This window comes from Limnobacter olei (assembly GCF_029087225.1).
Classification (GTDB): domain Bacteria; phylum Pseudomonadota; class Gammaproteobacteria; order Burkholderiales; family Burkholderiaceae_B; genus Limnobacter; species Limnobacter olei.
The window spans coordinates 1-57,671 of the sequence record NZ_JARFJD010000002.1 but is presented as its reverse complement, the minus strand read 5'-3'; the positions used below and the strand labels follow the sequence as shown (position 1 = coordinate 57,671).

Genomic DNA, 57,671 nt, shown 5'->3' with positions numbered 1-57,671 from the left:
TTTTTTCCAAAAGCCTACCCATATGCCCAGAATTGTCGTGGCTTGAATGGCGCGGCCACGCCCTACGATCCAGTCAACAATCCGGGCGGTTTGCGTTGTGGTTTGATCGATTACATGAGCACCCAGTTTGGCTTCAGAACACCCGATGTGTGGAGTGCCAACGAAAAGAAAATCGGACGTGGATTTGGTGGTATTCCCTTGGACAACGTGGGTGTTCAATACGGTTTGGGTGCCTTGAAGCAAGGCACCATCACAGCCGATCAGTTTCTGGACTTGAACCGCAATATTGGCGGTTTTGATGTGGACATTCAACGCGTGGCTAGCCGCACCGTGGCGGACCCATTGGCTTTGGCCAATTCCTATAAAACAGGCGCGGTGAACACGGCCGAGCACCTCAGCAATATTCCGATTATTGACTTGCGGGGCCCCGATCCAGGCATCGCACACGATGCTTTCCACAGTTGGCAAATGCGCGCCCGTTTGAATGCCACACAGGGGCACTTTGACAACCATGTCATCTGGTTCGGGCAATTGGTGTTGGCCGGGGACTCCACCTACAGCACCGAGGCCTTGCTGGTGATGGATCGTTGGTTGAGTCAGATTGAGGCCGATGACAGCAACAAGCCACTGCGCGAAAAAGTAGTGGCCAACAAACCGCGCGCAGCCCGCGACAAATGCTTGTCAGCGCAAAGCATTTATGCAGATGACGGGCCTTTTGTTCCGCTCAGTGGCAACCTGTTTTATCCAGATCCCGTGTTGCCCATGGCCAATTCAAGCAGTATTCCGAAGCCACCTCCCGAGGCGGGTCAAATTTTTGATCAGCTCAGCAATCAGGTGTGTGGTCTGGACTTCTCGGCTTTTGACGCCACGGGCATGTCGGGCCAACTCACCGGCCCCATTGCAGAGCTGCAACATGTCCTGGTGCAAACCCGGTTTGGCACACCGCGCACAGTGGCGGGTGACGATATTCGCACCCTCGCCAACAAATGCGTATTGAAGCCAGTGGATGCAGCCGACTATGCGGGGGTAATGTCCATCACCGACCCCGCAGCCTTTGTGGCCCAGGTGAAAGAAATATTCCCCCAGGGTGTGTGTGATTACACCAAGCCGGGAGTGGGTACTCAGCCCACACAAACCTGGTTACAGTATGGCAACGCCACAGAGAAGTTAATTGGGGGCAAGCCTTTGCCCGCGAAGCCCGCCAATTCCGGGCAGGGGTGGTCATCGTCTGCGTTTAGTAATGTTAATTTCATGTAGGATTTTTATTTATCAATTGGGCGAATAAAGGGGGTATTACCCCCGTAATACCCCCCTCTGTTTTCCTCGGGTCATGCACACTGGGCATATCAATTCCAGTGAATACGTTCCCCTTGAACTCAGAAAAAATGACGCCCGATGTGTTGGAGCACAGCCCAGTTGGCCTGATGCAGGTTGATCAGACCGGGAGAATCCTCTCCATGAATTCCTATTGCGCCGATATCTTTGGTTACTCGGTTGCAGAATTGCTGAGTCAGCCTTTTGAAATGCTGCTGCCGCCCGAGTTGAGGCTGGGCCACGCCGGGCTGTTTGAGGAATTCATGCAGTCCTCAACAGGTCGCATGATGGGGCAAGGGACAGGGCAAAAATACTTCCCCGCCCATCACAAAGGGGGCCATGAAATTTCTGTGCAAATTGGCTTGAACGTGAATCGAGAAGGTGCAAGGCCTGTGGTAATTCTGGCCATTGTGGACGTGACTGACAAAGCCAGGTTGTTGAATGAACTCAAGCATGGCAACGAGCGCCTGCGTCACAAAACCAAAGAACTGATGCAAGTGGTGCGCCAGCAGAACCACTTTTTGAATGTGGTCAGCCACGAGCTGCGCACCCCTTTGAACAATTCTCTTGAAATGTTGAATCAGCTGTCGGCCACACAACTGGATGAGGACCAAGCTGAGTTGTTTCAAGACCTTGACAAAGCCAATATTGATGTCACCCGCAGCGTAAAAATGTTGATGGATTACGCCGACAGTATGTTGGGCGAGTTGCAACTGGAAGAAGAGGAATTTGACTTGCGCGCGCTTTGGCTGGACCGCTTGAGACTTGTGCAGCGTGCGCACCCTGGGCAAATTCACTTGCTGCAAATCCGTGAGGAATTCGATTTTGACCCTTTGGTGCTGGGCGACAAAATACGCATTGGTCGAATGATGCATGGTTTGATCGACAACGCCATGAAGTTTTCTGATGCCCACCAGATCAAGGTGCACATTGCCTTCAAAGCGGAGCCCCAGGCTCAACTGTTCTTTGAGGTCAGCGATGATGGAATTGGTATGGCCGATTCATTGATTCAATCGATAGGCCAACCTTTTGCCAATCAATCGGTGCGCCGCACCCGTGGGGGCGGTGGCATGGGGGTGGGTTTTTACCTGACCAACAAATATCTTGAAATGATGGGCGGGCAGTTTTCACTGACAAGCCGGGAGGGCGAAGGCACATGCAGCCGTATTCAACTGCCACTTAAGTTGATGGGCCGTGCCAGCGCACAAGCGATGTCTGCCGACAGTGCAGGGGGTGATTTGCCTTTGAGCAAGCTGCGGCTTTTGCTGGTGGAAGATGATCCCACTGTGGCGAAAATCAATGCCATTCGACTTCGCAAACTGGGTGCCCAGGTGGTGGTGGCAGGCAATGGTCAGGTGGCCGTGGAAATGCTTCAAGACAAGAACGTCGAAATTGCCGCGATACTGATGGACTTGCACATGCCGGTGATGGATGGGTTCAGTGCAACACGCCACATTCGGGACATGGTTGAATACGTAAAAATTCCGATTGTGGCAGTGACTGCAGGTTCGCGTTTGGCTGAATATGCACGCGCCATGGCGGCTGGCATTGATGCTTTTTACTCCAAGCCTTTTGAGCCCAACGTGCTGGTTCAATACTTCAAGGCGCGTGGTTTGATTCGCTAGTACAATGTAATTTTATTACTTCGGGTTTGCCCCGCTTGTGCATGAATTTACTTGACCGAATCCGAATGGAATTGGGCCAATTCTCTGCTGCTGAACAGGCAGTAGCGCAGTTGGTGTTGAAAGATCCCAGTGGTTTTCAAAAAATGCCAGTGACCGAGTTGGCCAAACGCGCGGGTGTCAGCAGCCCATCGGTGGTTCGGTTTTGTCGTTCCCTGGGTTATGAGGGTCTAAGTGACTTCAAATTGAAACTGGCCGCCAGTCTGAATGCAGGCGTACCCTTCATTCACCAATCCGTGCAGGCCGGTGACAACGGCGAAACTTTGATTCAAAAGGTACTCGACAACGCCATACACACCCTGAATACCTTTCGCAATACCGTTCCGGTCAAACCGATTGACAAAGCCACGCAGCTTCTTGCCAAAACGATTGCAAGAAAGGGTCGGCTGGTTTTTTACGGTGTGGGAAATTCAGGTTTTGTGGCGATGGATGCCGAGCACAAGTTTTTCAGGATGGGCTGCACGGCACATGCCTACTCGGATGGGCATTTACAGATTATGGCAGCGTCTATGTTAAACAAAGCCGATTGTCTCATCATCATTTCCAATTCAGGCCGCAGTCAGGATTTGCTGGATGCGACACAAATTGCACGTGCCGCGGGTGCAAGCACCATTGCCATCACAGCGTCGGGTTCGCCACTGGCACAGGCGGTACAGGTGCATATTCCAGCCGATCACGGCGAGTATTATGAGCAGTACAGCCCCATGGTGTCGCGTTTGTTGCACCTGTGTGTGGTGGATGTGCTGGCCACGCAAGTGGCCTTGCAACTGGGCGATTCAGTGCAAAAGAACATGGCTCGCTTGAAGAAAAACCTGATCGACAGCCGTTACACCAAATAGGCCGGATTGGCGAAATTTTCTGGCAAGGCTTTAAAGCCTGTTTCACAGGCAATCAGGCTGGTGTTTTCGAAACCCGGCAGGTTCGGAAACTTCTCATCAGCCTGGGCTGAGCACACCAGCAACACGTTACCCTGTGCGCCGCCAAAGCAGGGCATGGTGGGCTTGGCCAAGGGCAGTTCGATGCTCTCAATGTATTCGCCACGCTCGCTAAAGCGGTCCAGCCGGTAACCCTCCAGAATGGCAGCCCAGTAGCTGCCATCGGCAGAAAAGCAAGCGCCATCCGGTCGAGCAGTGCCCTCTGTGTATTGCCTGATCAATTGCCGATTGCTCAACTCTCCGGTCTCGACTGCATAATCAAATCGCCATATGCATTTGTGCCGTGTGTCGCTCAGGAAAACCGAGTCCCCTTGGGGCGAAAAGGCAAGGCCATTGCCCACGATCAAATCGTTTATCTTTGGTTGGGCTTGTCCTGTCTCAATGCAATACAGGACGGCAGTGGCGGGGCTGCGGGCATCCACCAGTGTGGATATCCAGATTCGGCCCGCGTGGTCGGCGCGGCCATCGTTGAAACGATGTTTGCTTGAATCGAAAGGAGCATCCAATTTCAGGGTGCAGCTGTCGCCCTCGATCAGCCAGCCGCCTTGTCTGCCCAGTCCAACCCAAATGTTCTTATTCGCAGTGGGCAATACGCAGCCTATTTCGTCGGGCAGTTGCAAGGTACTGAGTAACGCGGTGTTGTCCAGCGCTGTGTTCAGCACATCGCTTTGATTCAAGCGGTAGAAGGTGCGCGTGTTGATGTCCACCCAAGCCCAGCCACCATGCGCATACCGAGGGCTTTCGGCCAGGCTGCAGGCAGGCAGTGGCAAGGCTTGCCAATCCATCATTGCGCTGAATTCTTCAGGAAATGGTTGATCAGGTGCGCTGTCACCGGGTTCTCTGCAGGGGCGTGGCCAGGTGGTACGCTCTGTTCCAGTTGCTCTGCAATGCCTTTGCCCAATTCAACCCCCCATTGATCAAATGGATTGATGTTCTGCATGGCAGCCAGCGCTGCGGTGCGGTGTTCCCAAAGGCACAACAGTGCGCCAAGCGAGTAGGGTGTCAGCGAATCGAGAAACACCATTTGAACTGGACGGTGTCCTGGGCAGGATTTGAAATTGGTGGCGGTGTTGTTGAGCTCCTCGGGTGAGTTCAAGCGACCCACCGAGAATGCTTCAGACTGCGCCAAGGCATGCGAGAGCAACACTTGGTGCGACTGGACTTCATCATGATCGGGTTGCACCACTGCGATCAATTCAACCGAACTGGCAATTTTGCTTTGGTGCAGCATCTGGAAAAAAGCATGTTGCCCATTGGTGCCCACATCGCCCCACAAAATCGGGCAGGCGGGTTTGCCGAGCAACTCGCCTTGGTTGTTCACGCCTTTGCCCAGCGATTCCATCCACAGCTGTTGCAGGTAGGGCACCAGTTGGCTCAAGCGGGAATCGTAAGGGCTTAACATCAGCGAGGCGGCACCGTGTTCCAGGTTGTACAGGTCGCTTAACGCAAGAAGTGTGGGAATACACTGGCTGGCTTTGTTTTGCAATACGTGGCCGTCCATCAAGGCGGCGCCTTCAAGCAGTTCATTGAACACCGGGTTGCCGTGCACCATGCGCACACCAATGGATACGGGTCCCCACAGTGAATATCTACCGCCCACAGTTTCACTAAATTCAAACACCCGGTCCGCTGCCACGCCCAACTCGATGGCTTTGTTGGGTTTGCAGGTTGCAGCCACCAGCGCCTTGGGGCGGTACGCTGGCCCCGCAGCATCCAGCCACTTGAAAATATGCTGTGCGTTGTGCAAGGTTTCACGGGTTGAAAACGATTTGCTGGCAATCACGACCAAAGTGGTTTTCGGGTTCAATGAGGCCAGCGCGGCTTTCATTTCATGAAAGTCCACATTCGCGGCAAACCGAATGTTCATTGCGGGTGCTGCACCCAGATCCAGTTTGCTGAACACGTCATTCAACAGCCGGGGGCCGAGGTCCGAGCCACCAATGCCCAGATGCAACACGCTGTCGTAGCGTTCACCGTCGGGCGTGGTGTAACGGCCTGAGCGCACCTGGTCGACAAAGCTTTCCATGTGTTGTTGTACTTGCCTGGTCAGCGCCAACTCATCACGACCATTCACCACCAAAGAAATTGGTGAATGATAGGCCTGCATGTTGCAGGCTGCACGCAAGGCCCAATGGCCTGCAGGCCGGTTTTCCGTGCCGTTGACCACCTCGCCACTGAACATGCGGCGAAGGAAGGTGGACAAATGCTGATGTGCCTGTGTTTTTTCAAAGTTCAACACATGGCTGGCGTTGTAAAGCTGCCGATCCAGATTGACGTGAACAGGCCCGACACTGCGGGAGAGAAAACCAGGATTGAAGGCGGATGTGTTCATGAATATGGCAATAAAAAAAGGCGTTGAATAATCGCTTCAACGCCCAGTTTCGCATGACTTCAAGAAGGTGTGTTTACTCTGCCCACAAATTTGAATCAGGGTGTGTTTTGGGGTTCAGTCATGAATCCAAGTTTCTCGACGCCCGAGCGTTGTGCCGCGGCCATCACTTGCACCACTTTTTCGTACTCCACCGCTTTGTCGCCCTGAATTCGCAACTCGGGCTGTTTCTCTTGTTGCGCCACAGCCTGCAAGCGAAGCTCCAGGTTTTCAAAAGTCAGTGCCTCGTCATTCCACATCAGGCTGCCGTCGCGTTGCACGGTGAGTGTGACCACATCGGGTTTCACCTCCGTGGGTTGCTGGCTGGCCTGCGGCAAATCAACTTTCACCGAATGCGTAATCACCGGCACGGTGATGATGAAAATAATCAGCAGCACCAACATTACGTCCACTAGCGGCGTCATGTTGATTTCACTCATCTCCTGCTGATCGTCGTAAGAATTGAACGACATGGCTTACGCCTCCTTTTTCAAGGGCATGGTGCGTACGGCAGAGTCTTTTTGCATGGGTGACCCGGTCAGGAAGTAGGCATGCAACTGGCGCGCAAATCGGTTCAACTTGCTCAGCAAGCCTTTGTTGGCCCGGGTCAGTGCGTTGTAGCCCAGCACCGCTGGAATGGCCACGGCAAGGCCGAATGCAGTCATGATCAGGGCCTCGCCCACCGGGCCTGCGACTTTGTCGATGCTGGCCTGGCCTGAAACACCAATGCTGACCAACGCATGGTAAATACCCCACACGGTGCCGAACAGGCCAACAAACGGGGCTGTAGAACCCACGGAAGCCAAAATAGACAGACCGGATTGCAGCTTTTCGGCTGCTTCATCCATGGCGCCGCGCAGCGCTTCGCTGAGCCAGTCGGCCAGGCTGATTTGCCCGTGCAGGTCGTCTTTGTTCGTGCTGTGATGGTTTACTGCGGCTTGGCCTTCAATGGCCATGTGGTGAAACGGGTTGCCGGTGTCCTTGCCCAAAACCTGAAGACCTTCGGCAAAGCTGTGGGTGTGCCAGAACTTGTCCACGGTGCCCACATTTTTGCGCAGGCGATACAGGCGAATACTGCGGGTGATGATGACGTACCAGGACGCGATCGACATGATCAACAGAAGCAGCGCCACGCTTTTGATGACCCAGTCACCTTGAGCCCACATGGCGGCCATACCGTAAGGGTTGTTTTCCATTTCAATAAACCTCGCTTGAATTCAATGTTCTCAGTTATTCAATACAAAAGAAACTGGTTGTACATACCAAAACGGAATCGGTTTGTCGCCACGCTTGGCGGGCACGTACTTCCAGGTTTTCACAGCCTGAAGGGCTGCGTTGTCCAGTCGCGGAAAGCCGCTTGACCGGTTCAATTTGATTTCTCCCACGCTGCCATCGGGAAGAATGTACACATCCAGCATCACCCGGCCCTGCTCACCCAGCCTGCGTGATAAGGCAGGATATTGGGGTGCCGGGTTGTTCAGGTGCGCGGCGTCCGTGCGTGGCGGCGTTACAGGTGCGGGTGCCTCGGGTGCTGGCGTGGCCTGTTGAACAGGCGCAGATGGCGGCGCAGGTGGAGTTGGGGCCGCTTGCTGTACCGGTTCCTGCGCCACCTCACGCACGGGCTCAGGCTTTGGTGTTGGCTTGGGCGTCGGTTTGGCGACAGGCTTTGGCGTGGGCACGGGTTTTGGTTCTGGCTTGGGCGGAGGTGGTACAGGCTTGGGTGGCGGTGGTGCAGGCTCTGGTTCAGGCGCCACCAATACACCCACCACGCTGGGTGGCGTAATGACTGGTTCACTGACGCTGAGTTGTTGCGCGGCCCAAACTAAACCCAGCAAGTGCAACAACACCACACCGGCGAAGGTGACGGCGTTGCTGATTGTTTGAGTGTTGTTGCTCAAAGGAGCACTCATTGGAACGGACATGGTGTTCAACGTTGTGTTCATCGGGTCAATTGTTTTTAGCTTGCTGCCACCATGGCAGTCAAGCAAGTTTTGTGCACCTCGTATTTGTAACAGAAAAGATGCACTGGCTTGCGGCGGCTGGCTGGTGCGGGAGGGTCTTTCCGAGCGAGGAAGGCCTACCGGTGAGGATGCCAACTGTTGCGAAGAAGGAGATTGAGCGGTAGACCCACGGCAATCTCACTCGGAAAGATAGAAACGAGAAGTGTTCTCATTATTATTTGGCTTTTCGATTTTGGCAAGTACTTTTTTAAGAAGCGCACCAGAAAAGGGTTTCGGCCCCCTTGGCCCGCGTTGTACACTGTGGATTGAGTTGATTTTTGAATGCAAGGGAGAGGAACAATGAAAGGTTCGAGCAAAGTAATTGCGGCACTGAATGCGCAATTGAAGAATGAATTGACTGCGATTAACCAGTATTTCCTGCATTCGCGCATTTTCGGCAATTGGGGCCTGGATGTACTGAAGAAAAAGGAATATGAGGAATCAATCGGTGAAATGAAGCACGCTGATTTGCTGATTGAACGCGTGTTGATGCTGGATGGCCTGCCCAATCTGCAAGACCTGGGCAAGTTGATGATTGGCGAAAATACACGCGAGATTCTGGAAAGCGACTTGAAAATGGAAAGCGCGGCTCAAGTGACGATCAAAGATGGCATCAAGGCGTCGGAAGACGAGCGCGATTATGTTTCTCGCGACATTCTGAAAGAAATTCTGGAAGACACCGAAGAACACATCGATTGGCTGGAAACCCAGCTGAGCCTGATTGACAGGGTAGGTTTGCAGAATTACGAGCAATCCATGATGGGTATTTCAGAGTAAATGTTCTAACGATTTTCGAATTGTGTTGAAAAAATACTTGATTGTAGTAATGCGAATCATTATTATTACTTTCAAGTTCAACGCAATTTGAGGTCAACCGTGATCGTCTGCATTTGTGCCAACGTAAGCGACCGTACCATTTCTGAAGCCGTGCGAAGCGGTTGTGGTTCAGTGGACGACATCACCATGAAAACGGGCGCCTGCTCGGGCTGCGGCCAGTGCCGCATGCACTGCCAAAGTGAAATTGATGCGCACAACACGCTGATTCAAGTCAGTGAGATGAGCCAGCAAACGGTTTGATTTCCCAATTCAATCGCTTGGTTTAGTTTCCTACCTTAGCTCCCAAATTTCAAAATTCTCGCTGCTGCCCTGGCATGGCTGGGCTCACCCAATGCTTGTTCGGGGCTTGAGTTCCTTGATTCTGTAAATCGTCTTTTCGCAGCTTGCCGCGGCAACACGGTGCCTGCCTCGTGGCGAAACTGGTCGAAATAATCCAGCCAGGGTTGAACCTTTGAATTCGCTTGGGTTTGGCCTCCACATTGTTCTACGAATTCCTGATCGGTACGCCTGGCTTTGTAATCGGCCAGGCAGTCGGCCAACATGCCAACTTGTATGTTGTGAATGGAATGCGGGTTGAACTGGTATTTTAGAAAACCCGGGGTGCTGGAGCAGACAATGTCTATTTTCAGGTTGGGTGCATTCTCGCGTGTCATGTGCAACACATGTGCGAAATTTGCGTCGCGTTTCAAATTCATTTTGCCCAGTGTTTCTGGATTGGCCAGTTCTACTCGGCGAATTGCAGTGTCATTGACAACGACATCAAGATCATGGGGAAGGGGGAGTTTGCATGTGGCGTTGGGGTGTTCAAGTGCATGAAGGTGCATGGCGGCGCTACCTACAAGGGTGTAGTTGCCGCGACCGCCTAGCAGGGTGTCGAGGGCATGAACCAGTTTGCTCGCGTTGACGCCGGGGAGTGCGGATTCAAGGGCTGAGGCAATCTGGATGGGTAGGGTTTGGTTTGTTTGATTACGATCTGGTGAGGAATGATGGGACTGAGTACGACCAATGGCTGATGAAGGGTTCATTTTGATGAAGTGCTTTGGGTTAATCGAAGTAGGTAGCCTTCTCAGCCCAAGAGTTCAACTCTCAATCGAGATAGATAGTTTCTGGCGCAGCATGCATCAAAAAATTTTGATGTGAGATATTCCATGCATAAGCCCCCGCAAGCGTAAACACCAGATAATCTCCGAGAGCCAATTCCTGAACAGGTAGTTGCTGGTGCAGGCGGTCTTTGGGTGTGCACAGCTGCCCCACGATATTCACCGTTGAATTGCGTACAACCCCAGCCTGTCCGTTGCGGTGCACCCAAACCGGGTGGTTGTGGTTTTGTGCCGCAGGGGTCCGAAAGTGGTGTGTGCCGCCTTTTCCAATCGCAAACCACTGCCCGTGACTTTGTTTCAGGTCGATCACTTCCATCACGTAGTAGCCACAAAATGCGCTCACGTAGCGGCCACACTCAAACCGGATTTGCCGTGTTTGCATGTCGTGCTGCCTGATCAATTGATCAAGCCCTTTGCAGAATTCTGGCCAGTCGAACTGTTCATCCACGCACTGATAGTTCACACCAATCCCGCCGCCCACATTGATCACCTTGCAGCGAATGTGCCATTGCGATTCCCATTGCCGGGTGATTTCGAAGTACCGTGTAATCAGTTTCAGGTGATTTTCGACTGACAACTGGTGTGACATGGAATGAAAATGAAATCCTTCAAATTCAAGTTGTGCCGATTCCTGAAGCAATGCCAGCGCTGTGCCAAGGTCGCAGGGGTCGAGCCCAAAAGGCGTAGCCTGCCCCCCCATTTGAAGTTTGCTGCTTGCTATGCCTTCAAGCGTAATATTCATGCGCAACATGATTGTTTGGGTTTGACCCGTGTGGGCGCAAAGCAATGCAAGGCGCTTCAGTTCGGTCAGGCTCTCCACGTGGATACAGGCTACTTGTTGGCGTAGCGCCTGTTGTAAGTCTTCAGTGGTTTTGCCCGGTCCGCCGAAAATCAGGGGTTTGCCGAAGTGCTGTTCATTCAAGTGGGCCAATTCGCCCGCAGAGGCAGCTTCAAAGCCATCCACGTGTGGTGCGAGTGTTTCAAGTAGCCGTATATTGGGGTTGGCTTTGGCAGCGTAATACAGCTCGCAATTGCGCGGCAGGTGCCGTTTCATGTGTTGTGCATGTGCTGCCAGCGCTGGCAAGTCGTACACATAGGCACACCAGGGTTGTGTACTGGAATTGGCCTGTTTAGTAAGCAGTGTGTTCAGTGTGTTTGTCATGTTGCGCAATCAGTGGGTGTGAAAGGAATGTGTAGTCGGAAAGGCGATCGGCCTTTTTGAACAAACGTGTTTTGAGGTTGTTTTTCGATGCCAGTGCCTGGCCTTGCAACAAACCGGAAAGCGCCTGTGGTGTACCCAAGGCATGGCTGGTTTTTTGAAGCAAGGCGGCCAGCATTGCCCATGCCCGTTGTTCCAGCCCCGGGGTGTGTTGGCAGGCGTGGAAAATCATCTCGGCAATGTTGTTGACCAACAGGCAATAGCTGACCCTTTTCCAGCCTTGGTCTTCGGAATAATGCACCGAGGCAATGGCGCGTTCCGAGAGGCTTTGCAGGCGATCAGAAGGCCAGTGTTGTGGAATCAGTTTGGTGCCTTCCAGGTCTCGGATCCACACGCGCACGGGCAAACCGTTTTCCAGCGCCAGCACGGTGTTCTGCAAATGCGGTTCAAGCACCACACCGTGCTTGAACAACAGGGTCAGGGTGCCGGGCACCAGCAGATTGAAATAGCTTTGCAGCCAGTTCAGTGTGAATTCAGTTTTTTGCAAATCATGTTGTTCGGCGTGTTCGCAAAGCAATTGCGCCAGTTGGCTTTGGCCCACCGTGTCCCATGAAGCAAGCGTGCCTGCCATGTGAATGTCGGTGTGCTGGCTTTGAAGTTGTTCCCTGAAAATGATGCCGAAACTTTCTTGCAGGCTTAAGATTTCTTCGCTGCCGGCAGTTGTGCAAGCCTTTGACAAGTCTAGTGTGCAAGCCGCTGGTTCACGCAACATCCGAAAACCGGGGTGTGCATGCTCAACATGTTCAAAGGTGTGTGCAAGCAGCTCGGTCATGCCCACCGCGCTTTCAAGTTCATACCATGCGTTTTTACGAATGCAATTGGTGAGCCGAACATGAATGGAGCATTTCAAAAATACATCCAGTTCAGGGTGGTACAAAGTGCGCACGGATGAAGTAGGCCACACCACTTTGCCCAAAGGGCCAAGGTGGCGAATCAGATTATTCTGGCTTGCTTGTTGATAAATTCTGGAGTTCACAACAAGGTTCACTTCCCAGGGGTGACAGGGGTACAGGCCAGCGCGCCCAGTCAGGGTTTCAGACACTTTGTTGATCACAGGGTTGCCAAGTTCTTTCAGCAAAACCGGATCAATTTCAAACCAGTGCAACTGGAAGGCAGCACCCACTTCGGGTGAGCATTGCAGCAGTTGATCAGGCTCCACGCCTGATCGGCTTTTCGGGCTGGGGTGAAATGGATGGCCCCACAGCAACGATTGTTCTGTGTGTTGCAGGGCGTTGATGTGGGGCACGTTTGCGTGTGCCAAAAACCGTTGCATGTTGTGCAGGCTGTTGTGTATTTGGGCTTGCAATTCAATGTTGGGTTCGGTTTTCGTGAGCATGGCCATGTGGTTAAGCAGGGCTTCAATGGCAGCATGGGTGCCCAGCACTTGCCAGGGTTTTCCCATGGGTTTTCCGAACAGTTTGGATCCCAGTTTGATCTGGTTCAGTGCGCCCCGGGCTTGCACTTTGAAGGCGATTTTTAGAAGTGGGTAAGCCATGCGAATTCTCACGGTTTCACCTTCCAGCAGATCGCTTTGCAAGGCTTTGGGCAGATCGCCTTGTGCTTTCCAGTCGACCAATTGTTGCGGCACTGCGAATTCACGCAAATAGCAATTCAGAAGATGGTTCAGGCTGTGGTGTTCGGCTTGGTGTCGCTGAATTCGTTGTTCAAATGTGGGCATGGGTTTGATCCTGTTTTTTGAATGTGGTGAACAAGTGGCATGGCTGCAAGGCTGGTCACTGCTGAAAGTAGAAAAGGCGAAGCAAGGTTTAAGTGGTTAACTGCAAAACCGGCTGCAATACCAGCGGCCACGCCGGCCAGTTTCCCCACGCTGTCGAGCGAACCAAACCAGGTGCCAGCACGTGCCGCCTGAAACGACTTTGCCACCAGTTGGTGAGTGCCGTGATAGCCCAACCAAATACCCATGCCAAACAGAACACGCGCCGCTGCAAGGGCCAGACCGCTGTTGAATTGCCACTGCATACACGCTGCAATGGCAAGGGCCAGCATGCTGAGGTGGCAATTGAAAGCCCAGTTTGGCAGGCGTTTTTTCAAAAGCGGTTGAAGAAACAAGTAAACAAGGTGGGGCAGCACGTACAGAAGGGCAATGGCAGTGGTGCTTGCAACGCCAGGGGTTGCATAGGGCAGGAAGTACGGAAAGGTGACCACCATGGCAAAGCAGAAAAGGGCTTGCAAGCTGCACACCGCAAGGGCCGATGCATATTGCACAGGGGTGGCTGTGTTGGTGGATGTGGTAACTGAGTGCGTACTTGAAGCTGCTTTCGATGAATGCGATGGCTGTGAATCTTTGGGCAGCGTACAGGCACACAAGGCACCCAGCATGGGCAGGCTTGCCAACACAATGTACAGCTGTTGCAGTTTGAAGTATTGGATACCCACAGCCAGCACCAAAGGCGCGGTAACCAGCGCCATGCGTGCGCTGAATTGTGTCCAGTTCAAGGTGTTGGACAGCACTTCACGCGGCATGGTGGTGGCCAGGTAAGAATTGGCTGCAGCCAATGTACCGCCCATCAAGCCTTGCAGGGTTAATGCCATGACCAGTTCCGCCACTGAACTTGAAACACCGACCCACACGAACGCGATGGACAAACCCGCCAGCGCACGGATCAGCGAGAAGCGCCTGCCGAAACGATCAGCCACTTTGCCCCACAACGGACCGCTGAGTGCAGTCAACAGTGTGGGCCAAGCAAACACAAAGCCGATCCAGGGGCTGTTCGGCGCTAGCCCCAAATCAGTGAACAGAACGGGCAGGTACAGGGGCATGCCCAGCACGGTGAACGCGGCCAGAAAATGGCAGGCCAGTACGGCAATCAGCACACGGTTCATGACAGATCTCGAAGGGGGTTGGGGCCGGTCATGCCGTAAAACTTGTTGACATCGCTGGCACCGCATTCCTGTTTGCTCAACAGGCTTGCACTTTGCAGTAGGTACTTCACTGGGTGCATGCGTGCGCACAGCAACAGTTCGTTGGCCAGGTCGATGTCGCACCCCTCTTTGCGCAGGCTGTGCAAGGTGTGTTCGATGGCACTGCGCAAGGTAAGCAAAGCCTGTTGGCGATTTAGTGCACCGCTTCGCGCAAGCCCATCGAGTACAGCAAGCAAATTCAGTTGCAGGGTGATGGTAATGAACATGTGGGCCAGCGGTGCTTCGTCGTTCACCAAAATGCGTGCGTCTTGCAGCATGTGCACACTGTGCCCGTGGCTTGCCACAGTTGTTTCAAACCGTTGCGGCCACAGGCGTGCGGCGTCGTTGTCTTTCATCACCAGCGTTGGCGGCTGCCCGGGGCGCAACGACAATACCGAGTTTTGTTGATTCGATTCCAGCGCAATGCCGTGTTGAATCCACAAACGCAGGTGCACACCTATCATCAAGGTGCAGTAACTGGCCCACCAGCTTTGCAAGTTTTGCCCATGTTGCTCGAGGTATTCAAGAATGTACGGTTTGCCACTGGGCATGGGGCTGCACAGTGTGGCCACGGTGGCCAGCGTTTCATCGGGCAGTTCGGGCGGGTACTGGCGGTGCAGAAAACCCGCAATGTTCAGGTTTTTGTAGCAACCGGTGAATGATTCATCCACATGCCGGTACAAACCCTTGATCCCTTCGTTCGTTTGCTCAATCGACACAAGTGCGCGCGCAAACCAGTCACCGTCTTTCAGGGTGGATGGCTTGATGTAGCGAATATTTTTCTGGCCCAGCGTGGCAATCGGCATCGGCAGTTTGATGTGTGAAGCCGGGTGGTTCAGCGCAGCCACGGTGCGCACCGACAGCGTGGGTTTGACGGGCAAATAAGTGTGTGGTGCTTCAATGCTTTCCGGTATTTCCTGTGCAATTGCGGCGCGCATCATGGGGTGAACTGGCAGCAATGCGTGGCTGTTGGCAAGCGATTGTGGCAAACCCACTTGCGCCAGTGTTGGCCACCACGCAGGCTCTGTGCCGGTGCGTTCCAATTCGCTTGCGGGCACCGCAAACCAGGCCAACTCGAAAGTTGGGTTGAATTCCGGTGAGTAGGCTTTCAGCTCGCTGGTTTGCATGCCGAACTTTGCTCGCGCCGTAGGGTAATAAGGGTGGTCGAGAAAGCTGGCCATTTGATCGGCGTGCAACATGCGTTCTGCCCAATTGCGCAGGCCCACATAAAAGCCAAGCTGGTGCTGTTGTTCGGTGTAGGTTTGATCGCACAACATGGTTTGCTCAATGGCAGCCTGCACTTCCAGTTCATAGTTTTGGTACAGGGCTTTTGCTTCGTCGGGCAAACCTTGCGCCAGAAAACGGATCCATTGCCGTGCACCCTGTTGTTCAATCCATTGACCGTGTTGAAGTACCTCCCAATGTGGGTTGATCGCCCTGAGGGTTTGCATGCTGTGGCTTTCTTTCACTTCAATTCGGCAGGGTTCAGGCAGGTGCTCAAACACCAAAAACTTGCGACCTTCGCTTGATTCAATACGCCCCAAGCTCAGTATGTTGCGAACGTTTTCCCGCAGGCAGGTGTTGATCAGCCGTAGCGCAATGCGCTGGTCGTGCAAAGTGCTCATTGAACGCTCCAGGGGTTGCTGTGCTGTATGTCAGTTCGAAGGCGTTGAAGTTCGTTGTCGGAATCCGCTTGATAAGTGAATACGCCAATGTAGTCTTTGTTGGAGTTGCTGATCTGGATGGTTTCCCCTTGCTGCTTAATGGCGCGGTACTGCACGGCTGCATTGTTTTCAATATGCGGTGCCACGCGCAAGGTGCCTGCATGTGGGGCAACCAGGTAATCGATTTGTGCAAATTTTGGTTTTACTTGTGGCACTTCAATTTCCTGCCCAAGGTGGGTTTGCAGAATGGATTTGAACCAGCCTTGCTCCACCAACTGATCAAGCAGGAATTCACGGTTGTCGCCAATGCTTCGGTAATTGATTTCCACCAGCACCGGGCCGCGTGGCGTCACAACGAATTCGCTGTGGCACGCCCCAAGCCCCACACCAAACTGCGCAAGGGTGTGTGCCATGTGGGCGCGCCATTGCACCGTATGCGGCCCATTCCATTGCGCTGCGGTTTCGACAAAGTAAGGTGGATTGGACAGGCTTACATCAAACCCGCCAATGGTGTGCAGCCGTTTGCCATCGCCCAGTGTTTCAAGGGTAATCAATGGGCCTTCCATGAATTCTTCCAGCAACACGCTTTGCGATTCATCCAGTTGCGCAAGGTGTTGCGTCAGTTGCGCGGGTGTGTCGATGCGAACCACATCTATTGATGCCACCCCTTGGGTGGGCTTAACCACCAGCGGGTATGGCCATTCGCTGCGAACTGCGTCGGTGCTGCGAATGGTTTGGCTCCAGATGGTGGGCAGGCGAAGCGATTCAAGCCGCTTTCGCATCCAGTGTTTGTTTTTTGCGTGGTAGCAAACCTTTGAAGGTTTCGCGGGCAGGCCCAGCAGTTCAGCCACCATGGCTGTGCAGGTTTGGAGGTGATCGCTGTTGGAGAACACGGCGCTTGGTTCAATGTTCAGTGCGGCAATCAGGTCGATTATCGCAATCGGGTTGAACACATCGCATTCATGCACACGAACATCGGTAAGTGCTTGCTGGTGGGCGTGGCCGTGATCGGTCAGCACAATTAGGTCGTGACCCAGTGTTCGGGCTGCGGGAATGAATCCGTCGACTACTGCGTTGTTCAACACATGGGTCAGGAAAACTAGGGTGGGTTTCAATTCAGGCTCCTTGAGAAACATCATGGGGTGTCTGGAAAGGTTGAAGCTTGGTTCGCAGTGCATGACCGAAGTGGCTTCGGTCTTCGCCACACAGAAAAAGTTTGCAGTCAAGTTCTTGCCAGTGCCGCAGTTGGCTTGGTGTTCTTGGGTTGGGGCAAAAGGGCACATCGGCGTGTTGGCAAATTTGATGCAGCTTGTTCAATGCGTCGAACACCACTGGGTGCAGCGGGCTTGGTCCAAGGCCCATGTTCAAGGCAAGGTCCAGTGCACCTTCCATGACAAAGCTGACCTGCCCGGTGGCCAGCATCTGGGATAGGGCATTCAAGCCGCTTTCACTTTCAATCATGGGCACCAGCAATGTGTGTGTGTTGGCCTGCGCAATGTAGTCGCTCAAGGGCAGTTGCCCGTAGCCTGTCACTGTTCCGCCAGTAATGCCGCGTGTGCCGGACGGGGGGAATTTCATGGCTTTGGCAATCGCTTCAATTTGATCTGCGTTCTCTGCGCGTGACAGCACAATGCCCATGGCACCCGCATCCAATACCTTGCCGATGAAGTTGGGGCGAATTTCTGCAATGCGAACCAGGGGCACGCATTGGTGGTGCCGGCAGGTTTGAATGCATTCGCGCAGGGTGTTTTCATCGAGCAGCACGTGCTCGGTGTCGATGATGACGAAGTCGTAATTGCACTGGGCAATCATGTCGATGATCAACGGGGAGGGCAGGGAGTTCAGCAGGCCCAGCTTGGGCGATGTGTTGGATGCTGCTTTGGTCAACAAGTAAGGATGGATCATGTTTTATTTGTAAATGATAATGATTAATATTAGCATTAAATAAAACGGCGCTTCAAAAAAATTAACAATCCATCACTCGATATGGGGGTGAAGGCGCGAATACAGCGGTGCGGTACAAGAAAAAAATGTCTTTTTGAAGGGCTTACAAAAATATCGTTGTAAAAATAACGATAATGAGAACGATTTTTATTATTAAAAGGAAACAGCAATGTCATTTCGTCGTGCGCATGCCGATTCGCGCCAAGGTCCCCGTATTTCAATTCTATCCACGGCTGTGGCCCTGGCCTGTATTTCCCTGGGTAATGCTGTGTTCGCGCAAAACCTGGCACCGGTCACCGTCCAATCGGACTGGTTAGGCCCACCCACAGAGGAAAGCGTAAAAACCTACACGGGTGCGCGCACGGTTCTTGAGAAAGAAGACCTGGAAGAGCGTGGTGCTTTGAACCTGGAAGACGCTTTGCGTCGTGTACCGGGTGTTCAGGTGTTGGATGAAACAGGGACCGGCATTTTGCCCAACATTGGTGTGCGTGGTTTGAATCCCTTGCGCAGTGAGCGTTTACAAATTCTGGTCGATGGTTACCCGATTGCGATTGGCCCATACACCAACGTGGGCTTGTCGCTGTTCCCGGTTACCTTGCCCAGCCTTGAAGCGGTGGATTTGGTGCGTGGCGGTGCGGCTGTTCATTACGGCCCCAACAACGTAGGTGGCGTGCTGAATTTGGTGACCAAGCCCATTCCCGCAAAAACCAGTCAAACGTTCCGCGAACGCCTTCAAATTTCCGAAGAAACCGGCAACATGCTGACTGACACGTACTACCGCATTGGTGGTTTTGTGCGTGAAGACATTGGTTTGCAATTTCAGGCCAATATTGTGGATGGAAAGGGTCAGCGCGATCGTTCCGACACCGAAGTGCGCAACTTTATTGTAGATGGTGAGTACTACCTGAACCCGAACAACGATTTCAAGGCGCAGTTGCAGTACTACGAAGTGAAGGCTGAATTGCCCGGCGCATTGAGCCCTGCAGCATATGAACAGAATCCGAATCAGTCTCAACGTCCATTTGATGCTTATGATGCAGACATGTGGCGTGCCACTTTCACTTGGAATCACAGTTTTAACGAAGATACCAAATTGACTTGGCGTAATTTTGCACACCAGGCCGACCGCACCTTCTTCTTCAGTGATCCCATGGACCCTGCCTTGCCGGTGACCAGCGTCAGTGAATCGCCAAGAATTTTCAGTGTGCACGGCACCGAGCCCCGCATCACCCGAAAAATTGGCAATCACACCATTATCGCGGGTGCACGATTTGTCGAAGAAGATGTGCGATTTGATGTAACGCGTACCACTTTGGCAACTGGTGCGGTGAATCCATTGCGCAGATGGGATTTCTCAACCACTGCAATGGCGTATTACCTCAGCGATTCAATCGCTTTGATGGAAAATCGATTAACCGTTACCCCGGGTATTCGCTATGAGGACGTGGAAACCAACTACAGGGATTTGAACACGGGCGCACAGTTTCAGAATAACCCCGATGAATGGTTGCCTGGATTGACTGTGGGCTACCAGGCCACGAAAGATGTGTATGTGTTTGCCAATGCGCAGCGCTCGCTGGTGCCGGTGCAAACTGCGCAGGTTACCCGCGGTGGTGATGTGGGCAATGAAACAGCCGAGAACTATGAGATTGGTTCACGCTGGCAAATTAACCCGCAGGCCAATATAGCGGCAACCTTGTTCCGTGTTGATTACAAAGACCAAATTGTTTTCGATTCAGGCGCATTCCGCAACTTGGGTGAAACACGCCAGGAAGGTGTGGAGCTGGAAGGTCGCTGGAACCTGGACAGTCAAACTGAACTGGGCATGAGCTACACCTACCTGGACACGGAGCAGTTGTCGGGTGCAGACCGAGGCAAGAAACTTCGCAATGCGCCAACTCACCATATTGGTGTTGACGCTGTACACAAGTTTGGCAAGTGGACTGCCAATGCGAATGCCTTGTATGTTTCTGAAAGTTTCAGTGATTCAGCCAACACTCAGGTTGAAACTGCCAATGGCAGCGCCGGGGAGTTGCCCGCTTACACCTTGGTGAACATGCGCGTGGGTCGTGATTTCCCAATTGGTCAGGGCAAAAATATGAACCTTGGTTTTGGCATCAATAACCTGTTTGATGAGCAGTACTTCTTCCGTGGTGTGGATGTGAGTACCATCGGCCGGGTGCCTGCACCTGGACGTATGTTGCTGGTTGAAATGCAAGTTGATTTCTAGTCATCGTTAAGCGCGACATCGAAAAACCGGTGATGAAGCAATTCATCGCCGGCTTTTTTTATTGATTACCACGTTGCTTGTCGACTTCGACAGACGCCACTCCACTGGCATTGTTCCCCCAGCTTCGCCGGATGTAAGTGACCACTGCTGCAATGTCGTTGTTGCTCAGTTCTACTCGATAGGGTGGCATGCCATGTGGATACGGTATGCCTTGTGTGCTGGGTGAAAAACCGCCATTGAGCACCATGCGTATGGTGTTGACCGGGTTGGGTGCAATCACATTCACATTGCTTGCCAAGGCCGGAAATTGATTGGCTTTGCCTTCGCCTTTCTTGCCATGGCATTCGGCACAGGTATTGGTATAAATGTTCTCTCCTCGAACCATCAAAGGTTGCAAGGTGCGTTGCCCAAGGCCTGTTGATTCTTTTTCTGATGGGGCTTGTGCAGGCAGGCTTTTCAGATAAACCGCCATGGCTTGGGTGTCGGCAGCCGTGGCAAATTGCAGGCTGTGCGCAATGACCTCGCTCATGGGGCCATAGCTTGCCGCATGAGAATTCACGCCAGTTTGCAAATATTGCGCAATATCGGCTTCGGTCCATTTACCCAAGCCGTACAAGGGGTGATTATTTAATGCAGGTGCAAACCAGTTCAGCACCGGAATTGTGGCACCGCTTAAATTCAATTTGTCTTTCAATCCACCCAAGGTGCCGCGTGGTGTGTGGCAGGCTGCGCAATGACCCAGACCATTGACCAAGTAGGCACCACGATTCCAAAGCGCGGTTTGTGTGGTGTCGGGTTTGAATTCACCTTCGGTGAAATAGAGTGCACGCCACACCGCCAGTAGTGGGCGTTGATTGAAGGGAAATTGCAATTCAGGCTGCGGTGTTTTTTGGGCAATGGCGGGCAGGCGTTTCAGGTAGGCGAACAAGTCATCCACCTCTGCACGGCTCATTTTGGTGTAGTCGGTGTAGGGAAATGCAGGGTATAGATAATCCCCGTTTTTTGAGATGCCGCTGTGCATCGCTTTGTAAAAATCGTCGGCAGTCCACCTGCCCAGTCCGTGTTCAGCATTCGGTGTCAGGTTGGTGCTGTAAATTTTCCCAAAGGGTGTTTCGATTGCACGCCCACCAGCATAGGGTTTTTTGGGGTTGGCAGTGTGGCAACCGGCGCAATTACCCAAGCGTGCCAGATAGGCACCGCGTTTCTCCTGTTCAGACAACACATTCAACGCAATCGGCTCGGGCGAGATATTGTTGTTGCCTTGCACGGCTGTGGCAGTGTGTGTGCCGCACTTCAGCGGGAACTGAATGCTGTTGCTGGGAGCTGCTTTGGGGTTTTCTGGCATGGGCTGTGCCGCAAGGTATGCGGTGGCCGTGTTCAATTGCTCGGGGCTGAGCGCTTTCACTAGCGCATGCATGCAATCGGGGTCAGCGGCTTGGCGCTGACCGTTGCGCCATTTGCCAAGTTGCGCATTCAGGTAATCGCGCGGCAAACCCAATAAACCGGGGGTGTAAGGTTCTACCCCGGTCAGTGCTTGCCCGTGGCAGGCGGCGCAGGCAGGAATTTTTTTGGATGCAACGCCATCGAACACAAGTTGTTTGCCCTGTTCAAGTTCTGCGGGCGTTGCGGTACTTTTTGCAGGCGCAGGGTAGGGCGGGTTTTGCGCAGCAAAGTACTTCGCCATTTGCAGCAGGTAGTCATTCGACAAATGCTGAACAATGCCATTCATGGCCGCATGTTGGCGACTGCCTTCCCGAAACGCTATCAGCTGGTTGTACAAATAACCTTCTGGCTTGCCAGCAATGCGCGGGTAGTAACCTTCCGCGCTGGCGCGCCCCTCGGCACCGTGGCATGCTACACAGGCTTGAACGCGGTTGGCCATGTCGACTGCGACGGGTGTTGGATTGGACTGTGCATTCGCGGCAATGCTGGCGAGCAGCAAAAGGGCGGTGGTGGCAAAGCGGGTGATCATGGATACAGCTCGTGTTGAATGTCAGGCGATTATACGCCTACAACACGAGCGAGCGCTTATCTCGACAGAGCAAGCATCCATGCCAACACTGCAGCCAGTATGGCAGCGGCCATGACCCAAAGCACAAGTCCGAAAGCAAGTCCTTCAATGGCAGCCAATGCAGTCGCACTCATCAACAAAGATAGAATGCCCGCCAAGCGCCTTGAGCCAGCCGACTTAAGACCTATTGCATTGCAACGCCCCGCCCAACGTCGATGACGATAGTGAGCCTGCTGCGAAAGTGCAGTCAACAACAAACCCCAAAACAACAGAAGAAATGTCAGCGCAAGTTGTACCGTTAGTGGCATTGTCCAACCTCGCTGGGCTCAGCATACTTCGCTGTCGCGCTGACCGACAGTTTGTGGGCAGTGTAGACACCGCTTGCAACCATCAGCATTAAACCGATGTCGATGGCCAGTGAATTCATATCCCCTTGAGCCATGGCTTGAACCAGTCCACCTGTGTTGATCTGGTTGAGCAACCAGGCCAATGCACACAAGGCGGTAAAGACGACCGTGGGTGGCAGCCACTGGCTGCTGTAGTGCGCTTCGGCTTGGTTTTGCAGGTGTTTGTATCGGAAGGCACTGACAAAGGCCCAAACGATACTGAGTACCCACACGCCATAAAATGCCCAGGTCTCGACAGTGGCCCTGCTCTCGATGTGATTCGGCAAAAGCTGGTTTGCAACAAGATAGGCGGCGGTGGCAATCATCATGCCTAGGGTGCCGCCCACGGTCAGTGCTTGAACCACAGTGAAGCCTGGCAGTTTTTTCTTGTGATGCTGAATACGGCGAGACTCGAGCCAAAACAAGAACCCCGTATGAATCATGATGCAACCCAACAAGCCCCCCACCACGTAAAGCACTCGAAGTGCAGTGTGGTCAAACTGGATGAAGTGCAGGCCGTTGATCCAGTGTGTGAAGCCCTTGATGGGTTTGGGCGCGTGTGCATGGAGCAGTTCACCGGTGTGCAACAGCATGGTGTCAGCATGTGTGCTCATGCTGATGCTGCGCTCGGGAAACACCCGGCGAATTTCAAGTGTGGCGTTGCTGTCACCCAAGTTTCGAATATTGATTGAATCAGCACGCGCGGTTTCGCCCAGGGCTTGGCTCCAGGCCATTTCCCGCGCTTGAACCAAAGCCGGTACGCTTTTCAGTGCAGCGAGTTGTTGCTCGGCGTCTTCAACAAAACCACTGGGGGGCATATTCACAAAACCACTCATGGCTTTCTGCGAGGCGGCTTTGTCACCACCAAATGCGGCCAGTGTGGCCCACGGAAAATAGATGGAAAAAAAGATGAGCAAACCGGTGAAAGTGATGAGGAAGTGAAAGGGCAATGCCACCACGCTGCTCAGATTGTGCAAGTCGAGCAAACTGCGCACGGTGTGTTTGTTGGGGCGAAACAAAAAGAACTCAGCCAGCAGTTTTCGGTGAATGACAATGCCGCTGATCAACAGCGCCATCATGGCCAAGCCGGCAATGCCCAGCAAAAAATACCCCACGTTATTCCAGGCAATATTGAATTTGTAGTGGAAGGGAAAAAAGAAACCGCTGCCACCCAAGGTGTGTTCATTGGAGACCACTTTGCCTGTGTCTGGATCGATGAAATAGGTTTTCAAGGTTCGGTCGGGTTCTACGATCCGAATTAGTGTCATGGGCGTTCGCTCGGTGGGCAAGCGCAGTCGAATGTTGTCGGATCCCGGCGCCAGTTCATGGGCCTTCAGCAACACTGTTTCAAGTTGATTTGGGCTCAGTATGCAACATTCGCCAGCAATACTGCGGCTTTCCGGGTGCATCCAGCGGTCGAACTCTTTATCGAATACAGTGAGCGTACCCATCCAGAACACAGCGAACAGCAGGAAGCCAACGAACAGCCCAAACCAGGTGTGAAACCAAGCCATGTGTTGACGAACGGAAGGTGCTTTCTGCTTGCTCACGGCCTGGGATTACCAAGGAAAATAAATCACGATTGCGCAAAGCAAACCAAACAGCAGTCCTTTGGCACTTAGCCAGGCCAGGCTGGCTGTGCAGTATATCCACAGCACCCAGCAGGGCATGGCAAGGTAGGCCAGCAGCAGGCTCAGGGTCATGGCTTCGCTTTGTTCCATGCCTGCTTTAGACAGCAAAATGGCCAATGCTGCCGCAAGCAGGTTGGCTAAAACCAAGCCTCCAGGAAAAGCCAGCAGCAGGCAAACGATTTGCCGACTGCTGATTTTTAACCAGTTTGATTTAGAAACGGTAGTTTGCACTGAAAACCACCTTGCGTCCGACCCCATAGAAACAGTCGCAACGGTTGTCAAACCCATAAGAGCCAGCACTCACGCCTGCTGGGTAGCCAAGCGCGTCTTGCAGGGTTAGTGCACCTTGGTCTTCAATGTTCGTATTCATGATGCTGTTTGAAAAAAACGCTGGCTGGCTATCGGTGTTGCTGGCTTGCGATCGAGGGTGAGAGAAGATTATTTGGTCAAAATCAGTTTGCCCTGGGCAGTAATTCGCAAGCGATATTCGGTGTTGTCATGAACAATCGTCCTTTCTCGACTACCCAAAGGAAACAAGGTTTTTGTATTCAAAGGCGCTGCGACCGCTGGCTCAGTGTGACTTTCAGGGGCAGTGCCAGTTTTCAGCGTAGATTGGGTGTTCATGGTGGCCCGAAATAAAGTGGATTGTCTGCGTTGAATGAATCGAAGTGTAGCGGATTGTCTTATTAATTGCAAATCATTCTCATTAAGATTAACATATTCCTTCTTTTTGATTGATTCAAAGGTTTCAGGTCCTTATGACGTACTCGTGGTTCAACGCCAAACACAAGGCGATGGTTGTCGGTGTAGCCTTGGCATTTTGCAATATGGCTATGGCGGCTCCCACTGATCAAGATGTGGTGAAGGGTTATGGTCAATTGGTGTATGCCAATTACACCGATTCAGTGAATGCTGCCCAAAAAATGCAAGCCGCCATTGACGTATTTTTGAAAGCCCCTTCCCAGACTGGCCTGGAGGCTGCAAAAAAAGCATGGCTGAATGCTCGCGAGTTTTACGGGCAAACAGAGGCTTTCCGTTTTTACGGCGGTCCAATTGACGATGAAAACGGGCCCGAAGGGCAAATGAATGCCTGGCCTATGGATGAATCGTATGTGGACTATGTACAAGGCAATGCACGCAGTGGTTTTATCAACAATCCAAAATTCAAGATTACCCGCGATGCCTTGATTGAACAGAATGAGCGGGGTGGTGAAGAAAATATTGCCACAGGTTGGCATGCCATTGAATTTTTGTTGTGGGGTCAGGATTTGAATGAGAATGGCTCCGGCAAAAGACCTTATACCGATTACGTGAAAGGCAAAGGTCAGAATGCAGAACGTCGCGCTGCTTATTTGCGCGAGGTCACGGCTCTGTTGATCCACGATCTTCAAACAGTGCAATCAGCCTGGGCTCCGAAGAAGCCCAATAATTTCCGAGCCAGTTTCGAGAAAGACGGCAAGGAATCCATTCGCAAAATTCTGGTGGGTCTTGGCTCCCTGTCGCGCGGCGAGCTTGCCGGTGAACGCCTTGAAGTGGCCTTGTTCAGCCAGGATCAAGAGGACGAACACTCTTGCTTTTCTGACAACACCCATCGCGATGCGGTGACCAACGCGCAAGGTATTTTGAATGTGTGGACTGGCACTTACAAACAGGCCGATGGGGCACAGTTGAAGGTGCCTTCACTGGCCGAGTTGGTGGGGGCACGCGCACCGGAAGTTGCGAAGAAAACCACGCAGCAAATCCAGAATTCAGTGAAAGCCGCAAGTGCCATTCAAGCACCCTTCGATCGGGAAATTATTGGCGGCGCGGATGCGCCTGGCCCGCAACGCGTGAAAGCCACCGTGGATAGCCTGGTTGCGCAAAGCACTTTGCTGGTTGAATCAGCCAATGCAATTGGCATTACCCAACTTACCCTGACCTTGCCATGATGAAAGTAGCTGTTTGTTTGGCAGGGGGAACCCTGTTGCTTACCGGGGTTGCATGGGCCGCGGTTGAAGGAATGACTGCGCGTACAGCCGGGGATGTCACCGTGTTTGCCGATGGCCGAAATGCGTTCTCATTTCCCGCAGCGAATTTGCCTGATGATGAACGAACCCGGTTTGCCATTGGTAATTCGTTTTTCAAACGCAACTGGGTGCAGGCCCCGGCATCGACCACTGCGCGTGACGGACTGGGCCCACATTTTATTGCACGTTCCTGCGGTGGTTGCCATGTGCAGGACGGCAGAGGAAGGCCGCCCGAAATTCTGGACCGCTTAAGCACGGAACAGCCGGTGGACCTCTTGTTCCGCCTGTCCATCCCCAGCACCGATCCCAAACATGGTGTTGTGCCCGATCCTGTGTATGGCGATCAGTTCAATAACGCTGCAATTGCCGGCGTGAAGCCTGAAGGCAAGGTGCACATTCAAATCACCGAAGTACTTGGCAAGTACCCGGATGGCACACCCTATGTGTTGAAAAAGCCGAGCTATTCTTTCTCTGATTTGGGTTATGGCCCCATGCACCCTGATGTGATGGTGAGCCCGCGAATTGCGCCACAGGTGATTGGCTTGGGCTTGCTGGAAGCGATTGAAGAAAAGGATGTGTTGAACAATGCCAAGCGGCAGGCGGCACAGCCCGGCCCAATCAAGGGTGTGCCCAACCGGGTTTGGGATGCGTATGCACAAAAGGACATGTTGGGCCGCTTTGGCTGGAAGGCCAACGTGGCTACGCTGGCGCACCAAACCGGCGGCGCTTTTCTGGGCGACATCGGCATCACCAGTAGTTTGTTTCCTTCCGAGAATTGCACGCCTGCCCAGAAAGACTGTGTGCAGGCACCCAATGGTTCCGAGAACGGCGAGCCTGAACTGAGCGACAAACTGTTCAATGAGATTGTGTTTTATCAAGCCGTGTTGGCACCGCCGGCCCGCCGCAACGTGAATGATGCGCAAGTGTTAAAAGGTCAAAAGTTGTTTGAGCAAGCGCAGTGCGCTGTGTGCCATCGCCCTTCCTACACCACAGGCAAAGTGCCTTTCCCTGCCTTGAGCAGCAAGGTGTTGGAAGGACAGGAAATTTGGCCCTACACCGATTTGTTGTTGCATGACATGGGCGAAGGCCTTGCCGACAATCGCCCCGATTTCAAAGCCAACGGCCGCCAATGGAAAACACCGCCGCTGTGGGGTATCGGCTTGATTCCTGATGTGAACAACCACATGCGTTTGTTGCACGACGGCCGCGCCGATGGCGTTGAAGAAGCCATTCTCTGGCACGGTGGTGAAGCCGAGCAAAGCAAGAACCGCTTCATGAATTTTTCGGCTGAAGATCGTGCAGCACTGATTCGTTTTGTGGAGTCTTTGTGATGAATCCCCAGCATCAGCATGAATTGAAAACTGGCCTGTTGCGCGGACTGGTCTGGGTGGTGTTGGCCTTCGTGTTGTTGTTAGTGCTGAATTTTGCCAATTCTGCCGTGGCTGCAAAACCCGTGGACAGAAGCAACATGCTGTTTCCTTACTACGAGGTGGCTGAGGTACTGAACAGTGTGGCGACACACCACCATGCCAAAGACACCGCCGCGTTAACTGATCAACTCGAGGCGTTGAGTGTGGCCACGGCGCAATATTGCAAAACGGATGGGAAAACGCAGCCTGCCAACATGCAACAGTTACAGGCGCAATATGCCAAAGCCTACCTGGCCTGGCTGGAACTGTCTTCGGTGGTGATGGGGCCGATGCTGGACAACAACACGGTGCGCCAAATCGATTTTCGACCTTTGCGCCTGAACTTGCTTGAGCGTGCAATCAAAAAACAGCCACAAGGCGCGCAAGCCATGGCCATGATCGGAAGCCCGGCCAAAGGTTTTCCTGCCCTTGAGTATTTGTTCACGCAAAATAATTTCAAATCGGGCACCCCCCAGTGCAATTATGCGCACGAGGTCGTGCTCGACATTGAACGCACTGTGGCCGGTTTGAAGTGGGACGACGCACAGGCGCTGGGTGCAGGCATGCAATTGTATTTCAACCAGTTGGTTGGAGCCACGCATAACCTGGCGTGGGAACGCATGGAAAAGCCGCTCTTGAAGAACAAGGATGAAGCCGGTGCAAACGTGACGCCTGCAGGACATTGGCCATTTTCAGAATTTCAGCTGACCGAAAAAGCATGGGCCGCACAGTGGCAGGGCATCGAACATTTGTTGATGGTGACTGGCCAAACGGTGCCGCAGGCCGATACGCAAGTGATACCGCTGGAGGCCTATTTGCGTGGCTTGGGGAAAATTGAACTGGCCGACACCTTGGTGAAGTACAGCATTGCTGTGGATGTGGCCATGCGGTCCAACGACATCACAAAGCCGGCCAGTGTTCAGCAGTCAGTGAAAGCACTCAAGGTGCTCAAGGGGTTTTTGGAAAGCGAGGTGGCCAAGGGTTTGAAAGTGTCTATTCAGTTTTCATCTTCTGATGGTGATTGATTCAGTGTTCAATTCGCGTCGACAATTTTTGCTTCAAAGCAGCGCGTTGGCCTTGAGCATGGCCTTGCCCATGTCTGCTGAACTTGCAACCCCTACTCGTCAGGCCCTTTTATTGGCAGCCTGGCAACTTCCCAATGGGGGCTATCAGGTGGGTGTGCTCAACGCAGCCGGGCTAGGTGCAGCGCTTTCTTATACTGTAACCACGGCAGTCGATTTGCCCACACGCCCGCACGGTTTAATGCACCTTCAGGGCGATGAGTATTTGGTGATCGCTCGCCGCCCCGGTGACTGGTTGTTGCGCCTGAATATTCGCAGTGGTGAAACCTCGCGCGTTTGGCAGGAAGAAGACCGGCATTTGAACGGACACAGCGCCGTGTATGGCGATTGGCTTTACACCACAGAAACCGATGTGCTCGGCGGCACTGGTGCATTGGCCGTGCGAAACCGCCATACCTTCGAGTTGCTGGATGTGTGGCCCACGCTGGGCAAAGATCCCCATGAAATGCTGGTGCTGCCCAAGGGTGGGTTGGGCATTGATGAACCTTTTTTGTTGGTGGCCAACGGCGGAATACCCACGCATGCAGACATGGGCAGAACCCAGTTGAATCAACTGCCCATGGATTCTTCTGTCGTGGCGATGAACCCGATCACAGGCAAAGTGTTCAATCAATGGGCCTTGAGCGATACGCGACTCAGTTTGAGACACATGGCGGTTCATGCCAGTGGTGTGGTGGGCGTTGCCATGCAGGCACACCACAGCACCGCTGCCCTTCGGGATGCTGCGCCGGTACTGGCTTTGCTTGATGAAAACGGACTGCGCACGGTGAATGAATCAGCGGGGGTGAATGGCTATGCGGGTGACATTGTGGCCACCCCGCAGGGCTTTGTGATCAGTTGTACCAAGAATAATTCTGCCGGGCAATTCGATGTGCAAGGCAACTTGTTGCATTCACGGGCTGCGAACGCCGCATGCGCACTGGCTGCCGAAGGAGAGCAGGTGTGGCTGGGTAGCTCAGCCAATCAGTTCAGCAGGCCATTGGAGCTGGACAATCACTGGCTGCTTATTTAACCCGCAGTGCCCAAGCCTTGATGGTTTGTCCCTGCTTGAAACCAAACAGTTTGTTGCCACCCACGGCCACTGCCAAAAACTGTTTTCCACTAACTTCGTAGGCGATCGGTGGTGCATTCACGCCCGCTGAATTGTTGTGTTGCCACACACGTTTGCCTGTGCTTGAATCAAGTGCGAAAAACTCGCCACTGCCTTCACCTGAAAAAACCAAACCTGTTTGTGTGCTGAGTACACCGCCAATCAAGGGTGCATTCACTTTGTGTTGCCATACAAGTTTGCCAGTGTCCAAATGAATGGCTGACAACAAGCCGTATTTTTCTCCGTCTTCAATTGGTGACATCGAAGAGTATTTCAGCGCAGGCTTGTTGCCTTTCGCTTTCAGCTCGTGCAATTGATACTTCACCGGCCAGTGAATACCGGCGATGAACACCATGCGGCGTTGTTCATCGACCGACACAGGCGACCAGTTGGAGCCACCAATTACACCGGGGTAAATCACATTGCCTTGTTCAGTGGGCAGGGTAAACATATTGTGCTGCGGTACGAAGGCCTCGCTCTTGAACAACAATTCACCCGTGATGCGATTGTGCACATAAAACCAACCAGTTTTGCCTGCCTGGCCTACAGCTTTCACCGCCTTGCCCTCATGCCTGGTGGTGAACAACACCGGTGGGCTGGCCACGTCGTAACCCCACATGTCGTGCGGAACTTGTTGGTAAAACCATTTCAGCTTGCCGGTGCGCACATCCAGCGCCACCAAGGAGGCGGTGTACAGGTTGTCTCCCGGCCGCGATGAGCCTTCCATTTGCGGCGAAGGGTTGCCCGTGCCGAAATACAAAATGCCATTGTCCCGGTCAATGGCGGGTGTGCTCCAGGCTGATCCGCCGCCGAATTTCCAGGCATCGGGGTATTGGGCTGCTTTGGCTTTTTCTTCCTCAATATTGCGCGGTAACACCACGCCATCGAAGGTGGCCTTTGTGAATTTTCCCTCCCAACCTTGGTCGGGAACCGTGTCAAATTTCCACGCCATTGCGCCGGTGTTAACATCGTAAGCGGCCATGAAACCACGGCGCCCGTAGTTGCCCGCAATACCTACCACCGCACCGAGTGGCGCATCGGGATCGGGCGAGTCCAGGTGCAAGCCATAGCCCACACCGGTAATGCCCACAATCACCTTGCCATCGAACACCATGGGCGCCATGTTGATGCCTGCACCAGATGCACCCGACACTTCCAGTTTTCCGCCTTGCGTGTCCAGTTGCGAACCCAGGGTTGCGGCATCTTCCTGCACACCTTGTTCGCCCTTGGTAACATCAATATCCCAAAGCTTTTGGCCAGTGCGTGCATCCAGTGCCAGAAGGCGGGAATCGACTGTGCCCATGAATACCTTGCCATCACTCACGGCCACGCCCCGATTGGCGGGGCCACAGCACATGGGTCGGTCTTTGATCCTGTCGTGTGTGTAACGCCACAACAATTTTCCAGTGTCGGCTTTCAAGGCCACCACATGGTTAAACGGCAGCGACACAAACATGATGCCGTTCACTACGATAGGTGTGGCTTGAAAGCTGGATGACACACCCGTGTCGAACTCCCAGGCCAAGTCCAGCTGCCCGACATTGCCAGGCGTAATTTGCGTGGACGGACTGTGCCGCTGATGATCCCAATTGCCGCCAAATACCGGCCATTCTTTGCCTGAGCCGGCAAGCGTGGCGGTGCAAATGAGCAGGGAAAAAGCGGCGGCGAAGGCTTGATGCAGCATCATGGTTGTCGTTTTGGATTGGAATTGCCCGAAGATGCAAGCAAGGATCAATCCACTGCTGTTGTTGCAAAGTGGCGCACCTGAGTTGTCACAAAAGTGTCATCCAAGGCGCAGCCGCTTGCGTGTATATTTCGCGTACCCGATTCTATTGGTAAATGATCATGAAGCAACAACTTGAGCTGTTGAAAGAAATTGAACACAAGCTCGAAGAATTGAGCAAAGACAAGGACCTGAAAGAAAAACGTCCGTTGGAAGTCAAAGAGATCAAAGGTTTGCGTTTGGTGGTGTCGTCGATTATTCGCCGCATGGCCAGCTAAACCGGGCCAGGCTGCCTATTTGTACATTCGCACCTGCCGTGCAATCAACAAGGCGATCACGTTGAATACAATCGCGACCAAGCTGCACAGCCAGTAGTTTTGAATCAAGCCCTCTGGGCTGCGTGTAATCAAATGCCCGCCTACCAATGCTGCAAGCCCCATGGCGGCCGATTGCATGGATGAGTTCAGGGTCATGAATGTACCCCGGTTTTTTGGATTTGCGGCAGCACTGACCATGGCCATACCCGGGATCATTCTTCCGCTCACAAATACAAAAAAGCAAGTGGTGATCACCAGAATGGCAGTCATGCCCATGCCCTCGGTTTGCGTAATCAGCGCCATGGGAATAATCGCGAGGCTTGCGATGATTTGCAGCATTTTCAGTTTGCCGATTCGGTCACTGAGCTTGCCAATAATTTGCGCACTGAACAGCGTGGCCGCACCACCGGCCAGATACACCAAGGGAATGTCCGAAGCGGATAGGCCAGCATTGGTTTGCATGTAAATCGTGATGTACGGGATGATTGAAAACCCTGCGAAAATCATGCAGAAGGAAAAGCAAAACGCCAGCAAATGGTTGGGATCGCTGAGCACTTGCCCAATGCCTTGCAAAGGTCCCGTTTCTCCGCGTGCGTGCAAGTGGCCCTGCAATGTGGGTATCACATACCAGCCTGCAACAACCAGCAAGAAGCTGATACCAGCAATGCCGAAAAATGGCGTGTGCCAGTTGGAGTTCGCTGCCACATAAAGCCCCAGAGGAACGCCCATCACGGTGGAAACCGAGAAAGAAGTCATGATGACGCCCATGGCTTTGCCCCTTCGGGCAAAAGGAACTACATCGGCCACGATGGTTTGAATCATGGCCGATAAAATGCCGCCAAAAAGCCCAGCCGCAATTCGGGCCCCCATCAGCGTTTCATAGGTGGGGGCAAGACCGCAGGCCAAAGTGGCCACAGCAAACAGAGAATACAGAATCAGCAACAGCCGGCGTCGCTCGAACCTGTCGATGTACAGAGAGGCCAACAAACCTGAGGCACCCGCAGCAAAGGTGTATGCCGACACCAGCAACCCGAATTGAGCATCGGAAATTGCAAAGGCCCGCGTAAGCTGTGGGCCCAGCGGCATCATGATCATGAAGTCGAGGATGTGGGTGAATTGTATGCCCGCAAGAAGCAGCAACAAGGCCCACTCGCGCTGGGGAGTCATGTTCACTTGGCATGCTGTGGGGCTATTCATGTACTGCGACCTGTTGATGTTTTCTTGTGTTTGACCTTGAGTTTAACGCGCTAACTTAATGACCCAGCGCGGTGAGTGCATAAATGCCCATAGTCATGGACACGATAGACACCAGCGTAGTGAGCGCGATGATGTTGGCGGCCAACTTGCCGTCGCCGCCCGCGGCCACGGCCATTGCGAAGCTGGCCGCAGCGGTGGGGCTTGAGAAAAACATCCAGAGAATGATCAGGTCTCGTCCTTCAATGCCGATGGCCCATGCAGCAGCGCAGGCCAGCACAGGCAGTATTGCAATTTTAATGGCGCTTGATTGCGTGGCTGACATGCCCGAGGCCTTGACCCCGGCCAATGAAAGTGTTCCACCTACACAGATCAGTGCCAGTGGGAGAGTAAGCCCCGCAAAGTATTCTCCCGACTTTAACAACCACTGCGGAATGTAAAGCTGGATTGCGCTGGCCAGCATGCCCAGCACCACCGCAATAATCAGGGGGTTTTTAAGCAGTTCCTTGCCCACAGCGGCTGGGCTGAATTTCAGGGTGGGGCTGTAAACGGAGAGGATCAACACCGACAGCACGTTGAACAACAAAATGGTAAAGCCAACCAACACGCCGCCCACTGACAGGCCGTAGTCGCCGTAGTAACTGGCCACCAGCGCGAAACTGACCACACCACAATTGCCCCGGAACGCGCCCTGAACAAACACCCCGCGTTGACCATAGGGAACAAAGCGGGTGGCCCACCACCAGCTGGCCAGAAAACCCAACACAGTTGCAGCACAGAGAAAAAGTACCAATTTGGCATTGAATGCGCTTTGCAGATCAGCCTGCCAAATGGACAGGAAGAACAGCGTGGGCATGGTGGCTTTGTAGGTGAGGGTTGACGCGGTTTGAATGAACGAGTCGTTGATGAGATTGACTTTGCGCAACAGCAGGCCCATGAAAACCATGGCAAATACGGGGGCGGTAACTCCCAGAATTTCTGAGAGCACATTGGCTTGGTTCATGTTGACAGGCGTGTCTTGAGGTAGCCGCTATTATTTCATTGCTGAACTGTGGGTCAATTGTGGATGACCCTTGGGACGGGCGTGATTGGCCGGGTTACAAGGGCGTAGAACATCATGACTGATAAATTATGCAAATAGTTGCATAATTTTGTTGCACTGCACAGTTTTGACACACGCAAACGGGGGGTTAGCTGCCCTGAATTTCGTTGAGGAACAGCTCCAGTGCGCGCGTTCTTCCAATGTTCAATGAGCAGTAGCCTGCAATACTTTCGACATAAGCGCGCACTTCCGCACTGCGCAACCAGGGCAGCAAAATGTCCACTGCCGGGTATTGCAAATCGCTGTTGTGCAACACCAAAAAGTAACGCTCTTTGGACACTGCCCTGAATTGCAGGCCGTAATGGTCAGCCGCAGCTCGAATGCCCAAGCCCAAATCACCATGTCCTGCTGCAATGGTACAGGCCACTGCCAAATGGGAGTTCTCTTCGTGAAAAAATCCCGGCAAGTCTTCTGCCTTCAGGCAGGCCTTGGTAATCAAGGCATCAAGTTGGTGGTGGGTGGATGAGGCCGAGTTGCGGTTCACCAGCAGGGCGCGCCGTTGGGCCACGTCTTCCAGTGTTGGTGGCACGGAAGCTGGGCGGCTCATCCAGCCGATGTCACGCTCGAACAGTTCAATCACACTGAGGTTGGAACCGCGCAGCCAGCGCCGCATGATGTGATGAACATGGGAGTGTTCTTCAAGGCCAACAGGCAAGTGGCAACCAGCCACGCGCACTTCACCACGGTGCAGAGCCGAGAGTGCCGCAATACTGCCCGACCAGCGTAGCGACAGTTGCAGTTTTTTGTACAGTGCGGTGTTTTGAAACAGGTTTTGAAGCACCAGGTCGTCGCTCAATGCCAGGCTGACCCAGGGTTTGTTTTGATCAACATCCAGCCATTCCGCATTCAATTGCTCGCCCACGGTACCCAAATCGGGTGCCACGCGCACATGGCCTTGTTCCACCATCCAGATCAACTTGTGACCGAACCGGGTCAGGCAGGCACCAGCCCTGCCGTGTGTGGCCACCAGGTCCTCGCCCAGCAGTTGGTTGTATTGCTGGATTTGCGACCATAGGGTACGGTAAGAGATGCCCAGCGCCTTACAGGCCAGCGAAATGGAGCCTTCCGAGTCAATGGTTTTAAGGGTGTTCAACATGCGCTGGTCCAGTTCAACAAACTGACCGTCGTCTTTTTTCCAGCGCGCTGATATTTTTAGGTTGAGCATTTGCGGATACAGGCATGTCGATTGCTTGCATTCTGACAGATTACAAAATGCAGGAGACAAGTAATCATGATGTTCAGCAGTACAAATCAATCGATTAATAAAATGACTCCCCTAGGGGTTTTCTTGAGCGGGTTCTTGCTGGTGAGCAATTTCTTCGCCAGCCCGGTTCTTTCAGCACCCGCAGAGCTTGGGGCAGTCAAAGGCGATTTGACTGGTGGAGACCCGCTGGGTTCCATGCAGTGGCCTGACATGAAAGGCCAGTTCTTCGATGCTGATGCAAAAACCGTGTTTGATTCTCGCATCAAGGTCACGGTGCCCTTGTTCGCCGAAGATGCCATGAATGTGCCAGTCTCATTCGATGCTTCCGCACTCGGTAAGGTGAAAAAAATCGTGGTGCTGGTGGACAGAAACCCGATTCGAAAAGTGTTGGAGTTCATTCCCGAGAAGGCCAAGCCTGCCCTGAATTTTCGCTTCAAGCTGGAGCAAGCCAGCCCGATCCGGGTGGCTGCACTGACCGAGGAGAACGTGTGGCATGTGGGCTATGCTTTTATTGAAGCGTCTGGCGGTGGTTGCACTGTGCCCGGCGCAACACGGGCCGATGGCAGCTGGCCACAAACCCTGAACAAGGTGGCTGGCAAGATGTTTGATGCCAACCAGTTGCGGGATGATGCACGCTTGCGCGTGCAGGTGTCGCACCCCATGGACACGGGCTTGGTGGCTGGCGTGCCCGCTTTTTACATTGAAGAAATGATTTTGCAAGACAAGAACAAACAAGTGCTGGCCAAGCTTTACCCTTTTGAGCCTGTGTCGGAGAACCCTTTGTTTTCGTTTGATTTTGACAAGAAACCGGTGGGCCCAATCAGCCTGGTAGGGCGCGACAACAACGGCAACCGAATTGATGCAAAGGTTACCCAATGAATTTGTGCAAAGCTGTGCGCGCAATATTTGCCGCATCCACGTTCATTGTTCTTGTTGCCCCTGCGCTGGCTGAGCTGCCCAACGTTGCCAAACCAACACCTGACAAAGCCACCCTTGATTATGGTTTGAAAGCCACCAAACTGGCGGGTGGCTGGTATGTGATTGCGGGTGCGAACGATGACTTTTCTCAGGCCAATGGCTGCAACATCATCAACACTGGTTTTTACGTGGACGACTCGGGGGTGTACGTCATCAACACCGGAACCTCGCGTATTTATGGCGAGCAACAACGGGCCTTGATCGATTCACTCAGCAAGAACAAACCAGTGAAGCAGGTGGTGGCACTGAACCTTCACCCGGATTATTTTTTGGGCAATCAGGCTTATCCGAAAGAGGCGCTTGCCGCCACGAAGTTGACCCTACAAGGCATCAAAGCGGAAGCGGCTTTGTATGAAACCAACTTGTACCGTTTGTGTGGCGACTGGATGAAAGGCACTGAAAGCGTATTTCCCGTGCAAACCATATTGCCGGGTAACTTCAATAAACTCGGCGATAAGACAATTCAAACCCTTGAATTGAAAGGTCACACCGATTCAGACCTGGTGTTGTTTGACCCGGAAAGCAAAGTGATGTGGGCCGGTGGCCTGGTGTTTTACAAGCGAATTGTGACCACGCCCCATGCCAAGTTGAAGCCTTGGATTGAAAGCCTGAAAAAACTGCAAGCCATGAAGCCCAAGGTGGTGGTGCCTAGTCACGGCCCCTTGAGTTGGGGAACTGAGGCGATTGACCAAACTCTGGATTACTTAAGTTGGCTGGACAAACGACTGACCGATGCGGCCAATATGGGCGAGGAAATGAATGATGTGATGAAGAAAGGTGCCCCCGAGCGATTTCGAAACTTTGCAGCCTACCCGGCTGAGTTTTACCGCAATGTGACCAATTTGTATCCCCTGTATGAAAAGCAGGCCATGGGCGGTTTCTGAGCGGAGAGAATAAGGGTAAACGCTGTACCAAGTGTGTCAAAAAGGGACAGTTTGTGTGTTGCTGAACAGGTGAGCTGTTGCAATGTCACAAAACTGTCTCTTTTTTTGCTTATCGCGATCAATGAAATCACTCTAATGAGGGTGATTTCATAAATCACTGATTTTATTGAATAAAAAAATTATTTAGATGAAATCTTCTACTTGGCATGAAGCTTGCGCTAAGTTTTCGTGGGTAGCCCTGACTCTGCAAACGAAGGGCGAGAACCTCAAAGTAACGGATGATGAGAGGAGAAACAAATAATGCGCAAAACTCTGCTTAGCGCGATGGTAGCAACCGCACTGGCGATTCCAGCAGTGGCCTCGGCCGCTGTGACAGACGCAATGATTCAAAACGATGCCAAATCCACAGGCGATATTCTCTCCTGGGGCATGGGTACAGAGGGTCAGCGTTACAGCCCATTGAAAGACATTAACGTATCGAACGTTGGCAAGCTGGTTCCAGCCTGGTCATTCTCGTTCGGTGGTGAAAAGCAGCGTGGTCAGGAAAGCCAGCCTGTGATTCACAACGGCAAAATGTTCGTGACAGGTTCCTATTCACGCATTTACGCACTGGACGCCGCCACAGGTGAAAAACTGTGGAAGTACGAGCACCGCCTGCCAGAAGGCATTATGCCTTGCTGCGACGTGGTGAACCGTGGCGCCGCCCTGTATGACAACCTGGTGATTTTCTCGACACTGGATGCCCAGTTGATCGCCTTGGACCAGAACACCGGCAAGGTGGTTTGGAAAGACAAGATTGACGATTACGCCGCGGGTTATTCCAACACCGCTGCACCCATCATCGCCAATGGTTTGGTGCTGACCGGTGTATCGGGCGGTGAATTTGGTGTGGTAGGTCGTGTTGAAGCACGCAACGCCAAGACTGGTGAAATGGTTTGGATGCGTCCAACCGTTGAAGGCCACATGGGTTACACCTTCGACAAAGACGGCAACAAGAAGGAAAACGGTATTTCCGGTACCACCAATGCCACCTGGAAAGGCGACATGTGGAAAACCGGTGGCGCAGCTACATGGCTGGGCGGTACCTACGACAGCAAGACAGGCCTGGCCTACTTCGGTACTGGTAACCCAGCACCCTGGAACAGCCACCTGCGCCCCGGCGACAACCTGTACTCCACTTCCACAGTTGCGATCGATGTAAAAACCGGCCAGATCAAGTGGCACTATCAGTCAACACCCAACGACGGTTGGGATTACGACGGTGTGAACGAGTTTGTGACCTTTGACATGAATGGCAAGCGTGTAGGCGCCAAAGCCGACCGCAACGGTTTCATGTACGTGAACGACGCCACAACCGGCAAACTGGAAAACGCCTTCCCATTCGTGAAGAAAATCACATGGGCCAAGGGCATCGACATGAAGACAGGTCGTCCGATTTTCGATCCAGCCAACCGCCCTGGTGACCCCACCAAGATGGACGGCAAGAAAGGCGAGACAGTGTTCTCTGCTCCATCCTTCCTGGGTGGCAAGAACCAGCAGCCAATGGCTTACAGCCCTGACACAGGTCTGTTCTATGTTCCTGCCAACGAGTGGGGCATGGAGATCTGGAACGAGCCAATCACCTACAAGAAAGGTGCAGCTTACCTGGGTGCTGGCTTCACCATCAAGACATTGCCTGGCTTTGACTACATCGGCGCCCTGCGTGCGATGAACCCCAAGACCGGCAAGATTGAGTGGGAAATCACCAACAACGCGCCTCTGTGGGGTGGTGTTCTGACGACCGGCGGCAACCTGGTGTTCTGGGGCACTCCAGAAGGTTTCCTGAAGGCGGCTGATGCCAAAACCGGTAAAGAAGTCTGGAAATTCCAGACAGGTTCCGGCGTGGTTGCTCCTCCCGTGACCTGGAAAGGCAAAGACGGTCAGCAGTACGTGGCTGTTGTGTCTGGTTGGGGCGGTGCTGTTCCCTTGTGGGGCGGAGACGTAGCCAGCAAGGTGAATTACCTTGAACAAGGTGGTTCCGTGTGGGTATTCAAGCTGATGAAGTAATCAGTTTGTGAAGTACACCAAACTGCCCCATGCGGGGTGGTTTGGTGAGTAGTGAAGTAGTAGAGCGTTTTAGAAGTGTTGTCATTTTCACCCCCAAGTTTTCTGCCTGCTCCGCAGGGAACTTATTGACGCAAACGGTTTGATCGAATTGCTCCTTGGGACCTTTTTCTGGCATTGATTGGGAGCTGGAAAAAGTTGTGGCGGTTTGAGAGTCTCCTAAACGAATGCGTCTTTTCTGCCCGGCCTTGTGCCGGGCATTTTTTCGTCTACAGCTTTTAGAACTTGTACGACACCTGACCAGAAAGAATGAATGCATCGCCTTCCGCGGTACCCAACACACGGGTTTGTTGGCCAGCAGCTGGGTTGCCTTCGGTGCTGTCAATTTTCGCCTTGTCGGGCATCACATATTGGAATGCCACATCAAAGGTGGTGGCTTTGTCGAACTTGTACTGTGAACCCACAGCAAAGGTGATGCGGTCCTCATCGGGCAAGCGAACCTTGCGGCGTTCATCGGGCACTGGCGTGATGTCGTAAGCCACACCGGCCTTCAAGTTGATGGTGTCGCTGTATTTGTAAATACCACCCACTGCAAAGCGCCAGCTGTTCTTCCATTCGTAATCTTGAACGCTCAATGGGGCTGCACCCGCAGGCGCGTTTTGTCGTTGAAAGTCCAGCTTTTGAATGGTGCTCCATTCGGTCCAGGTTGCATCGGTCAACAGTTGCCACTTGGGTGTCAGCTCAGTCACTGATGAAATGGCCAGCGAGGCAGGCAGTCTGATCTTGGAAGTGAGTTCACTGTTGGCAAAGAGAGTTGCAGCAGGGCCTGCGGCTGGCCGATTGTCGAAAGTGACATTGCCTTCCAAATCTTGCTCAATTGCTGAACGGTATGCGACACCCACGCGTGTCGCAGCCGTGACCTGTCCCATTACGCCAACGTTGAACCCGTAGCCCCAACCATCGCCGGCAATGGTGGTCAGTCCTTCAGTACCGCCAAATGGCGCGTAGTTGATTTGTGAACTGAGTTTGGCGTCCAGTTTTTGTGCCGAAACACCTGCGCCCATCGACCATTGCTCATTTACCTTGAACGAGGCAGAGGGGTTGATGTTCACTGATTTGATGTCGGATGTTACACCTTGAAAACGACCGTACCAGTCGGGCTGGAAATCAGTTTTCAAGCCAAAAGGTGTGGCAACAGACAGACCGAAGTTGATTCGATTATTGAAAGGCACAACAAGGTGAAAGTTGGGAATATAACCTTCATCGCCAAACTCGCCTGCGCTGCTGCCCGAGGGGCGACCTGGTGCAGCAGTACTGCCCTCGTTATTCACCTCGCCGTTCAGGTCAATGTAATGCCCACCCAGCACCACTTGGCGTTCTTTCAGGCGGCTCATGCTGGCTGGGTTAAACCAGGCTGCGCTGGCGTCTTCGCCAATGGCAGCTTTGCCTGCATAAGCAACACCAGCCCCGCTGGCGTTTTGTTCAAGCAGGGCAAAACCAGCGGCTTGGGCCGTTGTGCCCAGGCCAAGTCCAATGGCTGCAATCGCACAATGAATGATTCGAAATTGAAAGGGAGTGTGTGTCATGTCGTCCTCGTGGGTCCGTTTGTAAGAATGGAAATTTGCGAGGGATATTGTAGGTAAAAATACGAACGATCGTGCTAATAAAATATAGAGTTTTTCTCTATAAAATCTATTAAAAATTAGTGATTGTTGATTACTCGAGCTGTTAGCGCCGGTTGGGCGGACGCAAGGTTGATTGCAGGAAACAAGTGTTTGATCAAAAAGTTGAAGTGAAGGTAAGTGTCTATTGTTTTGCCAGCGGATTGGTCAATTGTTTTCAAGCATTGAATCAATGAACTCCCCGCTTCTTTACCTTCGCTGCAGTTTTGGGGTTCGGTTTTCTTTGGCTGGTACAGTGTATTTCCCAGCGCGGTACCCGCATAGGCACCAGCAACAGAGGCCAGCAAAGAGACCAAGGCCAGTTGATCGCCACGCGAAATGGCCAGAAGGGATTTTGCAAGGTAAACATGACCCAGCAAGCGAGCCAGCGACTTGACCGTGTGGCTGATTGACCCGCCAATCCCGATGATTACCGCCATTTTGGGAGAAAATACGCCGGGTGCCAGCACTGAGATTTGAGCGGCCAGGCCCATGGTTTTTGAAAGCTGGGTGAGCACTTGCCGAACTTTGGGTTGATCGGTGTGCGCCAAAATGGCGTTGCACAGCACGGTGTCCATTGTGTTGCGTACCAACCCCGACACAAAGTGGTTTGCCACTGGTTGTTGATAGGTGCAGAGTTTGTTTTTCCAGCTGCCATAGCCTTCACGAATTGAGTTTGCTGTTTTTTGAATCAGTTCTGCCTGATCGGTTCGCATGTTGAGGAGTGTTCCGCGCCGAGTCGCTTGGTGCGCAATCTTGGCGGAGCGAACGATGCTTGGTGGAAAACTTGAAAGACGTGTTGAGGGCGGTGTTGAATCCAGAGTTGGGAGTGACTGCAAACTGGAGGGCACTACAAGCATTTTGAGACGGGAAAAAAGTGAAGGCAAGCTAAGTGGACTTGCTTTATGTAAAGTTCCTTATTGATTCAATGGCACCGCTGCACCAGTTTGAGAAAACTTCCATGTGGCCACTGCCAGCATTGCGATTGTTGTAATCGCCAATACAGATGCACTGAACAGCAGGCTAAATTCAGCATGACTGCTAAATGCATGGCGCAGCAAATCGACACAATAGGAAAACGGATTCAGCAGAGACACCCAACGAGCCAAGGCAGGCATCGGGTCGATTGGGTACAGCGCACCGCTGAAGAAAAACACAGGAAAAATCACGAAATTCATCATGACCGCAAAGCCATCAATTGACTTGGCGAAGGTGCCGCACAGCACACCCAGTGCAGCGCAGCTAAGTGCTGCAAGCGCAGCGCCTGGCATCAGCACATGCAGTTGAGGCCACAACGTTCTTCCTACCCATGGCAGTACATCCTGCAGATCAAAACCCAAAGGAAACAGCAGCGTGTACAAACCTTCCAGCGCCAGCAGCAGTACGATCAACAGGCCCATCTGGACCAATGCACCAATGGCTGCCCCCAGGGTTTTTGCGATCAAAATGTGGTGAGTTTTGACTGGGGCGGTCACTAGCAATCGCATGGTGCCGGCGTCTTTGTCCAGCGCGATGCTTAGGCCGCCCACCATGCCGCCAAACAGCAAGGTCATGCCCACAATGCCTGGCAGCAAGCGGGCTGTGTAATCGCCACCAGCCAATGCCTGCATGCCGCCACCGATAATCCACAGCCAAAGCACGGGGCGCACCATTGCTGCGGCCAAGCGGTCACGTTGCTTCAGCAGTTTCTGGCTTTCACGGCGAATCACAGCCCAATAAAATTGCATCAGCATACGCGGTCGGCTCCACCATTCATTTTCCACACAAACCAGTCTGCCAAGGTGGCAGTGCGCACACTGGTTACGCTTTGATCAGGTAATTCGTCCAACGCTTGTGTGGGTGTACCAAGCCAGTTCAGTTCGCCTTTGTTCAAAAAGCCAACCCGGTCGCAGCTGCTGGCCTCGTCCATCAAATGAGTGGCCACAAATATCGTCAAGCCATCCACGGCCTGTAGTGTTTTCAGTGTTTCCCACACCGTGTTTTTGGATGGCACATCAAGCGCGGTGGTGGGTTCATCAAGAATCAGCACGCCGGGTTGATGCACCATGGCGCGCGCAATGTCCACCAGCCTTTTTTGCCCGCCGGAGAGGCTTCCTACAGTGCGGTTCAGCCAGGCTTGAATCGGGAAAATGGTGAACAGGTGCGCAAGATTGGCTTTCGCTTGAGCCTTGTTCAAACCTTGCAGGCCTGCGGCAAACATCAGGTTTTCTTCCACGGTCATGAAACGATCCAGCGACACCGACTGGAATACAAAGCCCAGATTTTTTCGAGCCAGGTCTGCGGCCCTGCGGGTGCTGTAACCCAGCACGGACAGTTCACCTTCATCGGGTGCAATCAACCCTGCGATCAGGCTGATCAATGTGGTTTTACCAGCACCGTTTGGACCAAGCAAGCCAAACATTTCACCCGCTTCCAGATCCAGGCTGACCTTATTCAAGGCCAGGCGATCGCCCCAGGAAAACTGAAGATTCCGCGCGTGAAGTCGTGTGGTTGTATTGGAGTTCAAGTGCCGTTTTTGCTCAAATGCAAGCTGTTGTGATCGCTGCGATACCATACCACGGGCACCTCAGCCGTATCGGCAAGGGTTTGTTGTTCCTGCTTTTGAATTTTCAGGTAATCGTTGGGATCATCGCGCCGCTGTGCAGCATCCACAAACGCAATCACCTTTTCGTGTTCCGGTGACTTGTGGCACACCGGGTCAGCGTTGGTGGCGTCGCCTGTAATCAGGTAGGCTTGGCACCGGCAACCGCCGTAATCCTTCGCTTTATCGGGGCAGGTGCGGCAGGGCTCTTTCATCCAGGCATCGCCACGATAGCGCGTGAAGCCATCGCTTTCATACCAAATGTGTTCAACCGTGCTGGTTTTTACATTCGGAAATTCAAAGCCAGGCAGCATGCGAGCGGCCTGGCAGGGCAGGGCGGTGCCATCCGGGCTGATACTGAGAAACACATTGCCCCAGCCGCTCATGCAGGGCTTGGGTGTTTTCTCGAAATAGTCGGGCACTACAAACAGCAACTTCATGCTGTTGCCCAGTTTTTCGCGCCATGCGGCCACGCGTTCTTCTGCATGTTTCAGTTGATCATGGGTTGGAATCAGGGCAGCCTTGTTTTTAAATGCCCAGCCGTAGTACTGCGTATTGGCCAGTTCCAGATACTCGACACCAAGCTTGACGGCCAGCTCGATGATTGAATCAATGTGGTCCAGATTCAAGCGATGTAGCACCACGTTCAGCACCATGGGCCAGCCGGCTGCTTTCACAGCGGTGGCAATTTCAAGTTTTTTTCCAAATGTTTTGGTGTCGCTGAGCGCGTCGTTGGCAGCTTGTGTTGCATCTTGAAAGCTCACTTGAATATGGTCAAGTCCAGCCGCTTTCAAGGCATCCAGCCGGGCTGGTTTCAAGCCGATACCCGAAGTAATCAAGTTGGTGTAGTAACCCAGTTCGTGGCCATAGGCCACCAGTTCTTCAAGATCTTCACGCAGCAGGGGTTCGCCACCCGAGAAACCGAGTTGCACCGCGCCCAATGCGCGCGCTTGCTTCATGGTTTCTTTCCATTCGGCGGTTGTCAGCTCATTCGTGTTGGTTTTGTAGTCCACTGGGTTGTAGCAAAACACGCAGTGCAGCGGGCAGCGGTAGGTCAGTTCAGCCAGCAACCAGAGCGGGCCAGCCGGCCGTGTAGTGAGTTCGCTCAAGCCTGTCATGCGTCCAGCCAGTTGCGGCGCGTGGCCTCTTGCAGCATGCTGCGCACATCTGCTTCCAGGCCCGTCGCGTTGAATTTCGTTTCAAGCGCAGCGACGATGTCCCCAACTGTCCGGTTGCCGTCGCACAACAACAAAATTTCGCTTGCGGACTGGTTAAGTTTCACCATGCCCTCGGGGTACAGCAATACGTGGGTTTTTTGCGCCTCTTCGTACTGCAGTCGGAACAAGCGGTTCAGCTTGGGGTACTCCGGTAAAGTTGGATTTGTCTCGGTGTTCATGGTTTTTTCGGTTTTGTTTTGACGGGTTTGTCAGGATAAGCCAGCGCAATTGCGTCTGACATGCTCCACAACACATCCAGTTTAAATTGAAGAATTTCAAGCGCACGTTCCTGCTGCGCGCGCGTCTTGAAATAATTCAAAGTCACCTCCAGACCGTGTTCCACATCACGCTGCGCAAGGCTGATCCGCGAACGGAAATAATTCAAACCTTCAGGAGCCACCCACTTGTAGTCTTTGGGCCAATTGCTCAAGCGCTGCTTGTGAATTTCTGGCGCGAACATTTCGGTGAGCGATGAACAAACTGCCTCTTGCCAGGGTGCACGGCGGGCAAAATTCACGTAGGCATCCACTGCGAAACGCACACCAGGCAGCACCAACTGCTGGCCCCACAGTACGTCCCTGTCGATGCCAACAGCTTCGCCCAATCGGCTCCAGGCTTCAATGCCACCAGCATTTCCTTCCCAACCATCGTGATCGAGAATGCGTTGAACCCAGCGGCGGCGGGTTTCGCGATCATCGCAGTTGGCCATCACCGCAGCGTCTTTCTGCGGAATGCATACCTGGTAATAAAACCGGTTGGCCACCCAGCCACGCAATTGCTCACGGCTCAGTTTGCCTTCGCGCATAGCCACGTTGAAGGGGTGGTGAATGTGATACCTGTCGCCCTTGGCGCGCAAGCGTTCTTCGAACTCTTTCTTGCTCCAGGCTTTGTTGCTGCTCATGCCAGAATCTCCATGCCATCGTAAGACACTTCAATTCCATTGTCGGCCAGAATAGCGCGCTCGTCGCCATGCTCGTACAAAATCGGGTTGGTGTTGTTGATGTGAATCAGGATTTTACGTTGGTGTTCAAATTGACGTAACTGGCTGATCATGCCCGAACCGCGCTTACCGGGTTTGTCAGTTTGCGGCAGGTGGCCCATGTCCGCGGCCATTTTTTGCGAAAACCCTTGCGTGACCATTTCATCTTCGGTCCAGAAGGTGCCGTCCACCATCAACACATCGGCCTGTTGCATGTAGGGCAGAATATCGGGCGTAATTTCTCCAAGTCCAGGGGCGTAAAATACTTTCTTGCCTGTGTTGGTGTCTTCAATCAACAAACCGATATTGTCGCCACGGCGTTGGGCGTAGCGGCTGGGGGAATAGGGGGGCGCTTTGCTGATTAGCGGGATTGATTTGATCTTGATGCTGTCCAGCGGGCTGATGGAGAAAAATTCATCGCATTCGGTGCACAGTGGGGTCCACTTCACGCCGCAATAAAACCCAAGCGTAGGCACCAAGGGTAAACCGTTGGTCAGGTCTTCCCACACAGCTGGGGTTGTGAACAGGCGCATGGGTGTTTTCCCCTCGCGCATCATCAACAGGCCGGTGGTGTGATCAATTTGCGCGTCCATCAAAATGACTGCAGATATGCCCGTATCGCGTGGGCCGCGGTTGGGTTGCAGTTCAGGGGTGTTTTTGATTTGCGTGAGTATATCGGGCGATGCATTCACCAATATCCAGTTGGCTGACCCGTCGGATATGGCAATCGACGACTGGGTGCGCGCGGTATACCCGGGCGCTTTGGCCCGAACGGCCTGGCAGTTGGTGCAGTTACAGTTCCACTGTGGGAACCCTCCGCCTGCTGCGGAACCCAGAACTTTGATTTTCATAGTTGCTTTTTTCAGGGGTAAAAAAAACCCCGCTAGCCTCAAAGGCTATCCGGGGTCGTGCGAACCGTCAAATTAACGGTTGGCGATGTACATGGTGATTTCGAAACCGAAACGCATGTCAACAAACGATGGTGTAGTCCACTGCATGAAATATCCTCCTTATGCTTTTTAAAATGCACCCCATCCCGAAGGGATTTGGTGAAGAACCAGGCTTGCGCCATGTTGTTCGTCCTCGATTATTTAAATAGCAATTCCTGTGCCTTGCACAGGTATTTGTCGGGAATTTTATGATGTGGAAAATAAGGGTGTTGTGGGTGTTGCAGATTGAAACAAAAAGCAAAAAGGCGCGAGCCTTATGAGCTCGCGCCTTAGGGTAATCGTTAACGGAGGGTGGTTAACGATTTAGAAGAACAGAATTGCACCGATTGCGATTGTGTCGGATTCAGCGTCCTGTGTGGGGCCGCCCAACTGGTACTTCACGGTGTTGGTGATGTATTCACCAGCAATCGTCAGGCTAGGCGTAAGGTTGTGATAAACACCCAGCGTCAACTGCTCACTTTCATCCAGAATGCGAGTTGCCGTTGCACGATCGTTTGCAGTGGCATCCAGGCTGGAGACACCGTAATTCACGCCGAACTTGGTATCACCTACCTTGTAAGTTGCTTGAACCAGGTAACCTTGAGACTCTCGTTCTTGGGCCAGTGCGTCGCTTCCGCCGAAACCAATCAAGGCAGTTCCAAGTCCGTCACCAGTGAAGTAGTTCGCGGTCAAGCCCAGTGAACCAAAGTTCAATGTGCCACCCACTTCAAAGCCGCTAATATCGGCTACTGGAGCATTGGTGTTTGTTTGCTCATTGCCTTGGCTGATGAAAGCACCCCACAACTTGCCCATATCACCCAAGCTGTATGTGGCCAAGCCTTGGAAGCCCAGTTCACGGTCGCCAGTTACTGACGCATTGCGAGCGACTGGCTGGAAGGCACCAGCGCTGACGCTCAAATTGCCAATGGCCGGTGTGGTGTAAGTGATCTGGGGTTGAAATTGGGTGTAAACATAACCGGAGCCGATCGAGCCCAAAGTAGTATTCAAAGCACCGTTAAATGCTGAGCCGCCACCCACTGCAAGCAAGGACATGTCGTTCAAGATTGCATTTTGACCAAACAAGCCGATATCGCGACCTGCTTTTACGGTACCCATGGTGGCATTGCCCACCGAGAAATAAACGCGACGCTGATCGCCCACAATTTGGCCGCGACCGCCGCCTGCATCGCTCAGGTTGCCAGATCCCAATGCACTGGAAGTTCCGCCATCGGTGGATGTGCCAGGGTCAATCGAAATCACAGCTTTCAGGTCGTAACCCTTCTGTGTGGTTGAGGCGGAGAAAATGATGAAGCCAGGCAGCAAGCCGTTTTGAATGTTTTGCTTGTCCACGCCGTTGGTTGCATCAATGCCGCAAGGATGCAGTGCTGTGCCGTTTCCGGTGAAAATGCCTGCACCGTCGCCCACGTTGTCGCAACTGGTGCTGGTGTAGTAAGCATTCACAGAACCAGAAATATCCATTTCCCATTCACCGGCTTTAAAGCCGATCGCGTGTGCCGAAGTCCCCATTGCTGCCAAGATGGAAGCTGCTACTAATTTTTTGCTGATCATAAGATCAACCCTCCAGTTTTAGTTTTTAAAGGTTGTTGCTTGTTTGTCTTCTAAAGCTCGCCAGCACACCGCAGAGTAGAACTGGCTTGAAGGGACTAGGGCAAAAGACATGCCAGTATATAAGCTATTGATTTTATTAAGATAAATGAAAATGTAAGGTTTTTGATGACAAGGTGAGGCTGTGCAGCCAGCCTGTGCCAGGCGGTGCGCTTTGAAACAGAATTGTGTGCGGCTGGAGCAAGTGAATGACAGTTTTGTGACAACTGTTCAGTTGATTTGTGCCAAAAAAAACCACCCTACAGTGGGGTGGTTTTTTAAAGGCAAAGTGTTGTTTGCTAAACGCGATTTTTTACTTTGAATTCAGGCGCCGGTAAATTGTGTTTCTGGAAATACCCAACATTCTTGCAGCTGCGCTGACATTGCCTCTGCAGGTTTCCAGCGCGTCTTGAATGGCACGGGATTCAAGGTCGTCCAGATTGATCGGATTTTCAACTTGAGCCCTTGCGGTGGCCTGTCGTGAACCCAGGTAACCTTGCGCCCGTGCATCATAGGCACGGGTGTCATAACTGTCTTCCTTGAAGCGTGGTGACTGCGCAAGCGCGTTGATATTTTCCTCCCGGCTGGCGGGTTTTGGGCTGTGTGTCCAGCTGTCGAACCGACCTTCCCTGAACTTACTGAATGTTTGGTCGAGGTTATTGCCTTTGCGAGCAACGGCCGGCCGGTGGTGAACCTGCACCTCAAATGTGCTTGGTTTGTTTCTGCCCGGTAACGCTGGCGAATTGTTGTGAACCGGTGTTGCGATTTTTGTTTGTACTGAAAAATTACTGCGCACGCTGAACTGTGGGCGTGTGTTTGCCGCTGGTGTTGTTGCGCGGGGGTGTTGTTGGCGCTCTTCTGTTTCAACGGGTTCTTGAGGCGCTGGCTTTGCGGTGTTGTCCAGTCGCAATGCACGCCATTCGTCGAGAAAGTCATCGGGCAGGTGGTCCCACTCAATGGTCTCTGCTTCATCCGTCATTACGCTGGCGGTGCGCAAAATATTGGTCAGCTGGCGAATATTGCCCGGCCATGCGTGAGTGGTGAACGCTTTCATCACCTCGCTAGACACCCGAATGCGTGGGTTGTGCGATTCATTTTCCAGAATGCGCTGAATGATTTTTTGTAAGTCAGTGCGCTCGCGCAAGGCGAGGAGACGAACGACCAGGCCATGAAGCCGGTAGTACAAGTCTTCGCGGAACTGTCCTGCGGCGATTTGATCGCGCAAGTTACGGTGCGTTGCGCAAATCACCTGTAGATTCACTGGAATGCTTTTCTGGCTGCCCAGTGGCGTCACTACCCTTTCTTGCAATACTCGCAGCAATCTTGCTTGCAGTGAAATCGGCATGTCGCCGATTTCGTCGAGAAACAGAGTGCCGCCGTTGGCTTGTAGAATTCGACCTTGGGAACCTTTCTTTTTTGCGCCAGTGAATGCACCGTCTTCGTATCCAAACAACTCGGATTCAATCAGCGTTTCTGGGATGGATGCGCAATTCACCGCCACAAAAGGCTTGTCGTGTCTTGGCGAATCGTTGTGTATGGCCTGCGCAAGAATCTCCTTGCCAGTGCCAGTTTCACCCAGAATCAAAATGGGAATGTCCTTGTCGATCACCTTGCCCACTTTCTCGATGATCTTTGCCACTTGCGGGTCGCCCGTGTTCAGGTACTTCAGGCTGGAGAGGTGATGGCTTTTTTGACAATGTGTGTTTGCTTTCTGGGGGGCTGGTGCATGGTTTTGAACCACGGCCGCTTCAGAGTTGTTTTTCACCAAACCGACAGAGTCAAAAATTCTGCCGCGGCCTACACTGCCCAAGCTGGCACGTGCGGTGACCTGGTTGCCATTGTGCAAACACAGAATGAGCGGAATGGGGTTACAGGTCCGGTAGTGGTCGATCAAGGCCGACAAAGGCATGCCAAAAAGAGAACTGAAGGTGTGGCTTTTCAGCGCATTGGCGGACATGCCAAACTGAACCATGGCCGCTCGGTTGGCAGCCAGAAACTTTCCCGCTGGCGAGAACGCTGCTGCGCCTTCCACCACAGAGCCGAGGAATTCGCCACGCTGGTGAAACTGGACAATAATTGCGTCTTGAAACGAGCTGTTGAACAAATGGTTTTCAATCATTTGTGCGGACATGCGCACCAGGCCCATGGTGTGGCGGTGGTAGCTCCGGTAGTCGCCGGTGACATCTAGCACACCGATGGCTACACCGTTTGGGTCGAAAATAGGCGCCGCTGAACAGGTCAGAAACCGGTTCACATCCAGAAAGTGGTCTTGCCCGTGAACCACGGTGGGCAATTCCTCGATCAGCGCCGTGCCTATTGCGTTCGTGCCCTTGTGTTCCTCACTCCAGGTGACTCCTGGGGCCAAGGCAACCTTCTGGGCCTTCACCAAGAAATCATCGTCACCCAGCGATTCGATGATGGTGCCGCTGGCATCGGTCAACAGCACCATGCTGTGCGTATTCACCACCTGCTCGTACAGGGTTTCCATAAAAGGAAGGGCGCACGACTTCAGCCGATTATTTTTCTCGATCAATTCCTTCAGCGCACTACTGGGCGGTGGGGCCATGTCCACTTTGGAGGTGGTGTCCAACCCAGCGGCCGTTGAACGCTGATGCGCACGCCGAATAAATTCGAGATGCCCTTCCGTGCCCGGGTCGATCAGTTCAATCACTTGGGCGTTGGATGCGAGGCTGCCTCCATCCCGCTCAGATAAGAATGCCATCCATGTCTCCTGCTTCTTGTGGTGCTGCGTTTTATAGGTATGGTTTTGGGTGCAACTTGAAGCGCTGAATGTTTTGTTTGTATTGATAGTTCAGCTACCACGTTGCCCAATGCAAGCACTGTGCCAACTCAATTCAATGTGTTTCAGAATGAAACACATTCTGATGAAAATTAGCACAGATTATGCTGGGGCACCATAGAGTTCGCGATTTGTCACAATTGGTAAAACTAATTCACAAATCCAAATGGATAGGGTGGCATGGGGATTGCAGTAGCTACCTTGTGTTGAATCATTCTTAGAAAGACAGGAGTTGTGATGTTAGTTCGTAAAGCCTTTGTGGCAACCATTTTTTCAATCGCTGCTTCAGTGGCAATGGCTCATGGCGATGTAACCCCGCAGGTTGTGGATGTGTCCACGCTGAAGCCTTTGGGTGACGACATGCTGGAGGCCAATCCTTACACAGGCGACAAAGAGGCCATTCGTGTGGGTAGCTCGGCCTACAACCAAAACTGTGCCCGGTGCCATGGCCTTGAGGCGGTGAGTGGGGGTATTTCCCCCGATCTTCGTAAAATGAACACTGAGTGCGATTCTTTTGCGGGCAAGAAAGCCAAAGAGCAGTGCAAGGTTGAAATTGATACTTACTACCGCAATTCGGTGCTGGGCGGCAAAGTTCGCGGTGACCGTGTCTACATGCCAGCGTTTGCAGGTATTTTGAGTCAAGAAGCCATTTGGGCCATCAAGGCGTATGTTGAAACCCGCAAGTACGAATAACTCGACTATGGTCATGCGGAGCGGGTTTGTTGGCTGAAACAACGAGCCGCTCCAATCTATTTCAGCATCAATTCAAAATAAAAAGTGCGCCCAAGGCACGGTCATCAGGAGACCTTATGAACGCGTTCGATTCAAATTTTAAATTCCCTTTGATTAAGTGGTTCGGTGCTGTTGCGCTGGGCTTTTCCTTTCAGCTTGGCGCCGCCGCACAAGAATTAAACGACTGGGCCAAAGTGCAGGCCTCTGGCGTGTTGACTGTGGCGGTGTATAACTATCTGGCACCTTATTCACACGAGGGAAAAGGCATTGATGTGGACATTGCCAAAGCCTTGGCGGCAAAGTTGGGTTTAGGTTTGCGCGTGCGTGCGTTTACTGAGGATGAAGAGTTTTCGGACGACATTCGAAACATGGTGACGCGTGGCCATTACTTGGCAGGTGCGCCCGCCGATATTTTGATGCATGCACCCGTTGATGCCTACATCATGCAGAAGGAGGACCAGGCCCTATTCTTCTCTCCTTACACCCGCGACGATATTTTTGTGGCGCGTAATATCAAGAAATTGCCAACGTTGGACAGCCTGAAGCCGTTCTCGGAAGCGGGCAATAAAATTGGCGCAGAAGCAGCGGCCTTGCCCAGTATCATGTTGGCCGGTGCTGATGGTGCCGCCTACGCCAACAACCTGGTCAACTTCAAAACACCCAAAGAAGCTGTTGATGCCATGGTGAATGGCGAACTGGTGGCAGTCATGGCTACGCGTGCCGAGTTGGAGTGGGCCTTGCATCAGCATCCAGACAAAAAAGCGGATTATTTTGTGTCCAAAGTTCCGCACAATTCTCTGCCACCCAAGGGTTGGGCTGTGGGCATGGCCACCAAGAAAAGCAACAAAGAATTGGCTGAAAAACTGACTGTGGCCATGAATGAGCTGAAGGAGAGCGGTGAGCTGGAGAAGATTTTCGCGAATTATGGCGTGAAGTACATGAGGCCATGATTTGAACTGGATTCATTCCGGTTTATGTGTACTAAAAGCCCTGTGATAGCACAGGGCTTTTTTGCTGCAACAGATGCTCCATTGTGAAACAACTGTGTTGCATCGGGAAAACCCCACGTGCAAAAACTCGGAAAAGTGTTGCCGGTACGGCAGTAATATTTCTTTTCAAGTTGGCAGGCTTATTGCATAAGTCAGCACCGTATGTAGTGCGAAGAAACCAATAAACCAAAAAAGCGAGGAACAACGGGATGCAAAAATCTCTTCACATCACGCCCGACAAATGCACGGGCTGCCTTCAGTGTGAAATGGCGTGTAGCTATGAGAACTACCAGGTGTTCAACACCTCACTGTCGCGAATCAAGGTATTCGACTTCCACCACACTGGCAAAAAAGTGCCTTACACCTGTACCCAGTGCGATGAGGCTTGGTGTTTGCATGCTTGCCCGGTTGAAGCCATTACCATGGACAAAACAAATGGCGTGAAAGTAGTGTCAGAAGATACCTGCGTGGGATGCAAGGTGTGCACCATCGCCTGCCCGTTCGGCACTGTCAATTATGTTCAGGAAACCGGGAAGGTTCAAAAGTGCGACCTTTGCGGCGGCGACCCCGCTTGCGCAACAGCTTGCCCGACTGGTGCAATTACTTTTGTGGATTCCAATTGGACTGGTTTGGACAAGATGAAGCAGTGGGCCGAAAAGCTGAGCAACACAGCTCACGCGTAATTCGTTGACCACAGAATAGAACAGAGAGAAGGGAGTAATACAACATGGCATGGACCGGTAAAGTACTGCGCGTGAACCTGACAGCAGGCACCTGCACCAGCGAAGACTTGAGAATGGATTGGGCGAAAAGCTACCTTGGCCAGCGTGGTTTGGCCACCAAGTACTTTGTGGAAGAAGTGAATGCGAAAGTGGATCCACTTTCACCTGAGAACAAGATTATTTATGCAACAGGCCCACTGACTGGCACGATGGCCTCCACTGGCGGTCGCTATTCGGTGATTACCAAAGGCCCGTTGACAGGCGCAATCGCCTGCTCGAACTCAGGCGGCTACTTTGGCAATGAACTGAAGAGTGCGGGCTGGGACATGGTGATCATGGAAGGCAAGTCACCTAAGCCCGTGTACTTGTTGATCGAAAACGAAAGCGCCAAGTTGATGGACGCGTCTGACCTGTGGGGCAAAAGCGTATGGGACACTGAGCCCGCTATCAAAACCAAGCACCAAGACCCGCTGATGCGTGTATGCTCAATCGGCAAGGCAGGTGAAAACCAGGTATTGTACGCCGCGATTGTGAACGACTTGCACCGTGCGGCTGGCCGCTCTGGCGTTGGCGCTGTAATGGGTTCCAAGAACGTGAAAGCCATTGCGGTACGTGGTACCAAGGGCGTTGGCAACATTTCCAACCCCAAGGAATTCATGAAGGTGACCTACGAGAAGAAAAAAATTCTTGCGGAGAACGCCGTAACTGGCACCGGCCTGCCTACCTACGGCACTCAAGTGCTCATGAACGTGATCAATGAAATGGGTGCGATGCCCACCAATAACCACCGCGATGTGCAGTTTGATGGCGCCAAAGACATTTCTGGCGAGAAAATGCACGAACCCCGCAAAACCGATGGCAAGGCCAACCTGGTGACCAACCAGGCTTGTTTCGGCTGTACGATTGCATGCGGTCGCATTTCCAAAATTGACGAAACCCACTTCACCGTGGAAAACAAGCCACAGTACCATGGTGCGTCCGGCGGTCTGGAGTACGAAGCTGCGTGGGCCTTGGGCTCGTCCAACGGTGTAAATGATCTGGAAGCACTCACCTATGTGAACTTCCTGTGCAACGAGCATGGGATTGATCCAATTTCTTTGGGTGCCACAGTTTCAGCCGTGATGGAATTGTATGAAATGGGCGTGTTGACTGAAGCGCAATTGGGCTGCAAGGCCCCGTTTGGTTCAGCAGAGGCGCTTGTGAAGCTGAGTGAAGATACTTGCAATGGCGTGGGTTTTGGTGTGGAAATTGGCCAAGGCTCCAAGCGCCTGACTGCCAAGTATGGCCACCCCGAATTGTCCATGAGCGTGAAGGGTCAGGAATTCCCGGCATACGATTCCCGCGGCATTCAGGGCATGGGCTTGACCTACGCCACTTCCAACCGTGGTGCCTGTCACCTGCGCTCATACACTGTTGCGTCTGAAGTACTGGGTATTCCCGTGAAGACAGATCCTTTGACAACCGATGGCAAGCCAGCCTTGGTCAAGGCATTTCAGGATGCCACGGCTGTGTTCGATTCAGCCGGTATTTGCGTGTTCACCAGCTTTGCCTGGACACTGGCTGATGTGCAGCCCCAAGTGGCAGCGGCCTGTGGCGATGAGTTCGACATGGCCAACCTGGAAACCATGGGCGAGCGCATCTGGAACATGGAACGCCAGTTCAACCTGGACGCCGGTTTCACCAAGGCCGATGACGACCTGCCTGCGCGTTTGAAGAAAGACGCTGCCAAGGTTGGCCCTGCCAAAGGCCTGGTCAATGGCATCGACAAAATGCTACCCGAGTACTATGAACTGCGTGGCTGGGACCAAGAAGGTCGCCCAACCTCTGCCACACTGGAGCGCCTGGGGCTATGACTGTAACCACTCCAACACGGCACGTTATCTTGGGTAACGGGCCTGCGGGGGTGGTCGCTGCCGAGCAAATTCGCAAGCAGCGGCCTCGCGATTCAATCGTCATGGTGGGTGCCGAACCGGAACCCCCATACTCCCGCATGGCCATTCCATACCTGCTGATTGGCAAGGTGGGCGAGAAGGGCACTTACCTTCGCAAAGATCCCGACCATTTCAAAAAGCAGAACATTCAGGAAATTCGTGCACGTGCTACCAGGCTGGACACGGCGGGCAAGAAAGTGATGCTCGACAACGGCGATGTGCTGGAATACGACAAGTTGCTGATTGCGACTGGCGCACGTCCAATTTCGCCACCGATTCCCGGTGTGAATTTGCCCGGTGTACACCCTTGCTGGACACTGGAAAATGCACGGCAAATCATCGAGCTGGCCAAGCCCGGTTCTCGTGTGTTGCAAATGGGTGCTGGCTTTATTGGCTGCATCATCATGGAAGCACTGGCTTTGCGCGGCGTGAAGCTGACGGTGGTCGAAATGGGCAACCGCATGGTGCCACGCATGATGACCGAAGGCGCGGGTTCCATGATTCGCGACTGGTGCATCAAGAAGGGTGTGGATGTGCATTGTTCCACCCGTGTGGAGGCCATTGAAGTGGGCAACCAGGCCGAGCAACAAGGCTTGATCAGCAAGATTGGGTCCGCCCTTGGTTTCGGCACGGCAGTGGCCGCAAAAGATGGAGCACCTTTGCGTGCAAAACTCTCAAACGGTGAAGTGCTGGAAGTGGACCTGGTGATTTCTGCCACGGGTGTGAAACCCAATCTTGACTTTCTGGAAGGCAGTGGCTTGCAGGTGGATCAGGGCTTGCTGGTGGATGATCACATGCAAACCAACATCAAGGATGTGTTTGCCGCCGGTGATGTGGCTCAGGTTCGCGACTTCTCCACAGGCGAGAAAACCGTGAACATGATTCAACCCGCTGCTGCGGACGATGCACGCATTGCCGCCCAGAATATGATGGGGCAGGGCACGCAAACACAAGGTAGTTTGGCGATGAACGTGCTGGATACTTTGGGTTTGATTGCTGCCTCGTTTGGGCAGTGGTGGGGCGCAGAAGGTGGGCAAAGCGTTGAACTGCAAAACAAGGACGAATTTTCTTACATGCGTTTGGAATTTCTTGGCGATGTACTGATTGGTGCAACCAGTTTGGGGCTAACGAACCATGTTGGCGTCATGCGGGGTCTGATTCAGGGCAAAATCCACTTGGGTGAATGGAAAGACCATTTGCTCGAAGATCCTACCCGATTAATGGAAGCCTATCTGGCTTGCGCTCAATCACAAAGTACATGGAAATTACCTTCAAGCTCTTTGCAACATTGACCGACTATTTGCCAACGAACCGCGTGGACAACGCGGTTCGTCTGCAAGTGAACAACGGCAGTACCGTGCAGCAAATCATCGATCAATTCCACTTGCCCGAAAAGTTGACCCACTTGGTGTTGGTTAATGGCGTGTACGTGGACCCGGCAGATCGAGCCACCAAAGTGTTGACTCCCGACGATGTGTTGGCCATTTGGCCACCCATTGCGGGCGGTTAGTTTCGCATGGCCATTTTCAACACCGACAAAGCGCTGGACATGTCGTGCACCGAGCGCGAGTTGCGTCGCTGGGTACACATGATTGCCGAGTTGTTTCCGATGACTTCAGAGCAGGCGGACTATGCGGATTTTGAAGTGCAGGGTGGTACTGCGCGAATTGCCTGGAAAGAAATGCCAGACCGCGTGATTGCTTTGGTACGTTTAAGACGCATGGAGGTAACACTGGCGTTTTCTGATGGTGTGCCTGCCGATGCGAGGGCGCATTTCTCGAAGCAGTTTCAGATGCACACCTTGCGGGGTGGAGGCTGACGGTAGATGCTGGTGCTTGGTGCTTGGTGCTCGGTGCTTGGTGCTTGGTGCTTGGTCAGGCTTGGGTGCAGTACCGATTGGCCTAAGCAATGCTTCTGATTCCGGCTTGATGCTTCTGGCTTGGGGCATGCGAAACGCGAACGCGTCTTCGCATCGGTTCCTTTAGGAACCGCCCCGCGCTGCGAAGCCGCCGGGAAGCCTTGCAAAGCCGGCCAGCCGGTACTGCACCCAAGCCTCACCTGACCACACTGCACACCGCGCACCGCTAGTCTCTGGCGCAGTTGCCAGCGCGCTCCGGTGGCAATACCCTCGCAGCGCCGATCAAGAAAACCTGCCCTTGGTGTTGAATTCACCGTCCGTTCGGCAAGGCCGAAAGCGCAGCCCGCCCGCTGTTTAGCGGGTGCGCTTAGGGCGGTTAATCAATAACAAGG

At 53.0% G+C, this 57,671-nt stretch carries 54 protein-coding genes (1 of these 54 running past the window's edge); 21 read left to right on the top strand and 33 right to left on the bottom strand.

Features of this window, described 5'->3' with window-relative positions:
• The 3 genes from PY990_RS00375 to PY990_RS00365 all read left to right on the top strand — a co-directional run.
• On the top strand, positions 1-1,257 hold the 3' end of the coding sequence (locus PY990_RS00375) for a DUF6351 family protein (RefSeq protein WP_275269910.1). Its footprint begins 1,341 nt before the window's first position; the window shows 1,257 of its 2,598 coding nt (coding positions 1,342-2,598); its start codon lies beyond the left edge, outside the window; it ends in the stop codon at positions 1,255-1,257.
• Between the two features lie 113 nt (positions 1,258-1,370).
• Positions 1,371-2,939, top strand: a complete 1,569-nt coding sequence (locus tag PY990_RS00370; protein ID WP_275269909.1) for an ATP-binding protein — start codon at positions 1,371-1,373, stop codon at positions 2,937-2,939.
• Between the two features lie 41 nt (positions 2,940-2,980).
• Positions 2,981-3,835: a MurR/RpiR family transcriptional regulator gene (locus PY990_RS00365; RefSeq protein WP_275269908.1), complete on the top strand. Its 855-nt coding sequence runs from the start codon at positions 2,981-2,983 to the stop codon at positions 3,833-3,835.
• On the opposite strand, the gene PY990_RS00360 is transcribed toward PY990_RS00365, so the two are convergent.
• The 5 genes from PY990_RS00360 to PY990_RS00340 form a co-directional block, all read right to left on the bottom strand.
• On the bottom strand, positions 3,823-4,719 hold the full coding sequence (locus PY990_RS00360; protein WP_275269907.1) for an SMP-30/gluconolactonase/LRE family protein: 897 nt from the start codon (positions 4,717-4,719) through the stop codon (positions 3,823-3,825). The two genes, PY990_RS00365 and PY990_RS00360, sit on opposite strands and share 13 nt — an antisense overlap.
• Positions 4,716-6,263, bottom strand: a complete 1,548-nt coding sequence (locus tag PY990_RS00355; protein WP_275269906.1) for a glucose-6-phosphate isomerase — start codon at positions 6,261-6,263, stop codon at positions 4,716-4,718. The genes PY990_RS00360 and PY990_RS00355 overlap by 4 nt, the downstream gene beginning before the upstream one ends.
• 95 nt (positions 6,264-6,358) lie before the next feature.
• Entirely contained in the window at positions 6,359-6,772 is a 414-nt protein-coding gene (locus PY990_RS00350; RefSeq protein WP_105028463.1) for an ExbD/TolR family protein, read from the bottom strand.
• 3 nt (positions 6,773-6,775) lie between these two features.
• Positions 6,776-7,495: a MotA/TolQ/ExbB proton channel family protein gene (locus PY990_RS00345; RefSeq protein WP_275269905.1), complete on the bottom strand. Its 720-nt coding sequence runs from the start codon at positions 7,493-7,495 to the stop codon at positions 6,776-6,778.
• A 30-nt stretch (positions 7,496-7,525) separates the two neighbouring features.
• Positions 7,526-8,197: an energy transducer TonB gene (locus tag PY990_RS00340; protein WP_275269904.1), complete on the bottom strand. Its 672-nt coding sequence runs from the start codon at positions 8,195-8,197 to the stop codon at positions 7,526-7,528.
• Between the two features lie 402 nt (positions 8,198-8,599).
• Between PY990_RS00340 and bfr the strand changes: the two genes are divergently transcribed.
• Positions 8,600-9,076 carry a bacterioferritin gene (gene bfr, locus PY990_RS00335; protein WP_275269903.1) on the top strand — a complete coding sequence of 159 codons (477 nt, stop codon included), beginning with the start codon at positions 8,600-8,602 and terminating at the stop codon, positions 9,074-9,076.
• 99 nt (positions 9,077-9,175) lie between these two features.
• Positions 9,176-9,376, top strand: coding sequence for a (2Fe-2S)-binding protein (locus PY990_RS00330; RefSeq protein ID WP_008251330.1), 201 nt, complete (start codon positions 9,176-9,178; stop codon positions 9,374-9,376).
• A 35-nt stretch (positions 9,377-9,411) separates the two neighbouring features.
• Here PY990_RS00330 and PY990_RS00325 read toward each other — a convergent pair whose 3' ends face one another.
• From PY990_RS00325 to PY990_RS00295, 7 genes are all read right to left on the bottom strand, one after another.
• A complete protein-coding gene (locus tag PY990_RS00325) occupies positions 9,412-10,161 on the bottom strand; it encodes a hypothetical protein (RefSeq protein ID WP_275269902.1) in 750 nt (249 codons plus the stop codon).
• A 61-nt stretch (positions 10,162-10,222) separates the two neighbouring features.
• The gene (locus PY990_RS00320) at positions 10,223-11,398 is read right to left on the bottom strand and encodes a type III PLP-dependent enzyme (RefSeq protein WP_275269901.1); all 1,176 of its coding nucleotides are present in this window, start codon (positions 11,396-11,398) and stop codon (positions 10,223-10,225) included.
• Complete coding sequence (locus PY990_RS00315) at positions 11,367-13,133, bottom strand: IucA/IucC family protein (protein WP_275269900.1); 1,767 nt, start codon at positions 13,131-13,133, stop codon at positions 11,367-11,369. Before PY990_RS00315 ends, PY990_RS00320 begins: the two co-directional genes overlap by 32 nt.
• Positions 13,079-14,299, bottom strand: a complete 1,221-nt coding sequence (locus PY990_RS00310; RefSeq protein ID WP_275269899.1) for an MFS transporter — start codon at positions 14,297-14,299, stop codon at positions 13,079-13,081. The genes PY990_RS00315 and PY990_RS00310 overlap by 55 nt, the downstream gene beginning before the upstream one ends.
• Positions 14,296-16,002, bottom strand: a complete 1,707-nt coding sequence (locus PY990_RS00305; RefSeq protein ID WP_275269898.1) for an IucA/IucC family protein — start codon at positions 16,000-16,002, stop codon at positions 14,296-14,298. Before PY990_RS00305 ends, PY990_RS00310 begins: the two co-directional genes overlap by 4 nt.
• Positions 15,999-17,156: an ATP-grasp domain-containing protein gene (locus PY990_RS00300; RefSeq protein WP_275269897.1), complete on the bottom strand. Its 1,158-nt coding sequence runs from the start codon at positions 17,154-17,156 to the stop codon at positions 15,999-16,001. Before PY990_RS00300 ends, PY990_RS00305 begins: the two co-directional genes overlap by 4 nt.
• Before the next feature lies 1 nt (position 17,157).
• Complete coding sequence (locus tag PY990_RS00295; RefSeq protein ID WP_275269896.1) at positions 17,158-17,946, bottom strand: HpcH/HpaI aldolase family protein; 789 nt, start codon at positions 17,944-17,946, stop codon at positions 17,158-17,160.
• Positions 17,947-18,154: 208 nt separating this feature from the next.
• Between PY990_RS00295 and PY990_RS00290 the strand changes: the two genes are divergently transcribed.
• Positions 18,155-20,215, top strand: coding sequence for a TonB-dependent receptor family protein (locus tag PY990_RS00290; RefSeq protein ID WP_275269895.1), 2,061 nt, complete (start codon positions 18,155-18,157; stop codon positions 20,213-20,215).
• A 58-nt stretch (positions 20,216-20,273) separates the two neighbouring features.
• On the opposite strand, the gene PY990_RS00285 is transcribed toward PY990_RS00290, so the two are convergent.
• From PY990_RS00285 to hemP, 6 genes are all read right to left on the bottom strand, one after another.
• A complete protein-coding gene (locus PY990_RS00285; RefSeq protein WP_275269894.1) occupies positions 20,274-22,187 on the bottom strand; it encodes a c-type cytochrome in 1,914 nt (637 codons plus the stop codon).
• Positions 22,188-22,243: 56 nt separating this feature from the next.
• The gene (locus PY990_RS00280) at positions 22,244-22,534 is read right to left on the bottom strand and encodes a hypothetical protein (protein ID WP_275269893.1); all 291 of its coding nucleotides are present in this window, start codon (positions 22,532-22,534) and stop codon (positions 22,244-22,246) included.
• Positions 22,525-24,162, bottom strand: coding sequence for a PepSY-associated TM helix domain-containing protein (locus PY990_RS00275; protein WP_275269892.1), 1,638 nt, complete (start codon positions 24,160-24,162; stop codon positions 22,525-22,527). The genes PY990_RS00280 and PY990_RS00275 overlap by 10 nt, the downstream gene beginning before the upstream one ends.
• A gap of 9 nt (positions 24,163-24,171) precedes the next feature.
• Positions 24,172-24,474, bottom strand: coding sequence for a hypothetical protein (locus PY990_RS00270; RefSeq protein WP_275269891.1), 303 nt, complete (start codon positions 24,472-24,474; stop codon positions 24,172-24,174).
• Positions 24,455-24,613 carry a hypothetical protein gene (locus tag PY990_RS00265; RefSeq protein WP_275269890.1) on the bottom strand — a complete coding sequence of 53 codons (159 nt, stop codon included), beginning with the start codon at positions 24,611-24,613 and terminating at the stop codon, positions 24,455-24,457. The genes PY990_RS00270 and PY990_RS00265 overlap by 20 nt, the downstream gene beginning before the upstream one ends.
• A gap of 68 nt (positions 24,614-24,681) precedes the next feature.
• Positions 24,682-24,867 carry a hemin uptake protein HemP gene (gene hemP, locus PY990_RS00260; RefSeq protein WP_275269889.1) on the bottom strand — a complete coding sequence of 62 codons (186 nt, stop codon included), beginning with the start codon at positions 24,865-24,867 and terminating at the stop codon, positions 24,682-24,684.
• Positions 24,868-25,001: 134 nt separating this feature from the next.
• On the opposite strand from hemP, the gene PY990_RS00255 reads away from it, so the two are divergent.
• From PY990_RS00255 to PY990_RS00240, 4 genes are read left to right on the top strand one after another with little or no spacing between them, the layout of a single operon-like run.
• Positions 25,002-26,171 carry an imelysin family protein gene (locus PY990_RS00255; protein WP_413789472.1) on the top strand — a complete coding sequence of 390 codons (1,170 nt, stop codon included), beginning with the start codon at positions 25,002-25,004 and terminating at the stop codon, positions 26,169-26,171.
• Positions 26,171-27,580, top strand: coding sequence for a di-heme oxidoreductase family protein (locus tag PY990_RS00250; RefSeq protein WP_275270281.1), 1,410 nt, complete (start codon positions 26,171-26,173; stop codon positions 27,578-27,580). Before PY990_RS00255 ends, PY990_RS00250 begins: the two co-directional genes overlap by 1 nt.
• A complete protein-coding gene (locus PY990_RS00245) occupies positions 27,580-28,683 on the top strand; it encodes an imelysin family protein (protein WP_275269888.1) in 1,104 nt (367 codons plus the stop codon). Before PY990_RS00250 ends, PY990_RS00245 begins: the two co-directional genes overlap by 1 nt.
• Before the next feature lie 4 nt (positions 28,684-28,687).
• Entirely contained in the window at positions 28,688-29,752 is a 1,065-nt protein-coding gene (locus tag PY990_RS00240; protein ID WP_275269887.1) for a DUF1513 domain-containing protein, read from the top strand.
• Here the strand turns inward: PY990_RS00240 and PY990_RS00235 are convergent.
• On the bottom strand, positions 29,745-31,517 hold the full coding sequence (locus PY990_RS00235) for a pyrroloquinoline quinone-dependent dehydrogenase (RefSeq protein ID WP_275269886.1): 1,773 nt from the start codon (positions 31,515-31,517) through the stop codon (positions 29,745-29,747). The two genes, PY990_RS00240 and PY990_RS00235, sit on opposite strands and share 8 nt — an antisense overlap.
• Before the next feature lie 158 nt (positions 31,518-31,675).
• Between PY990_RS00235 and PY990_RS00230 the strand changes: the two genes are divergently transcribed.
• Complete coding sequence (locus tag PY990_RS00230) at positions 31,676-31,831, top strand: hypothetical protein (protein WP_168426918.1); 156 nt, start codon at positions 31,676-31,678, stop codon at positions 31,829-31,831.
• A 15-nt stretch (positions 31,832-31,846) separates the two neighbouring features.
• On the opposite strand, the gene PY990_RS00225 is transcribed toward PY990_RS00230, so the two are convergent.
• The 3 genes from PY990_RS00225 to PY990_RS00215 all read right to left on the bottom strand — a co-directional run bounded on the left by PY990_RS00225 (position 31,847) and on the right by PY990_RS00215 (position 35,331).
• A complete protein-coding gene (locus PY990_RS00225; RefSeq protein ID WP_275269884.1) occupies positions 31,847-33,067 on the bottom strand; it encodes an MFS transporter in 1,221 nt (406 codons plus the stop codon).
• A 55-nt stretch (positions 33,068-33,122) separates the two neighbouring features.
• Entirely contained in the window at positions 33,123-34,067 is a 945-nt protein-coding gene (locus PY990_RS00220) for an AEC family transporter (protein ID WP_275269883.1), read from the bottom strand.
• Positions 34,068-34,254: 187 nt separating this feature from the next.
• Positions 34,255-35,331: a substrate-binding domain-containing protein gene (locus PY990_RS00215; RefSeq protein WP_275269882.1), complete on the bottom strand. Its 1,077-nt coding sequence runs from the start codon at positions 35,329-35,331 to the stop codon at positions 34,255-34,257.
• Between the two features lie 102 nt (positions 35,332-35,433).
• Between PY990_RS00215 and PY990_RS00210 the strand changes: the two genes are divergently transcribed.
• The 3 genes from PY990_RS00210 (at position 35,434) to PY990_RS00200 (ending at position 39,278) form a co-directional block, all read left to right on the top strand.
• The gene (locus tag PY990_RS00210; protein WP_413789489.1) at positions 35,434-36,249 is read left to right on the top strand and encodes a quinoprotein dehydrogenase-associated SoxYZ-like carrier; all 816 of its coding nucleotides are present in this window, start codon (positions 35,434-35,436) and stop codon (positions 36,247-36,249) included.
• Entirely contained in the window at positions 36,246-37,232 is a 987-nt protein-coding gene (locus PY990_RS00205; protein WP_275269880.1) for a quinoprotein relay system zinc metallohydrolase 1, read from the top strand. The genes PY990_RS00210 and PY990_RS00205 overlap by 4 nt, the downstream gene beginning before the upstream one ends.
• Before the next feature lie 300 nt (positions 37,233-37,532).
• A complete protein-coding gene (locus tag PY990_RS00200; RefSeq protein WP_275269879.1) occupies positions 37,533-39,278 on the top strand; it encodes a PQQ-dependent methanol/ethanol family dehydrogenase in 1,746 nt (581 codons plus the stop codon).
• 275 nt (positions 39,279-39,553) lie between these two features.
• Here PY990_RS00200 and PY990_RS00195 read toward each other — a convergent pair whose 3' ends face one another.
• The 11 genes from PY990_RS00195 to PY990_RS00140 form a co-directional block, all read right to left on the bottom strand.
• The gene (locus tag PY990_RS00195) at positions 39,554-40,861 is read right to left on the bottom strand and encodes an OmpP1/FadL family transporter (RefSeq protein WP_275269878.1); all 1,308 of its coding nucleotides are present in this window, start codon (positions 40,859-40,861) and stop codon (positions 39,554-39,556) included.
• A 116-nt stretch (positions 40,862-40,977) separates the two neighbouring features.
• Entirely contained in the window at positions 40,978-41,652 is a 675-nt protein-coding gene (locus PY990_RS00190; protein WP_275269877.1) for a hypothetical protein, read from the bottom strand.
• Between the two features lie 201 nt (positions 41,653-41,853).
• Complete coding sequence (locus PY990_RS00185; RefSeq protein ID WP_275269876.1) at positions 41,854-42,669, bottom strand: ABC transporter permease; 816 nt, start codon at positions 42,667-42,669, stop codon at positions 41,854-41,856.
• Positions 42,663-43,442 (bottom strand): ABC transporter ATP-binding protein, encoded by a 780-nt coding sequence (locus PY990_RS00180; RefSeq protein WP_275269875.1) that lies wholly within the window; start codon positions 43,440-43,442, stop codon positions 42,663-42,665. The genes PY990_RS00185 and PY990_RS00180 overlap by 7 nt, the downstream gene beginning before the upstream one ends.
• Positions 43,439-44,635 (bottom strand): pyrroloquinoline quinone biosynthesis protein PqqE, encoded by a 1,197-nt coding sequence (gene pqqE / locus PY990_RS00175; RefSeq protein ID WP_275269874.1) that lies wholly within the window; start codon positions 44,633-44,635, stop codon positions 43,439-43,441. The genes PY990_RS00180 and pqqE overlap by 4 nt, the downstream gene beginning before the upstream one ends.
• Positions 44,632-44,913 carry a pyrroloquinoline quinone biosynthesis peptide chaperone PqqD gene (gene pqqD, locus PY990_RS00170; protein ID WP_275269873.1) on the bottom strand — a complete coding sequence of 94 codons (282 nt, stop codon included), beginning with the start codon at positions 44,911-44,913 and terminating at the stop codon, positions 44,632-44,634. Before pqqD ends, pqqE begins: the two co-directional genes overlap by 4 nt.
• On the bottom strand, positions 44,910-45,635 hold the full coding sequence (pqqC, locus tag PY990_RS00165; RefSeq protein WP_275269872.1) for a pyrroloquinoline-quinone synthase PqqC: 726 nt from the start codon (positions 45,633-45,635) through the stop codon (positions 44,910-44,912). Before pqqC ends, pqqD begins: the two co-directional genes overlap by 4 nt.
• Positions 45,632-46,564: a pyrroloquinoline quinone biosynthesis protein PqqB gene (gene pqqB / locus PY990_RS00160; RefSeq protein ID WP_275269871.1), complete on the bottom strand. Its 933-nt coding sequence runs from the start codon at positions 46,562-46,564 to the stop codon at positions 45,632-45,634. Before pqqB ends, pqqC begins: the two co-directional genes overlap by 4 nt.
• A 72-nt stretch (positions 46,565-46,636) precedes the next feature.
• On the bottom strand, positions 46,637-46,711 hold the full coding sequence (gene pqqA, locus PY990_RS00155; protein ID WP_083797182.1) for a pyrroloquinoline quinone precursor peptide PqqA: 75 nt from the start codon (positions 46,709-46,711) through the stop codon (positions 46,637-46,639).
• 255 nt (positions 46,712-46,966) lie between these two features.
• Complete coding sequence (locus tag PY990_RS00150) at positions 46,967-48,211, bottom strand: porin (RefSeq protein WP_105028499.1); 1,245 nt, start codon at positions 48,209-48,211, stop codon at positions 46,967-46,969.
• Positions 48,212-48,560: 349 nt separating this feature from the next.
• Positions 48,561-50,969 carry a sigma-54-dependent Fis family transcriptional regulator gene (locus PY990_RS00140; protein ID WP_413789470.1) on the bottom strand — a complete coding sequence of 803 codons (2,409 nt, stop codon included), beginning with the start codon at positions 50,967-50,969 and terminating at the stop codon, positions 48,561-48,563.
• A 315-nt stretch (positions 50,970-51,284) separates the two neighbouring features.
• Between PY990_RS00140 and pedF the strand changes: the two genes are divergently transcribed.
• The 7 genes from pedF (at position 51,285) to PY990_RS00105 (ending at position 57,240) form a co-directional block, all read left to right on the top strand.
• Positions 51,285-51,740, top strand: a complete 456-nt coding sequence (pedF, locus tag PY990_RS00135) for a cytochrome c-550 PedF (RefSeq protein WP_275269870.1) — start codon at positions 51,285-51,287, stop codon at positions 51,738-51,740.
• Between the two features lie 116 nt (positions 51,741-51,856).
• On the top strand, positions 51,857-52,729 hold the full coding sequence (locus tag PY990_RS00130) for a substrate-binding periplasmic protein (RefSeq protein WP_275269869.1): 873 nt from the start codon (positions 51,857-51,859) through the stop codon (positions 52,727-52,729).
• A gap of 248 nt (positions 52,730-52,977) precedes the next feature.
• Positions 52,978-53,451, top strand: a complete 474-nt coding sequence (locus PY990_RS00125) for a 4Fe-4S dicluster domain-containing protein (protein WP_275269868.1) — start codon at positions 52,978-52,980, stop codon at positions 53,449-53,451.
• A gap of 44 nt (positions 53,452-53,495) precedes the next feature.
• A complete protein-coding gene (locus PY990_RS00120) occupies positions 53,496-55,343 on the top strand; it encodes an aldehyde ferredoxin oxidoreductase family protein (protein ID WP_275269867.1) in 1,848 nt (615 codons plus the stop codon).
• The gene (locus PY990_RS00115; protein WP_275269866.1) at positions 55,340-56,713 is read left to right on the top strand and encodes an NAD(P)/FAD-dependent oxidoreductase; all 1,374 of its coding nucleotides are present in this window, start codon (positions 55,340-55,342) and stop codon (positions 56,711-56,713) included. Before PY990_RS00120 ends, PY990_RS00115 begins: the two co-directional genes overlap by 4 nt.
• Complete coding sequence (locus PY990_RS00110; RefSeq protein WP_275269865.1) at positions 56,680-56,931, top strand: MoaD/ThiS family protein; 252 nt, start codon at positions 56,680-56,682, stop codon at positions 56,929-56,931. Before PY990_RS00115 ends, PY990_RS00110 begins: the two co-directional genes overlap by 34 nt.
• A gap of 6 nt (positions 56,932-56,937) precedes the next feature.
• Positions 56,938-57,240 (top strand): hypothetical protein, encoded by a 303-nt coding sequence (locus PY990_RS00105; RefSeq protein ID WP_275269864.1) that lies wholly within the window; start codon positions 56,938-56,940, stop codon positions 57,238-57,240.
• Positions 57,241-57,671 lie beyond the last annotated feature (431 nt).

Bases quoted from the DNA above. Each gene is read 5' to 3' on its own strand.
- PY990_RS00365 (WP_275269908.1), top strand. From the start codon at position 2,981: ATGAATTTACTTGACCGAATCCGAATGGAATTGGGCCAATTCTCTGCT.
- PY990_RS00360 (WP_275269907.1), bottom strand. From the start codon at position 4,719: ATGATGGATTGGCAAGCCTTGCCACTGCCTGCCTGCAGCCTGGCCGAA.
- PY990_RS00355 (WP_275269906.1), bottom strand. From the start codon at position 6,263: ATGAACACATCCGCCTTCAATCCTGGTTTTCTCTCCCGCAGTGTCGGG.
- PY990_RS00350 (WP_105028463.1), bottom strand. From the start codon at position 6,772: ATGTCGTTCAATTCTTACGACGATCAGCAGGAGATGAGTGAAATCAAC.
- PY990_RS00345 (WP_275269905.1), bottom strand. From the start codon at position 7,495: ATGGAAAACAACCCTTACGGTATGGCCGCCATGTGGGCTCAAGGTGAC.
- bfr (WP_275269903.1), top strand. From the start codon at position 8,600: ATGAAAGGTTCGAGCAAAGTAATTGCGGCACTGAATGCGCAATTGAAG.
- PY990_RS00325 (WP_275269902.1), bottom strand. From the start codon at position 10,161: ATGAACCCTTCATCAGCCATTGGTCGTACTCAGTCCCATCATTCCTCA.
- PY990_RS00320 (WP_275269901.1), bottom strand. From the start codon at position 11,398: ATGACAAACACACTGAACACACTGCTTACTAAACAGGCCAATTCCAGT.
- PY990_RS00315 (WP_275269900.1), bottom strand. From the start codon at position 13,133: ATGCCCACATTTGAACAACGAATTCAGCGACACCAAGCCGAACACCAC.
- PY990_RS00310 (WP_275269899.1), bottom strand. From the start codon at position 14,299: ATGAACCGTGTGCTGATTGCCGTACTGGCCTGCCATTTTCTGGCCGCG.
- PY990_RS00305 (WP_275269898.1), bottom strand. From the start codon at position 16,002: ATGAGCACTTTGCACGACCAGCGCATTGCGCTACGGCTGATCAACACC.
- PY990_RS00295 (WP_275269896.1), bottom strand. From the start codon at position 17,946: ATGATCCATCCTTACTTGTTGACCAAAGCAGCATCCAACACATCGCCC.
- PY990_RS00290 (WP_275269895.1), top strand. From the start codon at position 18,155: ATGTCATTTCGTCGTGCGCATGCCGATTCGCGCCAAGGTCCCCGTATT.
- PY990_RS00285 (WP_275269894.1), bottom strand. From the start codon at position 22,187: ATGATCACCCGCTTTGCCACCACCGCCCTTTTGCTGCTCGCCAGCATT.
- PY990_RS00280 (WP_275269893.1), bottom strand. From the start codon at position 22,534: ATGCCACTAACGGTACAACTTGCGCTGACATTTCTTCTGTTGTTTTGG.
- PY990_RS00265 (WP_275269890.1), bottom strand. From the start codon at position 24,613: ATGAATACGAACATTGAAGACCAAGGTGCACTAACCCTGCAAGACGCG.
- hemP (WP_275269889.1), bottom strand. From the start codon at position 24,867: ATGAACACCCAATCTACGCTGAAAACTGGCACTGCCCCTGAAAGTCAC.
- PY990_RS00255 (WP_413789472.1), top strand. From the start codon at position 25,002: ATGACGTACTCGTGGTTCAACGCCAAACACAAGGCGATGGTTGTCGGT.
- PY990_RS00250 (WP_275270281.1), top strand. From the start codon at position 26,171: ATGAAAGTAGCTGTTTGTTTGGCAGGGGGAACCCTGTTGCTTACCGGG.
- PY990_RS00245 (WP_275269888.1), top strand. From the start codon at position 27,580: ATGAATCCCCAGCATCAGCATGAATTGAAAACTGGCCTGTTGCGCGGA.
- PY990_RS00235 (WP_275269886.1), bottom strand. From the start codon at position 31,517: ATGATGCTGCATCAAGCCTTCGCCGCCGCTTTTTCCCTGCTCATTTGC.
- PY990_RS00230 (WP_168426918.1), top strand. From the start codon at position 31,676: ATGAAGCAACAACTTGAGCTGTTGAAAGAAATTGAACACAAGCTCGAA.
- PY990_RS00225 (WP_275269884.1), bottom strand. From the start codon at position 33,067: ATGAATAGCCCCACAGCATGCCAAGTGAACATGACTCCCCAGCGCGAG.
- PY990_RS00220 (WP_275269883.1), bottom strand. From the start codon at position 34,067: ATGAACCAAGCCAATGTGCTCTCAGAAATTCTGGGAGTTACCGCCCCC.
- PY990_RS00215 (WP_275269882.1), bottom strand. From the start codon at position 35,331: ATGCTCAACCTAAAAATATCAGCGCGCTGGAAAAAAGACGACGGTCAG.
- PY990_RS00210 (WP_413789489.1), top strand. From the start codon at position 35,434: ATGACTCCCCTAGGGGTTTTCTTGAGCGGGTTCTTGCTGGTGAGCAAT.
- PY990_RS00205 (WP_275269880.1), top strand. From the start codon at position 36,246: ATGAATTTGTGCAAAGCTGTGCGCGCAATATTTGCCGCATCCACGTTC.
- PY990_RS00200 (WP_275269879.1), top strand. From the start codon at position 37,533: ATGCGCAAAACTCTGCTTAGCGCGATGGTAGCAACCGCACTGGCGATT.
- PY990_RS00195 (WP_275269878.1), bottom strand. From the start codon at position 40,861: ATGACACACACTCCCTTTCAATTTCGAATCATTCATTGTGCGATTGCA.
- PY990_RS00190 (WP_275269877.1), bottom strand. From the start codon at position 41,652: ATGCGAACCGATCAGGCAGAACTGATTCAAAAAACAGCAAACTCAATT.
- PY990_RS00185 (WP_275269876.1), bottom strand. From the start codon at position 42,669: ATGCTGATGCAATTTTATTGGGCTGTGATTCGCCGTGAAAGCCAGAAA.
- pqqE (WP_275269874.1), bottom strand. From the start codon at position 44,635: ATGACAGGCTTGAGCGAACTCACTACACGGCCGGCTGGCCCGCTCTGG.
- pqqD (WP_275269873.1), bottom strand. From the start codon at position 44,913: ATGAACACCGAGACAAATCCAACTTTACCGGAGTACCCCAAGCTGAAC.
- pqqC (WP_275269872.1), bottom strand. From the start codon at position 45,635: ATGAGCAGCAACAAAGCCTGGAGCAAGAAAGAGTTCGAAGAACGCTTG.
- pqqB (WP_275269871.1), bottom strand. From the start codon at position 46,564: ATGAAAATCAAAGTTCTGGGTTCCGCAGCAGGCGGAGGGTTCCCACAG.
- PY990_RS00150 (WP_105028499.1), bottom strand. From the start codon at position 48,211: ATGATCAGCAAAAAATTAGTAGCAGCTTCCATCTTGGCAGCAATGGGG.
- PY990_RS00140 (WP_413789470.1), bottom strand. From the start codon at position 50,969: ATGGCATTCTTATCTGAGCGGGATGGAGGCAGCCTCGCATCCAACGCC.
- pedF (WP_275269870.1), top strand. From the start codon at position 51,285: ATGTTAGTTCGTAAAGCCTTTGTGGCAACCATTTTTTCAATCGCTGCT.
- PY990_RS00130 (WP_275269869.1), top strand. From the start codon at position 51,857: ATGAACGCGTTCGATTCAAATTTTAAATTCCCTTTGATTAAGTGGTTC.
- PY990_RS00125 (WP_275269868.1), top strand. From the start codon at position 52,978: ATGCAAAAATCTCTTCACATCACGCCCGACAAATGCACGGGCTGCCTT.
- PY990_RS00120 (WP_275269867.1), top strand. From the start codon at position 53,496: ATGGCATGGACCGGTAAAGTACTGCGCGTGAACCTGACAGCAGGCACC.
- PY990_RS00115 (WP_275269866.1), top strand. From the start codon at position 55,340: ATGACTGTAACCACTCCAACACGGCACGTTATCTTGGGTAACGGGCCT.
- PY990_RS00110 (WP_275269865.1), top strand. From the start codon at position 56,680: ATGGAAATTACCTTCAAGCTCTTTGCAACATTGACCGACTATTTGCCA.
- PY990_RS00105 (WP_275269864.1), top strand. From the start codon at position 56,938: ATGGCCATTTTCAACACCGACAAAGCGCTGGACATGTCGTGCACCGAG.